We start from the raw sequence: 53539 nt of genomic DNA, 5'->3' as shown, positions 1-53539 counted from the left end.
GCGGTGGTCCGTTCACCGACCTGATGATGGGCGGCCTGAACTATCAGATCGAGCACCACCTCTTCCCCAGCATGCCGCGCGTCAACCTGCGGCGGGCGCAGCCGATCGTCCGCCGGTTCTGCGAGCGGCACGGCGTCCCGTACACCGAGGTCGGGCTGCTCCGGTCGTACCGGATCGTCGTCGACTACCTCAACAACGTCGGCCTGCGAGCGCGCGACCCGTTCGACTGCCCGCTGGCCGCGCAGCTGCGTACGGCCTAGCTCGACGGGTCGGCGCCGGCCTGTCCGCGCGCCGGCCTGGGCAGGGTCAGGATCTCGGCCCCGTCGGCAGTGATGGCGACCGTGTGCTCGCTGTGCGCCGTACGGGAGCCGGTCGCGCTGCGCAGCGTCCACCCGTCGGCATCGGTGACGAGCCGATCGGTGTCGGCCATGACCCAGGGCTCCAGCGCCAGCAGCAGCCCGGGCCGCAACCGATAACCACGGCCGGGCCGCCCGGTGTTGGGGATGTGCGGGTCCTGGTGCATCGTCGACCCGACACCGTGGCCGCCGAACTCGGTGTTGATCGGATATCCCGCCTCGCTGAGCACCGTCCCGATGGCATGGGCGACGTCACCGACGCGAGCGTCCGGCCCGGCCACGGCGATCCCGGCCGCCAGGGCGCGCTCGGTCACGTCGATCAGCGCGACGTCCTCCGGGGCCGGCGAGTCGCCCACCACGAAGCTGATCGCCGAGTCGGCGACCACACCACCCAGGGAGACGGCCAGGTCGAGCGACACCAGGTCACCGTCGACGAGCGTGTAGTCGTGGGGCAGGCCGTGGAGCACGGCATCGTTGACGGACGTGCAGATGTAGTGCCCGAACGGCCCGCGACCGAAGGACGGCGCATAGTCCACGTAGCAGGACTGCGCCCCCGCCTCGACGATCATCGTCTGGGCCCACCGGTCGATGTCGAGGAGGTTCGTCCCGACCGCGGCGCGACCCTTGAGCGTGTGCAGGATGTCGGCGACCAGTGCTCCGGTCTCCCTCGCTCGGGGCAGCCGGGCGGGGGTCAGGATCTCGATCATGCGGCGCCTTCCTCGTACCAATAACTATCCCGGTCAGGTTATCCCGGTCTAGAATCGCCGCATGGTCAGGTTGCCGCACACGGCGGCCGAGGTGGAGCGAGGACGGCGCCTCGGCACCCTGCTGCGTCGCGCGAGGGGTGACCGCTCGATGCTCGACATCGCGCTCGACGCCCGCGTCTCGCCGGAGACCCTCCGCAAGATCGAGGCGGGCCGCGTCGCGACCCCGGCCTTCACGACCATTGCCGCGCTCGCCGATGCTCTCGACCTCTCCCTGGACGTCGTCTGGGCCGAGATCAACCAGTCCGGTCGCGCGCGACTCTCGGCACCTGTCGCCGGCGACGGCGCGTAGGTCAGCTCAGCCGCTGCTCGAGGCGGACGTCGACCGGCTCGCCCGCGGCGTCCTTGCCGATCGCTCGACAGAGGTCCCTACGGACGGGAAGCCAGTGGGGTCCCTGTCCGGACGGCATCAGCGTGGCCGCGAACGGGTGTCCGTCCATGGTCCCGGTGACCTTCACCGCGCGGCGCGTCCCCAGCAGCTCAGCAGAACCGGGAACGGTGAGATAGGTGGCGAAGGCGCCGTCCTTCTCGATCGGCGCGGTGAACGTGTGGTCGAGCGGTTGCGGCAGGGCACGATCCATGGCGAGCTCCTCGTTGGTTGGTGTCGGTCTCTCGACAGACCGCGACCCGACCGCGAACTCATCGCGGAGGCTCTCGCCGGGTGACGCAGTAGTTGCGGCCAGACGGGTCGCGCAGGGTGATCCACCCCTGCGACCTCCACCGCTCGTCGGCACCGAGCGCCTTGTGGCGGTCGGCCACCGCATCGGTTCCGTCCCGGCCACCGGCGAGGTCGAGGTGAGCGGTCACCGCGCCGTGCGCAGGCGGGTCCTCCAGGCGTTGGAGCAGGATGCCCAACGGCATCCCCTCCGGCCGCACGAGCCGTGCGAACTCCGGAGTGTCCTCGTCACGGAACGTCCACCCGGTGAGCCCGGCCCAGAACCGGCACTCGTCGGCGTACGACGCCGGCGGGATGTCGAGGCACACCTGGTCGAGGACGCTTCGCGCACCGCTCTCCCACGCGATCGGTGCGGGCACCTCGTGCTCACCCTCGTACGGCACGAGGCAGTACGGCATGCCACCCGGTGAGCTGAGGACGACGTGGGTGCCGGGCTCGGCCGTAATCGTGGCGCCCTCGCGCACCGCGGCTTCCCGCCCCGCTGCCAGGTCGTCCACGTGCAGGTCCAGGTGGACCCGTGGAAGACCGTCCGGGACGACCTGGAGGCGGAGGTAGGCATCCCCGTGCGGCGGCAGCAACGTGCGGAACTCGTCGTTCTCCCCCCGAGGCGGCGACGCCTGCGTGCCGGTGACCCCCTCCCAGAACGCCAGTGCGCTGCTGGCCGAGTCGGCGGGCTGGTCGATGAACGCCGTGACCCACCGCGGCACGCCCCCGCGCACGCGCGCGCCCCCGCCCTCACCCCCGCGATTCGGTGAGGAGATCGGGGGTCCCGGCTCGGACTCGCCCGATCTCGTCACCGAATCGCTCGGTGGTAGGTGAGGACGGCGCAGCCGTTGTCGAACGTCGCCACGTCGTCGAGCGCGAACGCTGTGGGCCGGAACGCCGCCGTGAACGCGGGGACGCCCGTGCCGGCGACGACCGGGTACTTCTTGACGACCATCCGGTCGATCTCGTCGAGCAGCTGACCGGCGAGCACACCACCGCCGGCGAGATAGATCCCCAGGGGCGACTCCTCCGCCTTGAGTTCGCGCACCCGTGTCACCGGGTCGGCGGTGGTGACCTCGACCTTGGGGTCGGGCGACTCTGCGAGCGAGCGGCTGAAGACCACCGTGCGGAGATGGGCGTACGGGTCGGTGAGCCCGAGCGCCAGGCCCGGGTCGTACGTGCGCCGTCCCATCACGACCGTGTCGTACGTGGTCAACGGCGTGTCAGCAACGCCGAGCGCCTCGCGCGCCTGGACCGGGAGGGCATCAGCGCACTCGGTCGCCATGAAGCCCATGAAGTCGTCGGACATCGGGAAGAAGTCGACCTCGTCGTCCGGTCCGGCGATGAAGCCGTCGAGGGTGAGGCCGATGTAGTAGGTCATCGCTCGCATAGCGCCGACACAACCACGCAGGCGGAGGACGTCACCCGAATTCGGGCCACGCCAGCGCGCGATTCGGTGAGGAAATCGGGTGCACCCGGCGGAGCAGGCTCGATCTCCTCACCGAATCGCGGAGGAGAGGCGGGCGGCGAGGGCGTCCTCGTCCGGGACGAACCACGCCTGGCTCCCCTTGTTGGACTCGCGTACGAGATCACGCAGCGCGTCGCTCGCCTCGACGTACGCCGTGATGTCGCCCAGCACGGCGAGCCGGATGCGGTAGTTCACCAGCTTCTGGAGGATCTCCCCCGCCAACCCCGAGCGGAGCCGGAAGAACTCCGGATCGAGCCGGGAAGCGGGCACCACGACCATCTGCGCGTCGTGCGCCCAGGCGTCGCCGACGAGCTGGGCGCCGTCGGCCGGGGTGGCGATCGGCGGCCCGTCGGGGTCGAGCGAGAGGACGCGGAGGTCCCCGTGCTGGTCGATGCGCATGCCGGTGACCGTACGACGACACCGTGGCCGAGCGCACCCGGATTCTCGCTTCCGCGCTACGTTCGGCCCGTGGTCTCCTCGATCGCCGTCCTCTCCGACGTCCACGGTGTGCTCCCCGTGCTCGACGCGGTCCTCGCCGAGCCCGACGTCGCCCGCGCCGACCGGATCGTCGTCACCGGTGACCATGCTGCGGGCCCGATGCCCGTGGAGGTGCTCGACCGCCTCGTGTCGCTGGGCGACCGCGCGGTCCTCGTCCGCGGCAACGCCGACCGCGAGCTCGTGGTGGTGGCTCGAGGGGGGACGTCGGAGCACCCCGAGTCGCTGTGGGCGGGACGGCAGCTGCGGCCTGACCAGGTCGCGCTCCTCGACGCGCTCCCGCACCCGGTGCGCCTCGACGTCGACGGGTTCGGTCCGGTGGTCTTCTGCCACGGGACACCCCGCGACGACGGCGAGGTCGTGCTCGTCGACACCCGGCTCGAGCGGTGGGCCGAGGTGTTCGCCGACCTCGGCGACGAGGTCCGCACCGTGGTCTGCGGCCACACCCACATGCCGTTCGTACGGCTCGTCGACCGGCGTCTGGTGGTCAACTCCGGCAGCATCGGCATGCCGTACGGACGACCGGGAGGCTCGTGGGCGCTGCTGCGAGACGGTCAGGTCAGCCTGCGTCACACCTCGATCGAGGTCGACGCCGTGGTCGCGGAGGTCGTCCGGCGATCGGCGTACGGGCGCCGTGCGGAGTGGGCCGACGAGTACGTGCGCGCACGCCACAGCGACGCGGTGGCCGTGCATGCCTTCGGCCCGCGTGACGGACGCTGACCGCTGCGCTCAGGAGAACGCCGAGCGGTAGTACTCGGACTGGTCCGCGGCGTACTGCTCGTAGTCGAGCTCGCCCGGGTCGTCCCCCCGCTCGGCGACGACCAGCCGGTCGAGGTAGTAGTCCCAGCCGGGGCCGACGGTCGAGGCGGTCTCGGCGTCGGGCATCGCCTGCGCGAACGCCAGCGTCGTGAAACCTTCGGCGTCGTCCAGGTCGAGCTCGAGCACCCAGTCCGGTCCCGAGCCTTCGGACGGATCCGCGAACCGGACGACGAGGCGCCGCGGCGGCGCGCACTCCTCGACCACGTAGCGCTCCTCGGGCGTGTCCGGGCCCTCGGCCGTCATCGTGAAGGTGACCTCCCCGGTCGCGGGGTCACCGGTCCACGTGCCGATCCAGCGCTCGAGCCGCTCAGGCTCGGTGACGGCCGCCCACACGTCCTCGACCGGAGCGGCGAACCGGCGGTGGAAGACGACGTACTCGGTGCCGTTGCGGCTCTCGCGGCGTCCGGTCGGTGCGATGGTCATGCGGTCTCCTCGTGGTGGGGGTGGTCGTGCTCGGTCGCGGGTCGCCCTGCTGCCCGCTCCCGGACCGTACGGCGGACCTCGAGGTCGAGGCCGTCGAGAGCACGCTCGCTGAAGCGGGACGTCGGAGGGCGCATCTCGTCGAGCCAGACACTCAAGGGCTCGAGGCCCTCGAGCCGGACCCGGTAGCGGCGTTCGCGCCCGACGGTCTCCGCCTCGACGAGCCCGACGTCAGCGAGCACCTTGAGGTGTCTGCTGATCGCAGGCCTGCTGATGGGGTGCGCAGCCGCGAGGTCGACAACCCGGCTCGGCCCGTCGAGCAGTCGGGTCAGCAGATCGCGGCGTACCGGGTCCGCCACCGCCTCGAAAACCTCCATCGCTCATTGGTAACTGAGGCGTTACCTATTGTCAAGACCCGGTGCCCCGTCGGCGATGAGTTGTGCCGACACCGGCGGTCTGCCCCAAGAACCATGCAGGAGGAACCATGCTGTCCATCCACGACCACACCACGACGTCCGCGGACGGCACGGTGATCGCCTACGACCGCCGGGGGGCCGGGCCACCGCTCGTGCTCGTCGAGCCGGCAGCCCACTTCCGCGGCTTCAGCGCCTTCGACGGACTCGCCGAGCGCCTCGCCTCTGACTTCCGCGTCTACCAGTACGACCGGCGCGGGCGCGGCCTGAGCGCGGACACCCCGCCGTACGCCGTGAGCCGCGAGGTCGAGGACCTGGCCGCGGTCGTCGCCGCCGCCGGGGCTCCCGCCTTCGCGTACGGCTTCTCCAGCGGGGCACTCGTAGCCCTGCACGCCGCTGCCGCCGGCGTCGACCTGCGCGCGCTCGCCCTCCTCGAACCCCCGCTCCAGGCCGAGCCGGCAGAGGGTGACAGCGCATTCACGGCCACGCTGGAGTCGCTGCTCGCGGCGGGCCGTCACGACGAGGCGACCGCGTACTTCCACCGGTCGATCGGGGTCCCCGACGAGATCACCGACGGCACGCGTGACACCCCAGCGTGGGAGGCGATGGTCTCGGTCGCGCCGACCCTGGCCTATGACGCGCGACTCTCGGACGAGTCGTCGCACCGTCTCCTGGAGCGCGTCGACGTCCCTGCGCTCGTCCTCGACAGCAGCGGCAGCACCGACGACCTCACGGGCTGGGCCTCCGCGGCGTCCCGCGCCCTTCCCTACGGCAGCCACCGGAGTCTGCCGGGCGGGTGGCACGGCGTTGACCAGGAGGCCCTGGCCCTCGCGCTCTCGGACTTCTTCGGGACGGCGGACCGCGCGGCACGCGAGGTGGTCGGTCGGCAGCGCTAGGACCGAGCCGGCCCGAACCACGTCATGAGGGCCTCCCTGAGTCCCGCCGGCGTTCCGTCCCCCACCCAGGCGACATGACCGTCGGGCCGGACGAGCACGGCGCTCGGAGCGGCGACCTCGCCCAGCACGGGCAGCTCCCACGCTCCTGCGACCTGCGCCCGTACGTGCTGGACGCGGTCCGCCCACGGCTCGGCGCCGAGATGCTCGGTCGTCCCGAGGTCGAGGAGGACGGGGCCGGCACCGTGCAGCAGGGAGTAGACACGACGGTCGCCGTCGGGCGCGACCAGGTCGAGGTCGGGCATGCGACGACCGAGCAGGGCATGGCCCTCGCCGAGGTCGTAGGCGGTGTCCAGCCCCGAGGCGAGACCCGCCATCAGGGTGCGAGGTCCGTCGAACCCCACCATCTGGGCGATCGTGCGGCTCAGCGCCGCGGTCCGGGCATCACCTCGCTGGAGCATCGACTGCGCCATCGTGTACTCGAGCACGCGGGCGGTGGCCGGGTGCCGCTCCGCCTGGTAGGTGTCCAGGAGCTCGACGGGCGAGGTGCCCTTGACCACCTGCGCCAGCTTCCAGCCCAGGTTCACCGCGTCCTGCACGCCGAGACCGATCCCCTGCCCACCCGCCGGGTGATGGACGTGGGCGGCGTCGCCGGCGACGAGCACCCGTCCTGCCCGATAGGCGGCGGCCTGCCGGGTCGCGTCGGTGAACCGTGAGACCCACGTCGGGTCGTGGACGCCGAAGTCCGTGCCGTACACGTCCTTCAACGCCTCACCGAGGTCGTCGAGCGTGGGATCGGTGGCGGGGCCGAGCCGCTGCTCGGTCACCACGGCCCGGACGGTGCGCCCGTCGTCCATGACGCCCAACCCGTGGATGCCCGTCGCGTCGAGACGGATCCCGTCCGGGATGTCTTCCCTCACCTGCACCTCGGCGATCAGGTGGCTGCGCGTCGCGTCCGAGCCCTCGAACGCGATGCCGGCCTCCTTGCGGACGATGCTGCGTCCGCCGTCGGCACCGACGACGTACGGCGCCCGGAGCGGTGACCCGTCCGCAAGACGGAGGACGACCCCGGTCTCGTCCTGGGCGACACCCGTCACCTCGAGGCCGCGACGGATGGGCACCCCCAGCTCCTCCACCCAGCCGAGCAGGATGCGCTCGATGTGGTTCTGCCACAACCCCAGCGAGTACGGGTGCCGGGTGGGGAAGTCGCTCAGGTCCAGCATCGTGCTGCCGAAGCTGACCACCTGGACCGTCTGCCCCTCGGCCAGGAACCTGTCGGCGATCCCCCGCTGGTCGAGCACCTCGATCGTGCGCGCGTGGAACCCACCCGCCCGGGAGCCCGCGAGCTCCGGTGTCGGTCGCCGCTCGACGACCGTGACCTCCACTCCTGCCAAGGCCAGCTCTCCCGCGAGCATCAGCCCCGTTGGCCCGCTTCCTACGACGACCACGTCGTTCATCTCAGCCCTCCTGTTCGCTCGGCACCGAGCAGTCTGGGGCAGCGACGGGGGCTTGCCGCAAGCCCAGGGGTGCGCTATACGTTGAGGAGGGCAGGGAGCATGGCTTCCTGCCTTCGTCGCGCCCGCGCCCGGATCGGTCGGCGCCCCGCGAGGGTCGTCAGTTGCGGTGGCGGCCGGAGGCAGCCGTACGCCGGCGAAGGCCGAGAGCCAGCACGGCCAGCGCGACCGCGCCGACGCCCGCGACCACGGCAGCCGAGGTCGTACGACCGACTCCGTCGAGCGAATCGGAGGCGACAGGGCGGGCGCGGTCCGACGGACCACCCGGCTCCGCGAGTGCGCCGGCGACGGGCGCGGAGGTCTCCGCCGTCGCCGGGGTCGGGGCCGTGCTCGGGCTGGGCGTCACGCTCGGCGTCGGTGTCGCCCGAGGAGGCTTCGGCGCCTGGGTCGGAGCGGTTGTCGGTCGCGGCGACGTCCGCGCGGCCTTCGGCTTCGCGGGTGCCGCGCTCGGCTTCGGTGTCGGGGTGGCCGAGGGAGTCGTGGGGGCCGCGGGAGCCGGTCGCGAGCCGGAGCCGGGATAGTTCGCGAACACCTGTACGCCCCAGGTGCTGCCGCCCGCCCTGATGAAGGCGATCCCGATGTCGGTGTAGTCGCCGAGGATGTTCGCACGGTGTCCCGAGGAGTCCATCCAGCCGCCGTGCATGGCGGCACCGCTCGGATAGCCCATCGCGACGTTCTCACCCACCCGACGCCACCCGCTCGGGATCTGGTCGGCGACGTCGGGGTTGTGCGACATGCGCCGGGCATCGGCCATCCGGTGTGCCCAGGCGAGCGCGACCGCGTCGAGGCTGGCGTTGCGGGTCAGCGGTGCGAGGCCCTGCGCCGCGCGGGCAGCGTTCGCGCGTGCACCGATCGTGTCGGCGTCGGACCCAGCGAGGGCGGGGGCGCCCCCGACCAGCACGAGGAGGAACGTCAGCGCCAGGACCACGACGGGCGCGGCCACCCTTCGGTCTCGTGTCGTCACCCGTGGAGACTAGCGGTTCCCCCGGGGGTCGGGTCCAGTCGCGCGACGGGGCTGCTCGGCGGCCGGCTCAGCGGTCGTCGCGGCTGAAGTGCTGGTAGTCCTTGAGCGTCCTCCACGCCCCGCCCCATCCCCAGCCGATCGTCTCGAACGCCCGGACGACCGGTCCGCCGGCGAGGATCATCCCGGGCCGGACGCGGTTGCGGTCGACATAGGCGGTCGCCAGCTCAGGCAGGACCACGTCGCCCTTGACGTACGGGTTCTGGAACGGGTTGATGTCGACCGCCAGACCATAGGCGTGCTCGGAGAACGTGGTCGTGCCGCGGGTGGGCCGGCAGTTGAAGGCACCGGTGTTGTTGCCGTCACCGGTCGGCGGTGCCGACAGCTCCGCCGCGCGGGTGATGCGCATCTCCTCGATCGGGAAGCGGGCGGTGTACATCGCCCGGAAGGCGCGGACGACCTTGCGGGCGACCGTCTTGTTGACCAGGAGCTCGCCGGTGTGGCGGGCGTCGTCGAAGCCCCAGAACGTCAGGCGGATCCAGGCGAGGTCGGACCGCGCGACCGGGCACCCGGGCCGCCAGGTGGAGCGGTCGATGACGCTGTCCGGCGGTGGCGACACGATCCGGCTGGCAAAACCCGCCCCGGGCAACGCCGGCAGCTGGTCCGGGAGGGTGAACCGACGGTTCCGCAGTGCCGGAGGGGTCGGGCGGACCTCACCGAAGCCGTCCGTGGTGACGGGGAGCACCCGCCTGCCCAACCACGCCGGAGGCACCGTGCCCGGGGCGGGCCTCGACGAGGGCGTCGGCGTGGCCGCGGGCGGTGTCGTCGCGGAGGGCGCGGTCGTCGGTGGGCTCGCGCTCGGCGACGCCGATGCCAGGGTGCTCTCGGAGCCGGTCGTCGGCTGCGCGTCCGGGTCACCGTTGCAGCCCGCGAGCACGACGGCCAGCGCGATCCCGAGAACGGGGAGCGAGGTGCGTACGCGGCGGCGCTGCATCCTTCCGAGTCTAGAACCCGATGTTGTCGGCGCCGCCGAACGAACGAGGCACTCGCCCCGGCGTACGCTGCGACCGTGGGGCCAACCACCCGCTCCGACGGTGTCACCGGGTCGAGCGCCCGGTGGCGGATCCGCTCGGGACAGGGCTGGTACTGGCGTACGTGGCTCGTGGTCGGTGCGTTCGCCGTCGTCACGCTGGTCGGCGCATCTGTCGCCGGCATCCCGATCCGCGACCCGGGCAACGCCTTCTTCCTCTCACGGCTGGCGATCGCGCTGCCCGGACTGCTGGTGCTCGCCGTCGTCGACGCCTGCTGGCGAGCCCACCCACGGACGGTGCGTACGACCCTGGGCGCTCTCCGCGCGAGGTGGACGGCACGGAGGACCGCCGCCGCGGTGAGCGGGCTCGTCGCCTACTACCTCGTCTATCTCTGCTACCACAACCTCAAGAGCTGGGACGTCCTGCTCGACCCCCGCGACGACCTGCTCCTGAGCTGGGACCGGTGGCTGTTCTTCGGCAGCACTCCGGGCGAGGCGCTGCACGACCTGCTGGGCGAGGGGGTCGCGATGTCGATCCTCTCGGTCGTCTACACCGCTTTCACGCCCGTCGTGACGGCGATGCTGCTCGGCTCGTTGGTGTTCACGGCGCGCATCCGGCACGGGTTCGTGATGCTCGTGGCGGGCATGTGGGGATGGATCCTCGGGGTCGGCTCGTACTACCTGATCCCGTCGCTGGGACCGTTCTGGCGGCTGCCGGAGGACTACGCCGATCTTCCCCGCACGGTCATCCAGGACATGTGGGAGAAGGACATCGCTGGTCGCGAGCAGCTGCTGGCCCATCCGGAGGCGCCGGACGCGTTCGCCCAGATCTCCGCGTTCGCGAGCCTGCACGTCGCGTTCACCACGCTGGTCTGGTTGATGGCGCGCTACTACGGGCTCCGGCGCCTGGGCCACGTCCTCGGCGTCTTCGTCCTCGCCACGATCGTGGCGACGTTCTACCTCGGCTGGCACTACGTCGCCGACGACGTGGCCGGGGTCGCGATCGGCTTCCTCGCCGTCTTCCTGGGCCGCAAGACGGTCTACCCCCGGCGGTCGGAGGAGCCGAGCCGAGAATGAGGGCGGCGGCGTCCCTCTCGTCTGCGGATCGGGACGGGCGGATCGCCTTTGGTCGAGGCCGGGCTAGTCCTTCGGACGATGCCGGGTGGCCCGCACCGTTCGTACGGTCGGGCCATGACCGTCGAACCTCCCACCACGACGCTCGGCTACACGCGCTCGGACGCGATCGGCACCGCCGTCGTCTTCGGTGTCGGCGGGCTCCTCCTCTTCCTGCTCGCCCCCGTCCTGGCGGCATGGTTGGCCGACGTCCCTGTCGTCCCGTTCAAGGGCCCGCTGGAGTGGGTGGCGTCGTTCGACCAGCCGTGGGCGTGGGTGGCGCGTCCTACCGTCGGTCTGCTCCTCGGCCTCGCCCTCGCTGCCTCCGAGATCTGGGGCGCCTACCGGTTGGAGGTCGACGACGACGCCGTGGTGGTGCACCACGGCGACGACCGCCGCCGCATCGACCGTACGCAGGTCGTGGCGGTCTATCGCGACGGCAAGAAGGTCGTCATCGACGGCCACGACGGTCGTCGCCTCTTCGAGCAGGAGGTGGAGGCGAGTCGCAAGGCAGTCGCCGCCGCGTTCCAACGCCACGGCTATCCGTGGGAAGGGCTGTGACGACGACCTCGAGTCAGCGCCGAGCGCGCCACTCCCTCGCAAACGGCGGCAGACCCGTCACCGGCGACCTCCGGAGGAAGGTGCCGGTGACCTCCGGACGGCTGGCCGTGTAGAGCCACGTGTCGAAGAGGTCGTCGAGCTGTTGCCCCGAGACACGCTCGGCGTAGGCGATGAACTGCGGGGTCGTGACGTTGCCGCCCGCGTTGCGCCGTGCCCAGCCGCGCAGGATCGCGAAGAAGTCGTCGTCTCCGACGGCGAGCCGCAGCTGGTGCAACGTCATCGCACCGCGGTCGTACACCGCGTTCGCGAACAGGCCGTCCGGTCCCGGGTCGCCGATCGTGAGGTCCCAGAACGGGTCCTCGGCCGGGTAGGCCGCGTAGGTGTCGTCGAAGATCTCCTGGGCCGTGGCCTCGCCCTTGTCCTCCCACCAGAGCCACTCGGCGTACGACGCGAAGCCTTCGTTGAGCCAGATGTCTCTCCACCGCTCGACCGCGAGACTGTCCCCGTACCACTGATGGGCGAGCTCGTGCACGACCACGGCCTCGGCGGCCTGTTCGCTTCCACCGATCTGCTCCTGCGAGTAGATCGGCCGCGTCTGGTTCTCCAGGGCGAACCCGAGGTTGGGGTACGCATCGACGATGCCACCGGACGAGGAGAACGGGTAGCGCCCGAAGGTGTCCTGCAAGAAGTCGAGGATCCGCGGGTGCTTGGCGAACGCCGCCTCCGCCTTGTCGCCGACGGTCGCGGGGCCTTCGTCCGGCGTGCCGGCGATCCAGTCGTTGGGGTTGGGCTCGCTCCCTGCGGGAGCGCCGCTGACGGTCCAGCCGTCCAGCTCGTCGCCGTCGGCCTCGAACGACGTGCTGCCTGCTCCGGTCGGGGTGGTGATGTCGTCGACGAAGACGCCGCCGGCCTGGACCACGTCGTCGCTCGCATACGTCAGGGACAGCTCCACCGACCGGCCCGTCCAGGCACCCAGGTCGACGCGCCACTGCTCGTAACCGTCGGACTGGCCGGTGGCGGCGTTCCAGGACCCGCTCGAGCCCGTCGCTGCGCACGTGTCGTCGCCCTGCGCCGTCTGGTAGTGCTCGAGGAACGGGTGCAGCGTCAGCCAGTACGGGCAGGAGTTGCCGACCTCGGTGCTGGTCGCTCCGCCGAGGTCGGGCAGCGTCGTCCAGTCGTCACCGCCCGGCGTCCGCGCCTCCACGAAGAAGTAGTCCCAGTCCTCCTCGGTCGACCGGTCCACCCAGAACCTCAGCTGCCCACCGGCCGCCGGGACCTCGACCGTGCGGGTCAGCCGCTTGTAGGACAGGCTGGCGGCCTGCGAGATGGCGTACTGGTCGCCGGTGCGCGCCGGCACCCGCTCGTACAGCTTGGGGTCGATCGCCTCGATCATCCGGATCCCGTCATAGCGGTAGTCCTTCACCCGGAAGTCGCTGATGGTCGCGGTCGTGAGGTACGACGCCATCGGCTCGCGTGCCTCCCACAGCCAGGTGGTCCACCCTCGCGAGGTCGACTGACCACGCGGGACCCCGTTGGCGACGGCCCGCAGGCCCTTCGGCGCGGTGATCTTGAACGAGTACGACGCCTTGTCGCTCGGGTGGTCGTTGACCGGATACCAGGTGTCGGCGACGTGGGGCTGACCGACGACGAGCGCCCCGTCGTCGGTGTGGATGAAGCCCGAGCCGTCCTCGAGAGTCTGCGGGACCCCGTCGTACCGGATGTCGGTGACGAAGGTGGTGCGCTTGCGGAGGCCGCGCGGCGGGGTGATCGTCAGCTCACCGCCGGTGTGCCGCCAGGTCGCACGGCGCCCGTTCACCCGCACGGAACGGACGGTCAGTCCCTCGAGGTCGAGGTTGAACCGAGACAGGTTCTGGGTGGCACGGGCACGCATGCGAGCCTGTCCGGCCAGCCGGTCCGTGGCCGGGTCGTACCGGACGTCGAGCGTGTAGTGGATCGCGTCGTAGCCGCCGTTGCCGTCGGTCGGGAAGTACGGGTCGCCGATGCCCGCGGCCCCCGGGGTGAAGTGGGGCCGATCATGAGCGCTCGCTGGCCCGCCGAGCAGGGCGGCACCGAGAGCGAGGGCGGAGAAGACCGAGACGAGGGCAGGGAACGTGCGGCGCATGGCGACCTCCGGAGACGAACCGTCGGTTCCTCACTGTCGTCCACGTCACACTCCCGCGCAAGAGGGCGCAGACCACCGTGCCCCGGTCGACCGGTCAGCCGCGGCGACGGTCGCGCCAGGCTCCGGTGGCCCACAGCGCCCACAGGACGAGCAACGGCTGGAACAGCAGCCTGACGGCCCGAGCCCTGTCGTCGTTGAGACCGAACGCGTCGGTGTGCGTGACGTACTGCGAGATGTTGCCGGGGAAGATCGCCACGAAGAACGCCGCCGTGAGCCATCCGACCGGGACGCGCCTGCCGGGAAGGCCGATCAGGGCGCCGCCGAGCCCGACCTCCACGAAGCCGGACGCGATGACCACCGTGTCGGCGCCGACCGGGACCCAGTCCGGGACCTGGGCGAGGAACTCGCGGCGCGCGAAGGTGAGGTGGCTGATGCCGGCGAAGAGGAGGAAGGCGCCGAGCGCCCACCGTCCGATCGTACGGGGCGTCGAGAGCGGTGGCGGTGAGGTGTCGGGCATGGACCTCAGGCTATGGGCAAAGCATCTGCAGGAGTGCCGCACACTCGCGCCGCAGCGTGTCGGCGGCATCGGTACGCCCGGCCAGCAGGTCGATCAGCGCTCGGAGGAAGAGCCCGTCGTAGAGGGCGTATGCGACGGGTGACGAGACCCGGGGAGGGCTGTCGGCGAGGTCGGCGTAGCGGCAGACGACACGCCACACCATCTGCTCGAGGAGGAGGTCGATCTCCTCGATGACGCCCTCGAGCTCGGGCGTGTACATGCTCTGGTTGCGCAGGTCGTACCACATGCGGTGCAGGTCGGTCTCGTCACGGAGCGTGGCGACCATGGCGTCGGAGTAACCGTCCCGGAGCTCCCTCGCCGTGGTCGCGGACTCGATGATGGAGTCGTAGTGCTTGACGCAGTCTCGCTTGTACTGCCGCACGCAGTGCTGCATCAGGTCGAGCTTGTCGCTGAAGTAGTAGTGGACGACACCGTGCGAGTACGGAGAGTTCTGGGCGATGTCACGCAGGCTCGTGTTGGCGAAGCCCCGATCGGCCAGGGTGGAGAGAGCCGAGCTGGCCAGCTCGGCTCGCCGTTGCTCGAACTTGTCGTCCGAGGCACGACCGGCTCGCGCCTGCCGGCGCGTGGCGCGTCCCCCCGCGGTACTCACGGGCCCCACGATACGCCGGTCGAAAGTCACCGACTCCCTCGTGCAAAAAAAGAATCTTGACAGATGTATACGAAAATCTTGTCAACCGTCAAGATGTCTGTTTATCTATTCATATCCGTTCGGTCTCGTACCAGGCGGATGAAGGGGCTCGGGCCGGCGGGGGCGGCACCGGGCCCCTCACGCGTCCCCGCACTGGCGACCAGGTGACCGCTGAGCGACAGGACGCGACATGACCGACACCCGCCCCGACACGATCGTGCTCGTGCACGGACTCTGGATGACCCCCCGCAGCTGGGAAGGCTGGGTGGACTACTACGGCGCCAAGGGATTCAGCGTCCTGACGCCCGGCTACCCCGGCTTCGAGATCGAAGTGGAGGCGCTGCGCGAGAACACCGACGTGATCGCCCGCCTCACCGTCCCTGACACCGTCGGCCACCTCGCTTCTGTCATCGAGGGTCTCGACTCGCCGCCGGTCATCATGGGCCACTCCTTCGGCGGCACGCTCACCCAGCTTCTCCTTGCACGCGGCCTCGGCGCTGCGGGTGTCGTGATCGACTCGGCACCGACCGAGGGGGTCCACGTCACCCCGCCGTCACAGGTGAGATCGCTCTTTCCCATCCTCAAGAACCCGGCCACCCGGACCAAGGCGGTCGGATTCACTCCGGAGGAGTTCCACTACTCGTTCGCCAACACCCTGTCCAGGGCGGAGTCCGACCAGGCGTGGGAGCGCTACCAGGTCCCCGCGCCGGGCAGCTGGGTCTGGGAGTACGGGCTGCTCGCAAACATCAAGCCGGGCCACCAGGAGACGTGGGTCGACTACGACAACGACGACCGGGCGCCGTTGCTGTTCATCGCGGGCGGCGAGGACCACATCATGCCGCCGTCGGTCAACAGGGCGAACGCCAAGCACTACAAGAGGTCCGCCGCACTCACCGACTACCACGAGTTCGAGGGGCGCGACCACTGGACGTGTGCCGCTCCGGGCTGGGAGGCCGTCGCCGACCACGCGCTCGAGTGGTCCCTCGAGCATGCCGGCACGACGTCCCGTACGGCGCCCGTCACCGACACGTGATGCCGCTGTCCGACGGCCACGACCACGAGGTTCGGCGCAGCGAGCGCGGCACGCTCGTACGGCGCCGCCTCCCAGGCGCCGACTGCCTGACCTCGTGGGACGAGGCGGCCCTGCTTCGGCTCGTCGCGGCGGTCTCGCCCTTGCCCGTCCCCCAGGTGCTCGATGTCAGACGGGACGACGACGTGATGGAGATGGCTCTCGTCCCGGGCGGTCCGCTGCTCACCAGGCTCGCCGAGCTGGACCAGCCGACGCGAGATCGACTCGGCGCCGACCTGGGCGCCTTCCTCTCCGCGCTGCACGGCATCCCCGTGGCCTCCGTCTCCGGGCTCGTCCCCGTCGACGACACCGCACCGGCCGATCTGCTCGCCGAGGGAGTCGAGCTCCTCGGGGCGTGTGCCGGCGCGATCCCCGTGGGCCGTCACCGCGCCGTCGAACGCTTCCTCGAGTCGCCCGCACCGCGGCCGTCCGCGCGACGGGTGCTCTCCCACAATGACCTGGGCGCGGAGCACGTCTTCGTCGACGAGGACGCCCAGGTCATCACCGGGGTCATCGACTGGTCGGACGCCGCGCTGACCGATCCCGCGCTGGACCTGGGACTGGTGCTGCGAGACCTCGGCGTCGGCGCGTTCGACCGTGCACTCGACGCGGACGACGGCGAGCCCGAGGTCGACGACCTTCGGACTCGGGCGATCTTCCACGCCCGGATCCGCGCGCTCGAGGACCTCGCCTACGGCATCGAGACCGACCGGGACCTCTATCGGCGCAACGCGTCTCGGGCCATCGCCGCCCTCTTCGACGACGAGGGTTAGTCAGTCGCGGTCCTGCCAGGTGCAGAGGCAGACCTTGTTGCCCTCGGGATCTGCGAGCACCCAGAAGCTGGGCGCCTCGTCGTCGCTGGCGACGGTGCCCCCCGCGGCGAGGGCGGCGTCGATCCGCGACTGGACCTGGTCGGGCGGCACCCACACGTCGAGGTGCCACCGCTGGCGTGGCTCCTCGCTGCCGGACGGCTGGAACCAGACGGTCGGCAGGGCACGATGCTGGTCGCGGATCTCGTCGTCGACCTCCGGCACGGGTGACTCCTCCATCGCCAGGGCGGCTCGCCAGAACGGCAGCACCTCGCCGTGCGCCGGACTGTCCAGAGCGAGCTCGATCCGGGAGACGGTCGCCGGCTCGAGAGAGACGTCGTCGTCCGCGTCCGCGACGACGGCGCTGATCCGGCGCGCGAGGTCGACGTCGACGCGGGTGACGCCTCCCGCCGCGTGGTGCGTCAGACGGACGTCGACGTGGGTGGGTCGCAGGTCGAGGTCGGGGTCGTGGTGGGTCGACCCCGCGGCCGCGCCGATCGCGTTCGCGACACGGAGCGCTGCGGCGAAGTCGGGGACGCGTATCCGCGTCTGGAGCCCACCGAGGAGGTAGACCCAGCCGTCCAGCTTCTCGTCGGCGACCCTCTGGCCGGTCAAGGTTTCGATGCTCATGGACCCATGCTGGCGTCAGGGCGGCCTGGCGCACAGGTCGACGCGCAGCAAACCCCGTGACATTACGACCGATCGGTCGTAATGTTTGGTCGCATGACGCTCACTGACGGCAGGACGACCACGGACGAGCCACCGTACGGGGTGGTGGTCCCGGTCCGGGTCTACCTCGACGACCTCGACGGCTTCGGGATGCTCAACCACGTCGAGTACGCACGGCTCTTCGACCACGCGGTCATCGACTTCTGGACCGGGGCCGGCTGGGTCCTCGACCCGTCGACGTCGGTCCAGGTCATCCGCGACCTCCACCTGACGTTCCACCAGCCCGTGACCGCCGTCGGCGACGTGGCCGTGCACCTGTGGGTCGAGGAGGTCGGCAGGACAAGCGTCAACTACCACTTCCGGATCCTGTCCAGCGATCACGAGACCCTGCACGCCGAGGGCACGCGGCGGCTCATCAACCTCGACCCGGCGACGTTGCGGCCGACGCCGTTGACCGACGAGCAGTGGGAGTACGCGGCGCCACTGCTCCGCGGCGACGTCCGGCGCACCACCTAGCTGCTAGCCGAGCGCACCGATCACGTCGAGGGCACAGCCGACGGCCAGCCCGAGCTCCTCGTCGTCCTCGAACAGGGCGTAGCGGACACTGCCCGCGGAAAGGAACGCGTCGAGCTGGAAGGCGACCGTGCGTCCGTCCCCGCCCGCAGCCTCCGCGTCGGCTGCCAAGAGGTCGAGCCACTCTCGCTCGAGACGACGCACCGCGTCGGCGACCGCGCCGTGCTGCGCGCCGTACTCTGCCGAGGTCGTCACCAGGAAGCACCCACCGGGGAAGACACGGCGGCGGACGTAGGCGGCCCAGCTCTCGACGAGCGCCGTCAACCGGCGCGATCCCGACCCGGCCGACCACACGGGCGCGATCACCTCGGCGATGAAGACGCGGCGGGCCTCGGCGATCGCCGCGAGCTGGATCGCCTCCCGGTTCTCGAAGACGGTCAGGATGCCGCTCTTGCTGACCCCGGTCGCGGTCGCGAGCCGACCGACGGAGACAGAGTCGAGCCCGTGCAGCGTCGCCACGTCCGCGGCGCAGCGGGCGACCTTCTGACGAGACGCGTCACCGCGCGCTCGACGTCCGTCGGTGGTCGCGGTCATGACGCGAGTCTAGGTGGCGCTCACGACCCTGGACGAGCTCGAGCGACGGCGAAGGATCAGCACTGCGTTGACGGTCACGATCACCACCGCAGCGGCGGCTGCGGTGAGGACGAGCGCGTCCGAGGTGTCGCGGACCGCGACCATCACGCCGATCAGCGCCCACACCAGCGTGGCGGCGTACGCCCAGGAGCCGCCGAGGAGCACGCTGATGGCCAGCGCGACGAGGGCGAGCACGACCAGGGCACCCAGCTGCCAGGCGACCTCATCCCCGTCGAGCCATCCCGACTCCACCATGGCCGAGCAGACGTTGACGATGCCGGCCGCGGTGACCCACCCGGCGTACACGCCCGTCGTCACCCGCGCCAGAAGGGTCAGCCAGGTCGGCGCACCGACGTCGGAGGAGACACGCCTCTTCGCGACCGTCGCGGCGTCGACCGCGACGACGACCATCGCGACGAGAACGGCGGCGGTCACCCACGTCCACTCCAGCGCCGAGACGACGATCCACAACGCCGCACCCGCGTACAGGAGCACGAGGTCGCGCAGCAGACGGTCCGGTTGCCGCGTCCCGGTCGACCGCTTCACGAGGACCACGACGGCGAAGACCACCGTCAGCAGGTAGATCAGGCTCCAGATCGAGAACGTGTAGCCGGCCGGGGTGATCAGCAGGTCCTCGCCCTGGCTGCTCGGCGGTGCGCCGAGACCGCCCAGCGACTGGACGGCGGGGACCAGGATCTGGACCGCGGCGGCGGCGAGGGCCGCCCATGCGAGAGCACGGGACGGCGTGGTCGTGGCGTTCGTCTTCGTCGAAGTGGTCATCGCTCTCCACGCTAGCGACGTACGGCCGAGCGCACAGACAACGCGCCGAGCCTTGCCGACGTCCGGGTCGGCATGGTCCGATGACCGCCATGCCGACCCGGGTGATCGAGCCGCACGACGCCGTCGCCGTCGCGCGCTCCTGGTTCCTGGAGGGACGTGCCGTCGACATGCGTGAGCTCGCCACCGTGCTGGCGGTCGGTCGGGCGACGCTCTATCGGGTCGTCGGCAGCAGGGACCGGCTGCTCGGGGACGTCGTCGACTCGCTCGGTCAGGCGACGCTCGCCGCATCGGTCGCCACCGCGGTGAGGGCGGGGCTTGCGCCGGGTGTGGAGCGTATCGTCGGGGCAGCCACCCTGATGAACCAGGCCATCGTCGGCTTCGGCCCGCTCCGCACGTTCGCGACCGCCGAGCCGGAGACGGCCTTCCGCGTCCTCTTCATGCCGGCGGCCCGCGTCCATGCCCGGGCGGTCGAGGGGTGGCGCCGGGTCCTTGCTGAGGCCGCGGCCGCCGGCGAGCTCCGGCTGCGCGCCGACCCTGGTCGGGTGGCCTACATGTGGGTCCGGATCGGGGAGTCGGTGATCTACGCCGACCTGCTCGCGGACCGCGAGCCCGACCTCGAGCTCGCCGTCACGCTCCAGCGCGCGCTGCTCGAGGCCGGACCCGGCTGATCGGTCACCCCAGCTGCGACCAGAAGCCGCACTGGGCCGCCGCGGCGACGTCCTCGACACCGATCCCTCCGGCCGCTGGGAGGTCCAGCGCCATCACGTCACCCGGTCGGTCGTACTCCGGCCACCGGGGCAGGCCGCGGCCGGACGGACGACCGCGGGCCGCGAAGCTCGTCCAGTACGCCACCATCGCGTCGGACAGCGTCTCCTGCTCGGCGCTGAGACCGTCACCGAAGAGGCCCGGGAAGAGGAACGGCAGCTCGGTCGCGTGGGAGGCGCCGTTCTGCGTCCCGAGGATCGGGACCAGCGGGTCCGCGGTTCGGTCCTGGAACTGGTAGGCGTAGACCCGCGCGCCACGCCGCTCGGACGCCACCTCGTACGCGTCGACGTGGGAGCAGGTCGAGAGCGCGGTGCCGTAGTCGCTGAACACGGTCGACAGCGCGATGATCGGCGAGCCGTACGACTCGACGGGATATCTCGCGAGCACGGCGTCGGCCGCCGCGCCGAACCGGGCACGGATCGCCGCGGTGTACTGCGCCGCGGTGAGGGTGGTGCCGTACTGGAGCGGGACGAAGAGCCGGTTCTCGTCGAGGGTGTTCCCGTGCATCAGGTCGACACGGTTGGCGGTCCCCGTGGCGAGGGCGTCCCCGGGCTGTCGGGGCAGCGCGGTGCCACCGACGGCGAACGCACCGCCCGTCCACGCACGCAGCAGTGTCTCGGGGTCGCGCTGGCGCAGGCACGCGGGCACGTCGGCCGCGGCCCCGCAGCCGACCGCCTCGGCGTACGCCTCCCCCGCCGCCTGCGCACTCGCGAGCGTCGCGAAGTCGGAGGTGCACGAATAGCTCTGCGCGATCGCGCGACGGAAGAGTCCTCGCGCTCGGGGTGAGGCGACGTTGGCGCACACCGACGCGCTCCCCGCGGACTCGCCGAAGACGGTGACGTTGCGGGGGTTGCCGCCGAAGGCGCGTGCGTTGCGCTGGACCCAGCGCAACGCTGCCTGCTGGTCCAGGAGCGCTGCATTGCTCGAGCGGAGGCTCGGGTGCGCGAGGAATCCGAACGGCCCCAGCCGGTAGTTGATGGTCACCACGACCACGTCACCCTGCGTGGCGAGCTTGGAGGCGTCGTAGTCGGCTCCGCTGCCGGTCAGGAACGAGCCGCCGTGGATCCACACCATCACCGGCAGTCCGGCCGGCCGCGCAGACCGCCCGGCGGGCGTGGTCACGTTCAGATAGAGGCAGTCCTCCCCGTACGTCTGGGGGTTGCCCGTCCCGTTGGAGAGCTGGGCGCACTGTGGTCGCGGCGCGGTCGCGTCCAGGACGCCGCGCCACCGGCTCACGGGCTTGGGCGCCCGGAAGCGGAGGTCACCGACCGGAGGCGCGGCGTACGGGATGCCCTGGAACGTCCGATAACCCTCCGCGGCCATGCCTCGCACCGCGCCGTCCGCGACCCGTACGACGGTGTCGTCCCGGTGGCCCGGCGGCTTCGCCTCCGCTGGGGCGACCAGGGCGGCGGCCGCCAGTCCCGCGATCGCGAGCGCCGAGACGGCAACCCGCACGACGGGACGGACGAGGACGTGATGGGGACGCGTGACAGGCACGAGAACCTCCCGAGGGTCGGCGACGCGGTCCTCACGGAGCCGCTCTCCGGACGCTAGTCAGGAGCCCACGGTGCCGCCAGGAGCACCGACCAACGTGAGACCGCGTCCCAGCCCGGGAGGCAAACGGGACCCGGGCGAACGACTGGCTTCGTACGGTGTCTCGATGGGACTCGATGCCGACTATCCTGCCGCGCGGGTGAGCAACCCCGCCGACAGCGTTCCGATCTATGACGGCAGGCGGGTGATCGCCCATCTCGGGCCGGACGACCACTTCCACTCCGCAGCCACCAACGTCACGTGCCGCATCAGCCGCCGCAACGGCGCTTGGTACCGGCTCCTCAACCCCGCCGGCTGGGATCCGAGCGCGGTCACCGCGTACGTGTCGGCGAGCCGCACCACGTTGTTCGGCACCGACGCGCCCCACCCGATGCACGACTGCGTCGGCAACGCCGACCAACCGGGGCCGCCGTGGTGGCGTGACGCCGTGACGACGACAGTGGTCGTGGGAGCGGCTCTCGCGGCAGCGTTGGCCGCGCAACGACTGGTCAGAGTGCGGCCGCCGCTCCCTTCACCACCGGAGCCGCGCGCGCTCGACGTCGACGCGCCAGGCAGGTCGGCCGGCAGCTGAGCATGTCTCAACGGAAGCGTGCGAGTGCGTCCCGCAGCTCCTCGACCGCGCGCGGAAGGGCGCTCAGCCGAGCCGCGGCGACAGCTCGTGCGCGCACCGCAGGGGAGTCGGCGGGACGGTCGACGGACGCGTACGACTCCGCGAAGGCGATCGCGTCCCGGTGGTCGCCCAGCAGGTCGTGGATGCGCTCGGCCGAGTCCGCCAGAGCCGGTGCCTTCGCGCCGAACAAGCCCACCGGGGGCCGCGTGACCGCCTCGGTCGCATAGCGCAACCGCCGAGCCGCCTTGCGCAGCTCGTGCAACGCCGGGAGCGAGGCGGGCTCGGCAGCCGCCGTCTCGGCCCGCCGCAGCACCCGCTCGCCTTCCTTGACGAGCCTGCGGCGCAGGCTGCGCACGGCGGGACGGCGTGCCTTCTCCGTACGCGGTGGCGCGGCGAGGAAGTCCGCCAGATCCGATCGCCTCCGCACCGCCACGAGGCTCGTCCCGCGCCTGGCCACCCGTCGCTCGGCAGATCGGTGGTCACGCTGCAGGTCCGCGAGCCTGCGGTGATCGGCCGACGATCCTTCGTCCACGTCGAGGAACCGGCGGGTGACCGCGATCCGCACCTCGGCGTCACGCACCTCGCCGAGCTGTCTGCCCCAGTCGCGGTAGACGCGGTGCAGGTGCCGGACGGCCTCGTCGTCGAAGAACGGCCGGTAGGCCGACAGCGTGCTCCGAAGGCGCCGTACGGCCTTGCGGTGGCGGTGCACACCGTCAGGCTGGTCGAGCAGCGCCGGCCCGAGGGTCGCGTCGAGCTCCGCGGCCACAGCCTCCAGCGCCCTGACCACTGCGTCACCTGCGTCGACAGGTCGGCCCGCGCCTTCGCCCATGCTCGGACGGTACTCCGCCACGTCGGTGCGCGGGGATGCGCAAGACTGCGAGCGTGCTCCACCTTCGCATCGTGGCTCCGTCGGACCTGACCGACGACGTGACGCGACTGCTCACTGCGGACGAGGCGGTGAGCAGCGTCACCGTGGTGCACGGCGCCGCCGTCAAGCCGGCGGGTGACGTCATCGACGCCGACGTCGCCCGCGAGGCGGCCAACGAGATCATCGACGGTCTCCACGACCTCGGAGTCCACCGTCGCGGGACGGTGCAGATCGAGCCCGTCGGGACGTGGCTGTCCCAGGCCGGCTACGTCGCGGACTCGCGCGCGCCCGGGAGCAGCGCCGACTCGGTCGTCTGGGCGTCGGTGACGGAGCAGGCGTACGAGGACTCCGAGGCCAACTGGACGTTCATGTCGTTCATGGTCCTGGCGACCACGTTGGCCGCGATCGCGATCGTGGTCGACTCCCAGATCCTGGTCATCGGCGCGATGGTGCTGGGGCCGGAGTTCGGCGCGGTCGCCGCGCTCGGCGTCGCGCTCGTACGCCGACGCTCCCACCTGCTGCTGGCCGCGTCGCGCACGCTCGTCTTGGGATTCGTCACCGCGATCCTGATCACGACCTGCCTCGTCCTGCTCGCCCGCGCGCTCGGGTGGATCACGCCAGACACCCTCGCCGCTCCACGTCCCGACACGGCGTTCATCTACTCCCCCGACAAGTGGTCGTTCATCGTGGCGGTCATCGCCGCAGCGGCAGGCGCCCTGTCGCTCACCTCCGCACGGATCGGCGGGCTCTCGGGCGTCTTCATCTCGGTCACCACGATCCCCGCGGCCGGGAACGTCGCACTCGGCCTCGCCTTCGGCAGCTGGAGCGAGGTGCGCGGCAGTTCGCTGCAGCTTCTGATCAACATCGCCGGGATGGCGCTCGCGGGCTGGGCGACCCTCGCTCTCCAGCAGTCGGTCTGGTCGCGGGTGTCGGCCCAGCGGGCGCGACTGCGACGGCGACGACAGCGGCGGTAGGACCGCGGCGGCACGCTCGGCGTCGTAGGCCGTGACGAGCTGCCGGTAGCGCAGGCTGACAGCCGTGACGCTAGGGTCCGGGCGGCCGCCGAGGCTTCTCGACTCCTGACCAGTCGGGACCGGTCGGCTCGTCCTCGACCACGATGCCGAGGCTGTCCGCGATGATCGGCGCGAGGAGCGAGAGCTGGAGCGGACTGATCGTCACGCCACGCAGTGCCGTCACCCCGACGATCTCGCGGAGCTCGGCTCCTCGCAGGTCCAGATGCGACGCCGACGCGTGCTGCAGGTCGAGCCGGGCAATCGTGCACCTGACGAAGCTGACCCGGAGGACGGTCGCCTCGACGAGGTCGAGCTCGTCGATGACGCAGTCGGAGAAGACGACGTCGCGCAACCTCGTCCCACGCAGATTGACGAAGGACAGCTTGCAGCCGGAGACGAGCACAGAGTCCCACTCGCTGTCGTAGAGGTCGGCCGACCCGATCCTGCTGCCCTCGATGCGGACGTCGCGCAGCCTCACCCGCGGCGCTCGCAGGACAGCGACGTTGACGCGATCGAGCAGTGCCTCACGCAGCCGTGCGCCCGCAAGGCTGAGCGAGTCGGCAGTCAGGTCGCGGAAAGCCGCACCCTCGAGGTCGGCGGACGGAACGAGGTCGTCGGCGACGCCCTCGTCGAAGCCCTCCACTGCGAGCGGGTCGAGCTGAGGGCGACGGGTCGTGGTTCGAGGTCTTCCCACGTGACCTCAGCTCACGGCCCGCGCGACGAGGGCCTCGATCTTCGTCGCGTCGGCGTCCGTCAGGTCGCTCAGCGCGTACGAGGTGGACCACATGCTGCCGTCGTCGAGCCGGGCCGCCTCCTCGAAACCGAGCGTGGCGTAGCGCGAGTCGTACTTGTCCGCGCCCTTGAAGAAGCAGACGACCTTGCCGTTCTCGTCGGCGTACGCCGGCATCCCGTACCAGGTCTTGGGATCGAGGTGCGGCGCGACGGCGGTGACGATCGTGTGGATCCGCTCGGCCATCCCACGGTCCGGCTGCGGCATCTCGGCGATCTTCGCGAGCACGTTGGCGAGATCGTCGGCCTTCTTCTTGCCGCCGCGCCCGCTCGACCTCAGCTCCGCGGCACGCTCCTTCATCGCGGCGCGCTCGACGTCGCTGAAGCCTCCTGCCGCGTCGGCCTGATCGGTGGTCTCGTCGGCGGTCTTCTTGCTTCTGGGCATCGGGCCCTCCTCATCGGTCACCGCTGGTTGTCGCTCACCACGATGCCCGCACCATCTCCCACCGCGCTTCTCCGATCGTGACCGATCACGCGTTCAGACCGCGGGCCGCCACCGACCACATCTCCCTCTCCCCTCCGTCGTGGACGTGGACGTGGACGCGGTCGGCGAGGTTGATGGCGGTGCAGACGTGGTTCGGCAGCACGGCGACGCGGTCTCCGACCCGCGGGACCACCGCTGGGTCGGCAGCGCTCACGTCGACCACGCCGTGGTGCTCCCAGATCCGGTCGATGCGCGCGCTCGGCACCCCGACGAGGAGCCCGTGTCCGTCGACGTACGGCGGCCGGTCCGCGGCGAGCGTCTTGCTGCCCGCGTCGAGGACGATCCGGTCGCGAGCGGGGGCGCTCACGACCGTGGCGACCACCGCGAGAGCCACGTCGTCGACGCCCGCCGTACCGAGCGCGACCTGCTGCGCGTCCCCGAACGCGTACACGCCCGGGCGCGTCTCGGTGACGATCGTCGTGTCGGTCGCCTCGTACGTGGGAGTGGCCCCACCGCTGACCACGTCACAGCGCAGACCCGCGGCGGCGAAGGACTCCACGGCGCTGGTGAGCGCACGTGCCTCGGCCGCCGCCGCAGCGGTTGACGCGCCGACGGCATAACCATGTCCCGGGAATGTGAAGGCGCCGTCGACCGTGATGCCTTCACCGACCGCGTACGCGGCGAGGGCGCCGGCGTCCTCGGGGACAACCCCCGTACGACGCAGGCCGCACTCGACCTCGACGAGGAGCGAGAGGCGTGGGTGAGCGGCCAGGCCGTGACGCACGAGGGCGTCGACGCCCTCCCGCGAGTCGATCCCGAGGACGACGGTCGCCTTGTGGAGCAACCGTCGCAGGCGCTCGGCGACGGCAGCCGTCGTCCAGAGCGGGTACGCGATCAGCAGGTCGTCGAAGCCCGCGTCCGCGAAGCACTCGGCCTCACCGACGGTCGCCAGGGTCAGTCCCCGGGCTCCCGCCTCGACCTGGAGCCGCGCCACCTCTGGCATCTTGTGAGTCTTCACGTGCGGGCGGAGCCGTAGCCCTGCGTCGTCGCAGAACGCCTGGGTGCGGGTGATGTTGCGTTCCAGCGTGGGACGGTCGACGGCGAGGAACGGTGTCGGGATCCCCTCCCAGCGATCCGGCGACCACCGCTCCAGGGCCCTTCGCTCCTCGCTCATGTCCGCCACCCTAGGCGGCCGTGGCACTCGTGCCGAGCCACACGCGGGGGCCCTTGCACCCTGCGGGCGCAGAGAGTCCGTCGAGGTCGAACCTGGCGGGCGTCCCGGTGACCTCGAGCAGTGTCCCGTACCTGTAGGCCGTGCCATCATGCGAGACCGTGTCCTCATCGGTTCTCGTCTCGCCCTCGGGAAACGCGATGACCCATTTCCGTGCTGGACCCTCCGACCGGCTCTCGATCAGGTAGACGCAATCTCCGTCGAGCTCGAGGCGCCCTCTGAGGGTAGACGGCTTCCGGTCGCCGAGAGGTGCGGTGTACGACGCAACAAAGGGGCCCGTGGGTCCCGTGACGCACTCATCAAACGCACACGTACACGCAGACACCGCGATGCTCCCAACCGCCAGAAGAATCGTGCCGAACAGCGTCCTCACACTCGCTCGCACGTCTCGCTGCCTCGACGAACCTGGCGGCGCGGTTCTGCTCGTCATGGAAACGATCCTGGCCCACCCGGATGCAGGGGCACCACCCCGACGAGGAGGAGTCCGGCCGGCGGCACCGATGAGTCCGGCTCGGTGACGCAGTCGGCTCAGCATGGCGGTGATTGACGACGTCCGGTCCCTGGGCTCCGAGCTGGAGCGCTCGTACGAGGTGTACGTGCGCGGAAGGCTGAAGTTCCGTGTCAAGCAGATCGTCTATGTGGCGTTCTCGCTCGACGAGCGCGTGATGGGCTTCGGCTTCCCCAAGGAGGAGCGGGCCGGACTCGTCGCGAGCGCGCCGAACACGTTCCACCTGCCCTCGGAATCGGACATGCGCTTCAGCTGGGTCCATGCCGATCTCGCGGCGCTGGACCCTCGAGAGGCTCGCGAGCTCGTCGTCGACGCGTGGCGCATGGTCGTCCCTCAGAAGGTGTCGCGCGCCTACGACCTGATCCACCCTCACGGGCCAGGGTGATCCATAGTGTTCCGTACATAAGGCTTTATCTTGCTTTGCGTATCGTACACAGCGCATTATGATGGCATGATGGCGAAGCGGGACGTACGACCTCCCAATGCGCGAGCAGACCGCAATCGGCGCGACCTCGCCGACCGGATCTCAACCTGGCGCAAGCTCATGGGGCTGACCCAGGATCAGCTCGCTCAGCGGGCCGGCGTCTCGCGCGGCGCGTACGCACGTCTGGAGAAGGGCGACCCCGGGGTCACGCTCGATGTGCTGATGCGAGTCCTGACGGTGACACGGCTCGCCGATGATGTGATCGAGGCGCTCGATCCGATGCGAACCGACCTGGGCCGTGCACGAGCCGATCAGCAGCTCCCTCAGCGAGTCCGCCGATGAACCGACAGATCGACGTGGTCACGCGACTGGGTGGCGAGGACGTCGAGGTCGGGACACTCACCGTCACCGAGGGTCGCGTGCTGTCCTCGACCTTCCGCTACTCCTACGACTACCTCTCCCGCACCGACGCCTACGCGCTCGAGCCGGCCATGCCGCTCGACGACGCGGCGCACCTCGTACGGGACGGGCTCCCCCTCTCGCTGCAGGACTCCTCGCCGGACCACTGGGGCAAGAACCTCCTGACGATGCAGCGGCGGGCCGACAACCTGGCCGGCGCCGATCTCCCGTCGGAGCTGAACGCCCTCGACTTCCTCCTGGGTGTCAGTGATGTCACCCGTCAGGGAGCGCTCCGGTTCCGTGTCGGCGACGGGCCGTTCCTGCAGGAGTCGGTCGGCGTCCCGAAGATGCTCGAGCTCGACGTGCTCCTGCACGCCGCAGACGTGATCGTCGAGGAGTCCCCGACGGGTTGGCGCGAAGCGGTCAAGACGATGCTCGATGCTGGGACCGGCGCGCTCGGCGGCGCGCTCCCCAAGGCGGCGGTCGTCGACGACGGCCGGCTGTGCCTTGCGAAGTTCCCGATGCTGGGTGACCGCGTCGACCGCGCTGTCTGGGAGAAGACGGCGCTCGACCTTGCCGAGGCCGCCGGCGTGCCGACGCCGCGGCGGCGGATCGTGACCGTCGCGGGACGAGGCGTCCTCCTGGTCGAGCGCTTCGACCGGCGCGGTGAGGATCGAGTCCCCTACATCAGCGCGCGGACCCTCGCGCAGGAGCACGGCGACGGCGGCACCGCCGAGTACGAGGACGTCGCCGACGCCCTGCGTTTCGAGGGCGTCGCGCCTCGTGACGACCTGGTGGTGCTCTATCGCCTCGTCGCGGTCGGTGCCCTCATCCACAACACCGACAACCACCTGCGCAACCACGGCTTCCTCCGTGAAGGCGCCGGGTGGCGGCTCGCTCCCGCCTTCGACCTCAACCCGAATCCGGACGCGGGCGCCTCCCGCGCGACGAGCATCGCGGGGTCGTACCAGCCGAGGGACACCGGACGGGGTCTGATGGCGTTCGCGCCATACTGCGGCCTCGACCCAGCGCAGGCGCGACGCGTCGTCGCCGAGGTCGCCGAGGTGGTCCGTCGGTGGCGGCAGGTCGCCGAGAGCAACGGCGCGACCGGCCGCGAGATCGAGAGGTACGAGGAGTCGTTCTCGTCTCTCGACGCGAACGTGCGCAACGCGTTCGGGTTCGGGTTCGGCGCACCTACCTGAGTGGCGACGGGAGGCTCGACACCGGGCGCGTCGCCGTCGGCGGCACGGCGTCGACGTCCGTCCACACCTCGGTCATCGACGAAATCTGGCTGTCGGTTGCGGTGATGAACGTCGCGACCTCGAAGTGCACGAGCTCGCCGTCAGCCCGGGCGGTCACGTGGCAGCGGGCCACAGCCCTGTCTCCGGACGCCACGAGGTCGTCGATGACGAGGTGCTCGAACCCTGGGTAGTCGGCGTTGAGGCGTACCCACGAGTCTCGGTCGAAGGTCTCACCCGTGTGCACATATCGGCAGACGAAGTCCTCGTGGAGCAGCGGGGCCAACTCGTCCCACGCGTGCGCGTCGATGGCCTGGCACAGCCGCGTCAGCAGCTCGTTGGCGTTCATGCTCACACAACCTAGTGGTCGGCCAGGACACGGAGCGGTGGCGATGCGGTAGGCGCCCGCGGGCTCGGTGTCGCCGGTCTGGCAGACTCGCGCGATGACGGAGAGTGGATACCTCTTTTTCGGGGTGTTGCCCGTCGCCGTCATGGTGAGCATCCCGCTCGGGGTCGCGGCGGCCGCGTACACGAGTCTCCACGTCGTCGTCCGCTGGGTGTTCGCCGGCGCGACCATCGCGATGGGAGCCGCCGCGATCGGCGCCGTCGCCGCGTGGCTCGTACCCGGCCTCAACGGGTGGAGCCGGGGCCCCGCCCTTGACCGCTACGCCGAGGTCTTCGTCGACTACCTTCTCTGGACATTCGCGTTCGCAGCGCTGCTGTCCTTCGCAGCGGTCGTGGCGCTCGCCGCCGTCGCGCTCGAGCACCTGACCTCGCCACGTCGCCGCTCGCACTAGTGCGGACCCCGACCTTGCGTGCTGCCGTCGCTCAGGGTAACGGTGTAGTGCCACGCGCCCATGACTTCGGGGTGCTTGCTGCTCGGCCGTTCTGAGGGCCACCATGCGGCGAAGCGTCCGTTCCTGACCGTCGCTTCGACGTCGGTCCCGAGAGGAGTTCGGACCGTCACGCTGGTGACGTCGTTGCCTGCGTACCCGTAGGTCCAGGTCAGCCATCCTCTGCGGAACCAGCCCTCGTCGGTGCTGACGCCGGTGCTTCCGGTCTCGACGATCTGGCGAGGGTCCACCGTTGCCGTCGGGGTGGGTTCGGCGAGGTCGGCGAAGATCTCGTGGCCCTCAGGGTCCTGGCCGGCTGCCGCGTTGCGCATCAGGCAGGTTGCCTCACCGATGGGTGCGGAGATGAAGACGTACGTCCAGCCACCGCGTCGCTCGGCCAGCAGGGTCTGGTTGTCACCGTCGGGCATCTCGAGCCTGGTACGGCAGGTGTCCGCGACTGCGGCGGTGTCCGGACCGGTGAGGGGTTCCGGCTTCACCGTCCATGACGCGAAGGCTGAGCTGCCACCGAGCGTCAGCTCTGCAGCTGCAACTGCTGCGGCGGCGGCGAGCATGCCGATCGGGACCAGTCGCCGCCAGCGACGCCGAAGCCACGTCGGCTCCTTCGCAGGCGGGACGGCGGTCGGGCTTGTCAGTCCGGTGTTCATGTCGTCAGTGGTCTGCTTGGCCACTGGACCTCCTCCCGGGGACATCCGCTGCTGCGCTTCATCCGCAGGCGCGCTTCTCCGTCCCACGCCCACGTCGCCGGAGGCCGCGCTACGCCACGCCAGTGCTCAGCCGAACTCCTTCGGCATGTCGATGAAGCGAGAGTAGTGACCCTGGAACGTCACCGTGGCCGTACCCGGCTGGCCGGAGCGGTTCTTGGCGACGATGAAGTCGGCCTCGCCGAGGCGCTCCGACTCCTGCTCGTACATGTCGGGGCGGTGCAGGAGCACCACGATGTCGGCGTCCTGCTCGATCGAGCCGGACTCACGCAGATCTGACAGCATCGGGCGCTTGTCGGTGCGCTGCTCGGAGCCACGGTTGAGCTGGCTGATCGCGATGATCGGCACCTCGAGCTCCTTGGCGAGCAGCTTGATCTGACGCGAGAACTCCGAGACCTCGACCTGGCGGCTCTCGACCTTCTTGCCCGACGTCATCAGCTGGAGGTAGTCGATGACGATCATCTTGAGGTCGTGGCGCTGCTTGAGGCGCCGCGCCTTCGCGCGGATCTCCATCATCGTCATGTTGGGCGAGTCGTCGATGAACATCGGCGCGGTCGAGACCTCACCCATCCGGCGCGCGAGCTTGGCCCACTGGTCGTCGCTCAACGAGCCGGACCGCATCTCGTGGAGGCCGACCCGAGCCTCGGCGGACAGCAGGCGCATCGTGATCTCGATGCGGCTCATCTCCAGCGAGAAGATGGCGGTCGTCAGACCGTGCTTGATCGCCGCCGAGCGGCAGACGTCGAGGCCGAGGGTGGACTTGCCGACACCGGGTCGTGCGGCGACGACGATCATCTGGCCGGGGTGGAAGCCGTTGGTGAGCCGGTCGAGGTCGGTGAACCCGGTGGGGACACCTGCCATCTGACCGTCGCGGGCGGCGATCGCCTCGAGCTCGTCGAACGTGGCCTCCATGAGGTCGTTCAGGACCGAGTAGTCCTCGCTCGTGCGCTGCTCGGTGACCCCGAAGACCTCCGACTGGGCCGTGTCGACGATGTCGTCGATCTCGCCCTCTCCGGCGTAGCCCATCTGCGCGATCTTGGTGCCGGCCGAGATGAGCCGCCGCAGGATCGCCTTCTCGCGCACGATGTCGGCGTAGTAGCCCGCGTTGGCGGCGATCGGAACGTTGGCGACGAGTGTGTGCAGGTAGGGAGCGCCGCCGACCTTCGCGAGCTCGCCACGCTTCTGCAGCGCGGCCGCGACCGTCACGGCGTCGGCCGGCTCGCCACGACCGTAGAGGTCGAGGATCGCGTCGAAGATCTCCTCGTGCGCCGGTCGGTAGAAGTCGATCGACTTGACCGACTCGAGGACGTCGGCGATGGCGTCCTTGGAGAGCATCATCGCGCCGAGGACCGACTGCTCGGCGTTGTTGTCCTGAGGTGGGGTGCGGTCGACCTGGCTGCCTCCGTAGCCGTAGTCGTCGTCCGGCGGCTCAGGCACCGCTCCCAGCTCGGCAACGCTCAACGCGAGTCCACTCCTCATACGCTCGAACCCCGTCACGGACACCGCGGACCCACGGACGCCGCACGGAATGACACGGATGTCATTCACCTCGAGCGTACGGGGGACCACCGACGGACCTTCGAAGAACCCGCGTCGACCTCCCGGACGAGACGACTTCTCGAGAACCACCGAACGAGATGCAACCTACGCGCGTGGACGGCTCTCGGCGAAGTCACACATCACAGGCTCTGTGGACGACTCATCCATTGATGTGGATAAAGGTGCTCATGCATGTGCACAGGTTGTGGGTATCTGTGTGGATTGCCCTGTCGCGCTGTCCACATCTGTGGGTTGACCTGGGGAAATGATGTCCCACACGTGTGGATCGAAACTCGCGTACGGGCGTGTCTCGCCAAGTTGCACACAGGCGGGAAGCCTTCTAACCTCTCCCGTCACCGCGCCGGTGGGTGGTTCAGCTCGTCGAGCCTCGCGTCGCGATACGCCTCCCACCGGGCGAGCATCGCGGGAACGTCCTCGGCCATGAACGAGAAGAGCATCGCGCCCAGCTCTAGCGGTGCACCGTGCTCGTCGTGCCGCCCACCGAGGTCCGTCGCAGCCTGCGCGAGCGCCTCGTACCGGCGGACGAGGATCGCCTCGCGTCGCCTGATCATCGAGGCCCACAGGTCACCGGGCGGCAGGCGGTAGTGGTGGCGCCGGTCGGCGCCACCATGGCGCTCGAGCATGCCGACCCCGATCAGGTAGGTGACGGCACCCGAGATCGCCGCGGGGCTCGCGCCGGTCGTTTCCGCGAGGTCGGCGGCCGTGTAGCTGGGGCGCCCGAGCCCGAGGACGTACGCGAAGGTCCGCGCCGGCATCGGCGGCACCCCGGAGTCCCGCAAGATCGTCGAGAACTGGTCGACGAAGTCCGTCAAGGTGTCGTTGGCCATCGCATCCCACCTCCGCTCGTACGACTCGAGGTTCCGAGGTTCGCTGTATTTATCTTCACAGATTTCTGAATCATCTGTAACGTCCGTGAGGTGACTCAGGCGATCGAGATCGCAGGGCTCCACAAGAGCTTCGGCACCACGCACGCCCTCGACGGGCTCGACCTCACGGTGGCCACCGGCGAGGTCCACGGCTTCCTCGGCCCCAACGGCGCAGGCAAGTCCACCGCCATCCGCATCCTCCTCGGTCTCCTGCGCAAGGACTCCGGCACCGCTCTGCTCCTCGGCGGAGACCCGTGGTCCGAGGCCACGGCGCTGCACCGGCGCCTCGCCTACGTGCCGGGAGACGTGACCTTGTGGCCCAACCTCTCGGGCGGCGAGGTCATCGACCTCCTCGGGCGGCTGCGCGGCGGCGTCGACCGCGGACGGCGCGACGAGCTGCTCGAGCGCTTCCAGCTCGACCCGACCAAACGCGGCCGCACCTACTCCAAGGGCAACCGGCAGAAGGTCGCACTCGTCGCCGGTCTCGCCTCGGACGCCGAGCTCCTGCTGCTCGACGAGCCCACCTCCGGACTCGACCCGGTGATGGAGGAGGTCTTCCGGGAGTGCATCCAGGAGGTCCGCGAGGAGGGACGCACCGTCCTGCTCTCCAGCCACATCCTCAGCGAGGTCGAGGCGCTGTGCGACCGCGTCACGATCATCCGGGAGGGCCGCACGGTCGAGTCCGGGACGCTCGTCCAGATGCGCCACCTGACGCGCACGTCGATCGACGTCTCCACGGAGCGACCGATCGACGGGATCACCCAGCTCAGCGGCATCCACGATCTCGTGACCGAGGCCGACGGGACCCGAGCGCGCTTCGACGTCGACACCCCTCGGATCGGTGACGTGCTCGCACGGCTGGGCGCGTTTGGCATCACCGCACTCTCCAGCTCCCCGCCGACCCTCGAGGAGATGTTTCTCCGCCACTACGGCGACGACCCGTCGGAGGACACCGAGCCGTCGACAGAGCTGTCATCGTGAGCGACGCCCTCGCCGGGACCACAGTCCTCGTGCGGTTCGCGCTGCGCCGGTCACGGATGGCGCTCGTGTGGTGGATCCTCGGCATCACCTCGCTCTACCCCGTCCAGGCGCTCGCGCTCGAGGCCACCTACCCCACGCAGGCGGACCTCGACCAGCTCGCCGCCAGCCTCTCGGGCAACGCCGCGATCATCGCCATCGCCGGCCCCGAGTACGCCCTCGACACGATCGGTGGGCAGACCGCCTGGCAGACCTCGGCGTTCGGCGCGGTCCTCGCCGGCCTGATGAGCACGTTCTTGATCGTGCGCCAGACGCGCGCCGGCGAGGAGAACGGCGCTGACGAGCTCGTCCGTGCCGGCGCCGTCGGTCGCGCGGCCCCCAGCGCCGCAGCGGTCACCGTCGCCACGGCCGCGAACCTCACGCTCATCGCCGCGATCGCGCTCCTTCTCATCGCGTCCGGGCTCCCCGCCGAGGGGTCGTGGGCGCTGGGATGCGCCTGCGGCCTCACCGGGATGGTGTTCATGGGACTGGCGCTGATCTTCGCCCAGGTCAGCAGCACGAGTCGCGGCGCGTGGGGGCTGAGCGGCGCCGCGATCGGCGTGGCGTACGCACTGCGTGCCGTCGGCGACGTCGGCGACAACGCGGCGACGTGGCTCTCACCGATCGGCTGGGGCCAGCAGATGCGCGCCTTCGCCGACGAACGGTGGTGGCCGGCTCTCCTGCTGCTCGGGGCGACGTTCGTGTCGATCGCCGTCGCTCATGTCCTCCACGACCGCCGCGACTTCGGTGCGGGGCTCGTCGCCCCCCGCCGCGGTCCAGCGTCGAAGGACTGGCGAGGCGGGGCGTACGAGCTCGCGTGGCGGCTCCAACGCCCGGCCGTCATCGGTTGGCTGGTCGGGCTGGCCTTCGGCGGCGCCGCGTACGGCACCATCGGCGACGACGTCGGCGACCTCGTCGGCGACAGCGACCTGTCGGGGTCGCTGACGGGTGGGGAGACGGGCGGCAGGGCCCTGATCGACGGCTTCTACGGCAGCGCGACGCTGATGCTCGCCATCATCACCGCCGCGTTCGGGGTCGCGGTGACGCTCCGCGCCCGCGCCGAGGAGACGGCCGGAAGGACCGAACCCGTGCTGGCGACGGCCCTGCGCCGCCGGACGTACCTCGCGAGCCACGTCGCGCTCGCGGTCATCGCCTCCACGGTGGGCGTCGTGTTCGCGGGGGCGGCGACCGGATGGATGTACGGGGTGGTCTCGGGGTCGTACGACAGGGTCGGCCAGCTCGCGTGGTCGGCCCTCACCTATGCCCCCGCGATCTGGGTGATGATCGGCCTCACGGTGCTCCTCGTCGGCTTCGTCCCGCGTCTGGCCTCGCTGGGCTGGCTCGGCATCGGCTTCGCTGCTGTCGTGATGTTCTTCGGACCGCTGCTGAAGTTTCCCGACTGGATCACGGATCTGTCCCCCTTCTCCCACCTCGCGCTCGTCCCGCTCGACGACGTGGCGTGGGCGCCGATCCTGTGTCTCACCCTGGTGGCGGCCGCGCTGACGACGGCGGGCTTCGTCGGGTTCCGCCGGCGTGACGTCCAGAACTGAGGCGGGCACCGGGGAGTCCCCCGAGCCGACCGCGGCCGCGATTGAGCCAGACTGGTCGGCGTGAGGCTGCACCTGGACGCACGCGACCGCGAGATCTTCCGGATCGCCGTCCCCGCGTTCGCAGCGCTCGTCTCCGAGCCCCTCATGCTGGCCGCGGACACCGCGATCATCGGCCACCTCGGGACCGACCCGCTCGCCGGGCTCGCGATCGCGTCGACGGTCCTGCAGACCTTCGTCGGACTCTGCGTGTTCCTCGCGTACGGCACCACCGCCTCGGTCGGACGCCACATCGGCGCGGGCGACCTGCGGGGGGCGATGGCGTCGGGCATGAGCGGTCTGTGGCTCGCCGTCCTCATCGGCGCCCTGGCCGCGCTGCTGGCCGGAGCAGGCGCCTCCATCATCGTCGGCGCGTTCGGACCGTCGGACGTGGTCGCGGACCAGGCCGTCACCTATCTGGTGTGGGCTGCTCCCGGCATCCCGGCCATGCTCGTGGTCCTCGCGGCGACCGGGGTGCTTCGTGGCCTCCAAGACCTCAAGACGCCCCTCTACACCGTGATCGTGGCCAACGTGGTCAACGTGATCCTCAACCTCGTCCTCGTCTACGGGCTCGACATGGGGATCCGAGGGGCGGCGATCGGCACCACCGTGGCCCAGCTCGGGTCGGGACTGTTCCTCGGGTATGTCGTGGTCCGTGCGGTCCGGGCCCAGCGCGCACCAGTCCGGCCCCACCGCGCGGGCATCCATGAGGCCGCGCGTGCAGGGGTGGCGCTGGTGGTCCGGACGCTCACCCTGCGCGCCGCCCTCCTGATCGCGACGGCGGTCGTGGCGACGATGGGCTCGGCGGCGCTGGCCGCCCACCAGGTCGCGGTGACCATCGTCTCGATCCTGGCGTTCGCGCTGGACGCGATCGCGATCGCCGGACAGACGCTGACGGGCCGCTCGCTGGGGGCGGGCGACGTGTCTGGGACCCGAGCGACCACGCGCCGGATGATCGGCTGGGGTGTCGCCTCGGGTGTCGTCGCCACGGTGCTGCTGCTGGCGTCGGTTCCCTGGCTGCCGAAGCTCTTCACCTCCGACCCCGACGTCCAGCACCTGATCGTCGGAGCGCTCGTCGTGATCGCGCTCACGCAGCCGGTGTCCGGAGTGGTCTTCGTCCTCGACGGCGTGCTGATCGGAGCCGGCGACGGCGCCTATCTCGCGTGGGCCGGAGTCGTGACCCTGATCGCGTACGCCCCGCTCGCCGTCGCGGTGTGGATGCTCGACGCGGGGCTGACGTGGCTCTGGGTGGCGTACGCGGGCTTCATGCTCGCGCGGATGGTGACGCTGGTGCTACGTGAACGGACCGACCGCTGGATGGTGGTCGGCGCGGTCTAGGCGCACTCGGCGGTCAGGCGGCGTGCACTCCCGCGCGAGGCGCGTCGTCGGCACGATCGCAGTCGGTGCAGCCCTTCGCGTACGCCGTGTGGAGACCGGAAAGGTGGTCGTCGCGCACAGCGCAGCACTCTGCGCACCGGTCGAGCCACCCGTCCGCCACGCCGAACTCGGCAGCGCAGTCGGTGCAGATCGCGACCATCTCGGACATCATGCGTGCTCACCTCTCGTACGGGACGGGGTATCCCCCACGCTTCGAGTGTCCCTCTCGGCACTGACACGATCAACGAGCGGCCGGCCCCGGCGTGTCATCCTGAGCGCGTCAGGAAGCCTTCTTGGCGGCCGTCTTCTTGGCTGCGGGCTTCTTCGCCGGGGTCTTCTTGGCGGTCGTCTTCTTGGCCGCCGTCTTCTTCTCGGTCGTCTTCTTCGCCGGGGCCTTCTTGGTAGAGCCCTTCTTCGCCGCGGCCTTCTTGGCGGGCTTCTCGTCGGCCCCGTCGGCCTCGTCCTTCTCGTCGGCGTCCACCCCGGCGACGGCCTCACCCTCGCCCTTCTTCGCCCGGTCGATCGACGCCTGGAGAGCGGACATCAGGTCCACGACGTTGTCAGGCTGCTCCGCGCCCTCGCCGACGGCCGGCTGCACGACCTCGTTGCCCTCGAGCTTCGCCGCGACCAGCTCGTCGAGGGCGACCTCGTACTCGTCGTGGTACTGCTCGGGGTCGAAGTCGGCCTCCATGCTGGCCACCAACGACTGCGCCATCTTGATCTCCTGGGGTCGCAGCTGCACGTCCTCTCCGAGGAAGGAGAACTCGGGCTTGCGGATCTCGTCGGCCCACATCAACGTGCTCAGCGTGAGGACGTCCTCGCGCACCCTGATGGTCGCCAGCTGCTCGCGTGTGCCGATCGTCACCTTCACGACCGCGACCATGTCGGAGGCCTCGAGCGCCTCACGGAGCAGGAGGTACGGCTTGAGACCGGCGTTCGTGTCGGGCTCGAGGTAATAGCTCTTGTTGTGGAAGATCGGGTCGATCTGCTCCAGCGGGACGAACTCGAGGACGTCGACCACCTTCTTGGTGGGCAGCGGCAGCTCCTCCATGTCGTCGTCGGTCAGGACGACCATCCGTCCGTCGGGGAGCTCGTAGCCCTTGGCGATCTCGCCGTAGTCGACGACCTCGCCGTCCGCCTCGGCGACACGCTTGTACTTCACGCGCGACCCGTCGCTCCGTCGGACCTGACGGAAGGAGATGTCGTGCGTGGACGTCGCGCCGTACATCTTGACCGGGATCGTGACCAGGCCGAACGAGATCGTGCCCTTCCACATCGCGCGCATCGCTCCACCTCTCTCGTAGGCCCAGCGAACCGGCCGACGTCCATGCTGTCAATCGGGAGACCGGCCCGATGGCGCCGAGTCATCGGTCATCGTGTGCGCAAAGCCTAGTCCCGCTCGATTCTTGAACCATGACCACTGACGGAGCACGCACCGCGGTCCTCTTCGACATCGACGGGACCCTCATGGACTCGAACTACCTTCACGTGCGGGCCTGGACGACGGCGTTCCGCCAGGCAGGGATCACCGTCGACACCTGGCGGATCCACCGCGCGATCGGCATGGACAACAGCCGCCTCCTCGACGACCTCGCCGGTGACGCGGACGACGCGGCCCGGGCGGCGGCGAAGGATCTTCACGCCTCCCAGTACGCCGAGCTGGCCGGCGAGCTGCGTCGATTCGACGGGGTGCGACCGCTGCTGCGGGAGATCCGCGACCGCGGCGCCCTGATCGTCCTCGCGGCGTCCGCCCCACCCCACGAGCTCGAGCGACTGCGTGAGGCACTGGACTGCGACGACCTGGTGGACGCGGTCACCAACGCCGACGACGTCGCGGAGGCCAAGCCAGAGCCCGACATCGTCCAGGTCGCGCTCGCCGCCGTCGGCGTGGAGGCCGGCCGCGCCGTCATGGTCGGCGACGCCGTGTGGGACGGCATCGCCGCGCAACGGGTCGGAGTCCCGTTCCTCGCCGTCCGCAGCGGAGGGAGTGGCCCGGGCGAGCTGCGTGGCGCCGGCGCGGTCGAGGTGTACGAGGACGTCGCGGTGCTGCACGCGATGATCGACTCCTCACCGATCGCTCCCTTGCTCCGCTGAGTCTGCGCACGCGGCCCCGAGCCGCGACACTTTGGCGATGCGAAAGATGGGAATCGAGGAAGAGCTGCTCCTCGTCGACCCGGCCACGGGCCTCACGAAGACGGTCTCTCAACGCGCGCTACGGCGCCACGACGGTGACGCGGATCTGGAGCACGAGCTGTTCCTCGAACAGCTCGAGACCATGACCTCACCGCACGCGCGGCTCACCGACCTGGCGACCGACCTTCACGACGTACGCCGTCAGACGGTTGCGGCCGCACGAGCCGCGGGAGCCGCGGCCATCGCCTCCGGCACGTCCCCGTTGCCGAGCGGCGAGTCCGAGGTCACCCCGAAGGCACGGTACGAGCGGATGCTCGACGAGTTCGGGGCGATCGGCGAGAGCGCCGCCGTCTGCGGGATGCACGTGCACGTCGACATCCACGACGACGAGGAGGCTGTCGGCGTCATCGACCGCGTACGCCCGTGGCTGCCGGTGCTGCTCGCGCTCAGCGCCAACTCGCCGTACGACGACGGCCGCGACACCGCTCACGCCAGCTGGCGATCGCGCCGGTGGACGGAGTGGCCGACGGCAGGACCGGTCGAGCCGTTCGGCGACGCCGCGACGTACGACGTCGCCGTGGAGGAGCTCATCACCTCGGGCGCCGCTCTGGACGAGGGCATGGTCTACTTCGACGTTCGTCGCGCCCGCTCGTACCCGACGGTCGAGCTCCGCGTCACCGACGTGTGCACCGACGTCCGCGACGGTGTGCTGCTCGCCGGGCTGTGCCGCGCGCTGGTCGAGACCGAGGCGCGTGCCTGGGCCGACGGGAAGCCGCTCGACCCCTGGCGCGTCGAGCTCCTGCGCGGTGCTCGCTGGCAGGCGGCACGGTATGGATTGTCCGACACCCTGCTCGATCCTCGCTCGCGACAGCAGCGCCCCGCTGCAGAGGTGCTGGGAGGTCTCGTCGAGCACGTCGCCGACGCGCTGGCGGCCACGGATGACACCGACCTGGTCTGTGCAGGGATCGACCGGATCCTGCGCGACGGCAACGGCGCCGACCACCAACGCCGCGTCGGCAGCACCGGGGATCTCCGGGCCGTGGTCACCGACCTCGCGGCGCGCACCGACCCGGACTCCTGAACGCGACAGGGCCACCCGGTCAGACGACCGGGTGGCCCATGTCATGACACGTTCACGTCACCTGAGGACGGGGTTCTTCCGCACTGCCTTCTGCGCGCCCCACCAGCGACCGAGACCCCACGTGTCCCCGGCGAGACCGAGACCGACGACCGCGACGCCGAGGGCGCCGAGGATGTGCTCGTCGAGGATCGGGTGGTTCTCCGGCGGAAGCACGACGGTCCACATCATCACGTAGAGCAGGACACCGACGAGCGCGCCGATCCGGATCGCGATGCCGAGGGTCAGCGTGATGCCGACGACGAGCAGTCCCAGCATGAACAGGACGTCGACCAGCCACACGCCGGCGAGCGAGTGGTAGAGGTCCTCGAACGGGCCGTCGGGCACGTTGGAGAGGTAGCCGTCGGTCGGGCTCCCGCCGTTGATCACCGCTCCCTCGCTGGGCGTCGAGAATCCGAGGCCGAACAGCTTGTCGAGGAAGGCCCACAGGAACGTGAGCCCGAAAGCGATCCGCATCGCCGCGAGTGCCTGGGCGAAGACGCTCGTGTTGACCGCCTGGTTCTGGTCTCGAGCGGCGAGGACGCCGCCTCCTCGAGACGGTCGGCCGATGGTCTTGTTCATGATGTCCTTCCGGGGGAGTGGAATCGGGCAATCCCCATCATGGGGGGTAACCAGGGCTGCCGTCAGCGTTCGAGTCACGCCAGACGACGAAGGACCCGCCACCCGAGGGTGACGGGCCCTTCGTCTGTGTGAGCAGCGGGTCAGGCGGCGACCACGTTGATGGTCACCTTTGCGGTGACCTCGGGGTGCACGCGCACCTGCACGTCGTACGTGCCGACCGTCTTGATCGGGTTGCCGATCTCGATCCGACGCTTGTCGACGTTGGCGCCGGCGCCCTCGAGCGCGGTGGCGACGTCCGACACCGTGATGGCACCGAACAGGCGGCCCTCGGCACCGGCGCGAGCCGGGACGCTGACAGCGTTGGACTCGAGCTTCTGCTTGAGCGCCGTCGCGCCGTCCAGGTCGTGGATCGCACGCGAGTCACGAGCCTTCTTGATCGACTCGACCTGCTTCTCCGCGCCCTTCGTCCAACGGATGGCGAAGTTGCGGGGCAGGAGGTAGTTGCGGCCGTAGCCGCCCTTGACCTCGACGATGTCGCCGGGGGCACCGAGGCCGGTGACCTCGTGCGTGAGGATGAGCTTCATGGTGTTGTCCCTTCCCCGACGATCAGCGACCGGTGGAGGTGTAAGGCAGCAGCGCCATCTCGCGGGCGTTCTTGATCGCCGTGGCGATCTTGCGCTGCTCCTGGACGGAGACACCCGTGACGCGGCGAGCGCGAATCTTGCCGCGGTCGGAGATGAACTTCCGCAGGAGGGTGGCGTCCTTGTAGTCGATGTAGGTGATCTTCGCAGCCTTGAGCGGGTTGCTCTTCTTCTTCGGCTTACGAATGGGGGGCTTGGCAGCCATTGTGGTGCTCCCTTCCGGTGAGCCCGACCCGCAGGACGGGTCGGAATGACGTGACGGTCGAGAGACCGCCTTGAGTGTTCTTCAGATCCGACGACTCAGAACGGGGGTTCGTCGTTCGAGCCGGAGGGCGTGCTCGCCCACGGATCGTTGCCAGCGTTGCCGCCTTGCGGGGCGGGAGAGGACCACGGGTCGTTGGCCGGGGCCGACTGGCCTCCGCCGCTGAACCCGCCCTGGCCGCCGCCACCTTGCTGGTAGCCGCCGCCTCCACCTCCACCGGAGCGAGAGGCCTTGGTGACCTTGGCGGTGGCACTGCGCAGGCTCGGGCCGACCTCGTCGACGTCGATCTCGAACACGGTGCGCTTCTCGCCCTCGCGGGTCTCGTACTGCCGGGACTTGAGGCGTCCCTGCACGATCACACGCATGCCCTTCTGCAGCGACTCGGCCACGTTCTCCGCGGCCTGGCGCCACACGGCGCAGCCCAGGAAGAGCGTGTCGCCGTCGCGCCACTCGCCGCTCTGACGGTCGAAGGTGCGCGGCGTCGAGGCGATGCGGAAGTTGGCAACCGCTGCGCCGGACGGCGTGAACCGCAGCTCGGGCTCGTCCACAAGGTTGCCGACGACGGTGATGACGGTCTCGCCTGCCATGTCTCACTCCAACGTTCGCGGGATGTCTGCTGGCTAGCAGTCAACATCAAGACTCCGACAGAGGCGACCCCTGCACGCCCCCGGTGGAAACCACCGGGACGGACCTGCTGGGGCGACCTGTCGGGCGTCCGTCACTTCTCGGGCCGGATGACCTTCGTACGCATGACGGACTCGTTCAGCGTGAGCTGACGGTCGAGCTCCTTGACGGTCTCGGGCGTCGCGGTCAGGTCGACCACGGCGTAGATGCCCTCGGACCGCTTGTTGATCTCGTAGGCAAAACGACGCTTGCCCCAGATGTCGACGTTGTCGACGGTACCGCCGTCCTGACGCACCACGTTGAGGTACGTGTCCAGGCTCGGGGCGACCGTGCGCTCGTCGAGGTCGGGATCGAGGATCACCATGACTTCGTAGTGACGCAAGGCAACTCCACCTCCTTCGGTCTGTACGGTCACGGTCTTTCCGTGACAGGAGGGTTGCATCGAGCTGCCCGAGCACACCGGGTGGTGGCCGGGCAACCGTCTCAGTCTATCCGGGCACCCGCGCGGGTCCCAAATCGCCGACCGGCAGCATGGTCAGGAGCTCTTCGCCAGCACCTCGTACGAGCTGTTCCCGCAGGCACTGGAGTTCGGAGGTGCGGTCGCGCTGACCGCAGGGCTGACGCTCGGAGCCGTCGCGTACTTCGTGGCCGACCGCTGGGTCCAGCGGATCGGCGGGGTGAGGTCAGCACGGTGCTCCTCGTCGCGGTCTTCGTGTCCAACCTTCCGGAGGCGATGGGTTCGGCGACGGACATGCGTGCCGCCGGCGAGCGGCCTGGGGTATGCCGCCTCGCGCGTCACCGCGGACCGGTTCGAAGGGGTGGTGGACGGGTTCGCCGCCGGCGCCCTGCTGGTGATGCTGGTCGGGGCGATGGTGCCGGAGGCCCGGGCGAAGGTGCAGGACAGGGCCGGGCTGGCCGCGGTGATCGGGTTCGCCCTGGCGGCGGGGCTCTCCGCCGTGACGTGATCACGCGCGGCCCAGCCCCGCCGCACGTGGCCTACTCGGTCGCGATGGCCCGCAGCACGTTGAGGCGCGAGGCCCGCAGTGCCGGGAACACCGCCGCGAGCACGCCCACCACCGCCGCGATGAGGACATAGACGACCAGGGTCGTGTACGGGATCGAGAGCTCGGTGATCCCCTCGTCCTCGAGCGCCCGTTGCAGGACCACGCCGAACACCAGGCCCATCGCGATGCCGAGCACCGCACCCAGGACCGCGATCGCCACCGCCTCCAGCCGCACCATCCGACGCAGCTGCCGTCGGCTCATCCCGACCGCCCGGAGGAGCCCGACCTCGCGCGTCCGCTCGATCACGCTCAGCGCGAGGGTGTTGACGATGCCCAGGGCCGCGATCACGATCGCCAGCCCGAGGAGCGCGTTGATCAGCATGAGGATCGTGTTGATCTGGTCGCGCTGGGACTCGATGAACTCGTCCTGGGTCTGGACGACCACGGTCGGGATGTCGGCCACGACGTCACGCACGGGGTCCTCGATGTCGGCTCCCGACCTCCCCGGCGCGGCGGTGACGGCCACGAAGGAGTCCTCGCGGCTGAGCTTGACGCGGTCCACGAAGCCGAACGACGTGACGTAGTTGGAGACGACGTTGGACTCGGGGAACGTGCCGGCCACCGTCATCGGGTAGTCACCGGACTGCGTGGTGACCTCGATCGTGTCCCCCACCTCGAGGCCTCGCTCCTCTGCGGTGTCCTCCCGGACCGCGACCTCGTCGGCGGCCAGCGTGTCCGCCGTGGCGTCGAGCTCGAACATCGAGAAGAGCTCGGCCGGATCGGTCGCGGTCAGGCCGGCGAAGGAGCCCTCGACGGAGGCAGGCACGAACTGCGCCTCCACCACGTCTCCGACACCGTCGATGCCGCGGATCTCCTCCGCGATCGACGTCGAGAACGGAGCCCCGACCGGGTTGGTGAGGAGGAAGTCGCTCGTGAACTCCTTGGTGACACCGACGTCGACCGACTTGTTGACCGACGAGCCCAGGATGCTCATCGTCGTCACGAGAGTCAGCCCGATCATGAGCGCCGAGGCCGTCGCGGCCGTACGGCGCGGGTTGCGCAGCGCGTTCTGGGTCGCCATGCGTCCCACGAGACCGAACGGGCGGAACAGGCCGCCGAGCGCAACGAGGACGGGATGGCTGAGCAGCGGGCTCATCAGCGAGACGCCGATGAGGATCGCGAGGACGCCGCCCCCGACGTACCACGCGCCGTTGTCGACCCCGGAGAGCCCGAGCCACACCAGGCCCGCGCCGATGACGACGAGAACCGCGCCGACGAGCATCCGCAGACGCATCGACGACTCCGGCAGCGCGACGTCGTCACGCATGGCCGCGACCGGCGCGACCCGCGACGCCCGGCGGGCCGGCAGGTAGGCGGCGACAAGCGTCACCAGCAGACCCACCACGTAGCCGACGACCCACGTGCGGGGCGAGATCACCAATGGCGTGTCACTCACGTCGAGGCCGAAGCTCTTGAAGAGCGCCGTCAGACCGTGGGCGAGCCCGATCCCGAGCAGCACGCCGACGGTCGATCCGATGAGACCCACCACGAGCGCCTCGATCAGCACGGACCGGCTCACCTGCCGCCGCGAGGCACCGAGGGCCCGCAGCAGCGCCAGCTCGCGGCTGCGCTGTGCGACCAGGATGGAGAACGTGTTGATGATGAGGAAGGTGCCGACCACGATCGCGATGCCCGCGAACACGAGCAGAATCGTCGTCAGGAACCCGAGGATCTCACCGATCGCGTCCTCGCTCTCCGCAGCGACGGCGTCGCCGGTGGCGGCCTCGAACCCGTCGGGCAGCACCTTCTCCGCCTCGTACGCCACCTCCTGCGGCGTCGCACCGTCGTCAGCGGTGAGGGAGACCGCGTTGTAGACGTCCTTGCCGTCGAGGAAGAGGTCCTGGGCGTAGCCGACGTCGAAGAGCACCAGCGATGCACCAGCCATCGATCCTCCGCCGAACTGCGCGAGGCCGACCAGCGTGGCCTCGAGCGTGGGCTGGTCACCGGCGGACACCAACGTCACGGTGTCGCCGACCTCGTACCCGCCCTTCTCGGCGCTCGTGGCGTCGATCGCCACCTCGCCGTCGGCGGACGGTGGCCGGCCCTCGGAGACGACGACCATCTGCTCGCCCGTCATGGCGGGCGCCTCGTCGTAGTTGAACGACAGCGTCGGGGGTCCGAAGCCCGCGACCAGCTTGCCGTCGGACCCGACGAGCGTCAGCGACTGGCTCTGCACCGTGCCGTCGGCACGGGCGACGCCGGGGAGCTCACGCAGCTCGTCGACGACGGACGCCGGGATGGTGCGGGTGTCGGCGCTCGGCGCCTGCTCCCAGCTCCCGGTGCCCTCGGCACGGACGGTCACGTCGGCAGTGGATCCCTCGATGATGCCGTCGAAGGACTTGCTCATCGTGTCGGTGAAGATGAGGGTGCCGGCGACGAACGCGACGCCGAGGACGATCGCGAACGCGCTCATCAGCAGGCGCACCTTGCGCGCCAGCAGGTTGCGCAGCGTCACCCGCAGCATCAGGCGGCACCGCCCTCGGCGGCAGCAGCCGTCTCGAGCGCGCGCATCTGGATCTTGGCCATCCGCTCGAGCACGGTCTCCGGGGTCGGCGCCCGCATCTCGTCGACGACCTTGCCGTCGGCGAGGAAGACGACCCGGTCGGTGTAGGACGCGGCGACCGGGTCATGGGTCACCATCACGACGGTCTGCCCGAGCTCGCGGACGCTGTGCTGGAGGAAGCTCAGGACCTCGGCACCCGAGGTCGAGTCGAGGTTGCCCGTGGGCTCGTCGGCGAAGACGATCGTGGGTCGGCCGACCAGAGCACGCGCCGCGGCGACGCGCTGCTGCTGGCCGCCCGACATCTCGTTGGGACGGTGCCGCAGGCGGTCGCGCAGCCCGACGGTGTCGATCACCTCGTCGTACCAGGCCGGGTCGGGCTTGCGGCCGGCGATCGACAGAGGAAGCAGGATGTTCTCCTCGGCTGTGAGCGTCGGCACGAGGTTGAAGGCCTGGAAGACGAATCCGACGTCGTCGCGCCGCAGGCGCGTCAGCTGCTTGTCGTTGAGCCCCGAGAGCTCCGTGTCGCCGATGAAGACCGAGCCGCTGGTCGCGTTGTCGAGCGCGGCGAGCAGGTGCATCAGGGTCGACTTCCCGGAGCCGGACGGGCCCATCACGGCGGTGAACTCGCCCTCGTAGACGTCGATGCTCACCCCGTCGAGGGCTCGGACCTCCGCCTCCTGCTTGCCGTAGGTCTTGCGCAGGTCCACCGCCCGGGCGGCGATCGTGCGAGCTGGGGTGGGGCCGTCGGACATGACACAACTCCTGACGAGGCGGGTTTGAAATCCCACGGTAGGGGAAGGTGGGGGCGCGACGGCACGGGTTTTGCCGCTGGCGAACACGTGCGTCCCGTGCCCGACGTCCCTGACACTGGTCGCATGAGCAACACCGAGCGCGACCCTCAGGAGATCACCGTGCCGCCCTCGTCGGACGAGGCCGAGGTGGAGCTGCTCGAGCCTCGGCTCGTCCCCCTGGGTGGACCACGGGCGATGACGGTGCGCCGTACGCTCCCCCAGCGCCTGCGCTCGCTGATCGGGGCCTGGTGCTTCGCCGACCACTACGGACCGGACGACGTCAGCGAGTCCGGCGGGATGGCGGTGCCCGGCCACCCCCACACCGGTCTCCAGACGGTGACCTGGCTGTTCGACGGCGAGGTCGAGCACCGGGACACGGTCGGGTCGGTCACGCGCATCCGGCCCGGCGAGGTCAACCTGATGACCTCCGGTCGGGGGATCGCGCACTCGGAGTACTCGACCGCCGACACCACGACGCTGCGGGGAGTCCAGCTGTGGACGGCGCTCCCGGCCCCCGACCGCTTCGGCGACCGGGCGTTCGAGCACTTCGCCACCCTGCCGGTGCGCCTCGGTGCTGCCACCGTGCGGACGTTCGTCGGTGACTTCGCCGGCGCCTCCTCGCCGGTCACCACGTTCACGCCCCTCGTCGCGGCTGAGATCGCCCTGCCGGCGCGTGCCGAGGTCCGCTTCGACCTCGACCCGGCGTACGAGCACGGCGTTCTCGTCGATCTCGGGCCGGTCGACGTCGACGGCACGCACGTGGAACCGGCCGCTCTCGCGTACCGGCCGGTCGGGCGTACGACGCTGGTGCTGCGCACCGGCGAGACGGACGGCCGGGTCGTCCTCATCGGTGGCGTGCCGCTCGACGAGGAGATCGTCATGTGGTGGAACTTCGTCGGCCGTGACCACGACGAGATCGTGCGGTTCCGGCAGGCGTGGACGGCTCAGGTGGACGGCAGCGGCGACCCTGACGCGTACGGACCGTTCCCCGCCGCGTGGGACGGAGCCGCGCTTCCCGCCCCCGCACTGCCCCACGTCCGCCTCGCGCCCCGCAAACAGCCGCCGCGCTGAGTCCTGAGCACGCGCTCTCGCCCGGCAGGACGGGCTACGCTGATCGCACGCAGGCTGGACGGACGTGGGCCAGAGAGGCGGGTGACCATGACAGCTGTCGCCGAGCCCGTGGTGGTGAGCCACCGCGCCACAGGCACGCGCCGTCAACGGACCGTGCTGGTCCTGAACGCCAGCTACGAGCCGCTCCAGCGGGTGTCCCTGCGACACGCCATCCGGATGCTCGTGCGGGAGGTGGCGGTCGTCGAGGAGGCCCACCCCGAGGCCCGGTTCGGTCCGTTCCCCGTACCCAAGGTGCTGCGCCTGGTCCGCTACGTCGTGATGCGCTGGGTGCACGCCCGCACGCCGCTGTGCACCAAGGGCGCGGTCAAGGCGCGCGACCGGCACTGCGGCTACTGCGGCGGGCCGGCGGAGACCGTGGACCACATCCTTCCCCGGTCCCGCGGTGGGCTGCTGACGTGGGAGAACGCGGTCGCCGCGTGCCTGCGGTGCAACCACCGCAAGGGCGACCGGACTCCGGCGGAGGCGGGGATGACGCTGATCGTCACGCCGGCCGCGCCCCGCCGGTCCCCGCTGACGTAGCCCGGTGGACGTCAGCGGGCCTCCGGTAGCCTCGGGGCCGTGTCTCTCAGCGTCCGTACGATCAGCACCGCCGACCACCTGGCGTTCCTGACCTCCCTCCCCTCGGCGAGCTTCCTCCAGACCCCGGCGTGGGCCGCGGTGAAGTCGGAGTGGAGGGGTGAGTCGATCGGGTGGTTCGACGGCGGGGACATCGTGGGCGCCGGTCTGGTGCTCTACCGCAAGCTCCCGAAGGTCGCGAAGTACCTCGCGTACCTCCCCGAGGGGCCGAGCATCGACTTCGCCTCCGCAGCCGCTGGCCCCGGCGGCCTGGCTGCGTGGCTCGACCCGATGGTGAAGCACCTCACGGGCCGCGGCGCGTTCGGCGTCCGGATGGGACCCCCAGTCGTGCTGCGCCGGTGGGACGCGGCGACGGTCAAGAAGGCGGTCGCCGATCCGGCGCTGCGCACCCTCGGCGACGCTCCGGCCGCGGCGACCGACCCCCGCGCGATCGCGGTCACGTCGGAGCTGCACCGCCTCGGCTGGCGGGAGCAGGTCGGCGAGGGCGGCTTCACGGCCGGCCAGCCGAAGTACAACTTCTGGCTGCCGCTCGTCGACGCCGACGGCGCCCCTCGCTCCGAGGAGGCCGTGCTGCGCGGGATGAACCAGCTGTGGCGGCGCAACATCAAGAAGGCCGACAAGGCCGGCGTCGAGGTCACGCTGGGCGGCGCGGACGACATCGCCGCCTTCCACACGATCTATGCCGAGACCGCGGAGCGCGACCACTTCACGCCGCGACCCCTCGCGTACTTCCAGACGATGTGGGACGCACTCAACGGCGAGGACCCCGACCGGATGCGGCTCTATCTCGCACGGCACGAGGGTGATCTCGTCGCGGCGACGACGATGGTGCGCGTCGGCCAGCACGCGTGGTACTCCTACGGAGCCTCCACGACCGCCAAGCGCGAGGTCCGCGGCTCCAACGCGATCCAGTGGCGGATGATCCGCGATGCGCTCGCTGCCGGCTGCACCGTCTACGACATGCGCGGCATCACCGACACGCTCGACCCGGAGGACAGCCACGTCGGTCTGATCCAGTTCAAGGTCGGCACCGGCGGAGAGGCCGTCGAGTACGCCGGCGAGTGGGACCTGCCGATCAACCGGCTGCTGTACCTCGCATTCCAGCAGTACATGAAGCGCCGCTGAGGAAGGCTGACCATGACGCTCACTCTCCACGTCGACGGCGAACGCTGGCGCGCGCACCTGCGCGGCACCGCGGAGCTGTACGACGGCATCATCCCGGTCATCAAGGGCAACGGGTACGGGTTCGGCAACCGCGCGCTGGCACGGCGGGCCGACTGGCTCGGCACGGACACGGTCGCGGTGGGGACGTACGCCGAGCTCGTCGACGTCCTCCCCCGCTTCGGCGGCGACATCCACGTGATGACCCCCTGGCGCCCGTTCTGGGCCGACACGGTGCGCACGGAGCGGATGTACGACCCGCGCGTGGTGCACACCGTCAGTCGGGTCGAGGACCTGGAGCTGCTGCGCACCGAGGCGCCGGAAGGCACCCGGATCGTCGTCGAGGGCGAGACCTCGATGGCGCGCCACGGCGTCGACCGGCACGCGCTGACGTCGGTCGCCGACAACCTGGGCCGGCTGCGGCTGATCGGGTTCTCGATCCACCTGCCGCTCTCGGAGGACAACCTGTCCGAGGCCGACAGCTGGGCTGCTGCCTTCGAGGCGTCGAAGCTCGCACCCGCCGTCTCTGGCACGCCTGTCTTCACCGTCTCCCACCTGACCGACCGTGAGGTCCGTACCCTCGCCGAGCGTCGCCCGGGACTCGTCGTGCGCCCCCGCGTCGGCACCGCGCTCTGGCTCGGAGACCGTGGCGCCTTCCGCGTCACCGGCCTCGTGATCGACTCCCACGTCGTCGAGCGCGGCGAGCGGATCGGCTACCGCCAACGTCCGATGCCGGTCGGTGGCACCGTCCTGATCGTTTCCGGCGGGACCTCGCACGGCATCGGGCTCGAGGCGCCCACCTCGGCCAGCACGATGAAGCAGCGGGCGACCTCGGTGGCGAAGGGTGGGCTCGGAGCCGCCGGTCTCGCGCTGTCGCCGTTCACCGTCGCCGGCAAGCAGCGCTGGTTCGTCGAGCCGCCGCACATGCAGGCGAGCATGATCCTCGTCCCTGCCGGCGTCGCGGTGCCGGCGGTCGGCGAGGAGGTCGAGGTCGACGTCCGCATGACGACCACGACGTTCGACGCCGTCGACGCCCCCTAGCCGGCACCGGGCCGACCCGTGAGGATCGGCCCGGTCGTACGGCTCAGGCCGTCGCGAAGAAGGTCCGCAGGTCGTCGACCACCACCTGGGGCCGCTCGAGCATCGCGTAGTGCCCGCCTTCGGGGTGCTCGGTGAACTGCTCGATGTTGCTGTTGTCGCGGTCGGCGAAGGCGCGGAGCGTCTGGAAGTCGTCGGCGAACACCGACACTCCCGTCCGGGCATGGTTCACCTGCGGCTCGGCGTCGCGGCGCGCCTCCTCGAAGTGGTAGCGCCCGACCGACGCCGACGTGTTGGTCAACCACTCGAAGGTGACCTCGGCGAGGATCTGCTCGGTCGTCACGAGGCTGGTCCCGTTGCCGAACGACATGAACAGCTCGTTCCAGGCGAGCTGCCCGACCGGTGAGTCGGAGACCCCCACCGCCACCGTCTGCGGCCGGGAGCCGTTCATGGCGTTGTAGCCGCCCATCGACTGGAACCACTGCATGTGCTCCAGCGCCGCGAACTCCTTCGGCCCGAAGCCCTCCATCTCGGCCGGGTCACCCGACGGGAACGAGAAGAGCTGGAGGACGTGGAGCCCGAGGAAGCCGGCGGGCTGCATCAGGCCGAGCTCGCGCGACACCATCGCGCCACCGTCGCTCCCGTGCACGCCGTACGCCTCGTACCCGAGTCGGCGCATGAGCACGTCGTACGCCGCCGCGACCCGCGCCATCGTCCACCCCCGGTCGACGACCGGCAGGCTGTAGCCGAAGCCGGGCATCGAGGGCACGACGACGTCGAAGGCGTCCTCCGCCCGACCGCCGTGCGAGACGGGGTCGACCAGCGGGTCGATCATGTCGAGGAAGTCGATCACGGAGCCCGGGTAGGTGTGCGCGAGCAGGAGCGGCGTCGCGTCCTTCTCGGCCGACCGGACGTGCAGGAAATGGATCGTCTGACCGTCGATCTCGGTCAGGAACTGGTCGTAGGTGTTGATCCGGCTCTCCACCTCGCGCCAGTCGAAGGCGTGGCGCCACTGCTCGACGACCTCGCGGAGATAGGCGTTGGGGACGCCGTAGTGCCAGTCGTCGCCAGGGGCTGGCTGCGGGAGCCGCGTGCGCTCGAGGCGCGCGGCGAGGTCGTCGAGGTCCGCCTGCGGGACGTCGATGCGGAAGGTTCGGATGGCGTCGCTCGCGCTCACGTCGGTGCTCATGAAAGGACGGTAGGACGCATTCAGGACGGTCAGATTCCTCAATCTGGGAGGATGCGGAGAATGTTGGAGACGTCAGCCCGGCTGCTCGCCCTTCTCGGCCTCCTCCAGTCGCGACCCGCGTGGTCCGGCCCCGAGCTCGCGGAGCGCCTCCAGGTCACCCCTCGCACGATCCGCCACGACATGGACCGCCTGCGGGAGCTGGGATATCCCGTCGAGGGTGCCCGCGGTCCGGCGGGCGGCTACCGGCTCGGCCCTGGAGCGAAGCTCCCCCCGCTGCTCCTTGATGACGCCGAGGCGGTCGCCGTCGCGATCGGCCTACGGACCGCCAGCGGCGTGGCCGGCATCGAGGAGAGCAGCGCGAGTGCCCTCGCGAAGCTCGAGCAGGTCCTGCCCGACCGTCTCCGCCGCCGGGTCGCGACGGTGACCAGCGCGCTCAGCGCCGGACCCGTCAACACCGACAGCAACGTGGAGGACCCCGAGATCGACCCCGCGGTCCTCTCACGCCTCACCGATGCGATCAGGGACCAGGAGCAGCTCCGCCTCGTGTACGAGGGCGAACGGCTCGACGTGGAGCCGTACCGTGTCGTCACCTGGCAGCGGCGGTGGTACCTCGTCGCCCGAGAGGTCCCTGGCGGTGCGTGGCGGGCGCTGCGGATCGACTGGGCGGAGATCAGCACGATGCCGCAACCACGGTTCGGCCCGCGTCCGATGGACGAACGGGACTACACCGCGTTCGTGGTGAGGGAGGTCGCTGCCGCAGGCTGGTCGGTGCACGCCCGCGTCACCGTCGCCGCAGCGGCCGAGGAGGTCCGTGCCCGCATCAACGACGCGGTCGGGGTCGTGGAGGCCGTCGACGAGCAGACGTGCGTCCTCGTCACCGGCGCCGACAGCATCGAGATCCTCGCCGTGTACGTCGGGATGCTCGGGCTCGACTTCTCGGTCGACTCACCGCCCGAGCTGGTCGAGCACGTCAGGCTCCTGGGCCGCCGCTACGCCGCCGCCGGCAGCGGTGATCTGCATCCGGGCGACGAGCCAGACCGTCGCGACGACGTGCAGCACGATCGCCGCGACGTACACCAGGTCGGGTGAGCCGTCGACGGCCTTCGTCGAGTCGCCCAGGTGCCACCAGGTCGCCACGACCAGGAAGACCTCCGCCGCCTGCCACCACAGGAGGTCGCGCCACACGGGGTGCGCCAGCACGGCGAGCGGGAGCAGCCACAGGGCGTAGCCCGGAGCGTACGTCGTGCCGACCAGCAGCAGCGCCGCCAGGAGACCGAAGGCGTAGCGGGCGGTCTGGTCGACGTCACCGGATCGGGCTGCGTAGAGGAACATGAGCGAGGTCGCGAAGGCGGAGACGCCGATCACCACCGCCGCGACGGCGACGGTCGAGGGTTCGGCACCCAGCTCACGCAGCACCGCCCAGATCGATCCCACTCCGTCGTCGCGATAGAGCCACCGCCGGACCACCTCGGTCAGGGCGTCGCCCGACGAGGCGACGTACGACGCCAGCCCGCCGACCGCGAGGGTCACGGCCGCGACCCCGATAAGCCGGCCGGCCGCAGGCGCGTGCCGGACGAGCGCCGTGGCCGCCAGGGCGACCAGAACCACGATCGGCCACCACGCGGTGAGCGTCGCGACCGCGAGGATGACACCCGCCGTACGCGCCCGCCCCGAC

General features: G+C 70.4%; 63 protein-coding genes (1 of these 63 running past the window's edge). 27 read left to right on the top strand and 36 right to left on the bottom strand.

Annotation, left to right across the window (positions count from 1 at the left end; translation table 11 throughout):
* Positions 1-260 carry the end of an acyl-CoA desaturase gene (locus KV097_RS17835; RefSeq protein ID WP_220366653.1) on the top strand. It extends 820 nt beyond the left edge of the window, so only the last 260 of its 1080 coding nucleotides appear in the window; the start codon falls outside the window, past its left edge; the stop codon is at positions 258-260.
* Here KV097_RS17835 and map read toward each other — a convergent pair.
* Positions 257-1063, bottom strand: coding sequence for a type I methionyl aminopeptidase (gene map, locus KV097_RS17830; RefSeq protein WP_220366652.1), 807 nt, complete (start codon positions 1061-1063; stop codon positions 257-259). The genes KV097_RS17835 and map overlap by 4 nt on opposite strands.
* Positions 1064-1124: 61 nt before the next feature.
* Between map and KV097_RS17825 the strand changes: the two genes are divergently transcribed.
* Complete coding sequence (locus KV097_RS17825) at positions 1125-1412, top strand: helix-turn-helix domain-containing protein (RefSeq protein ID WP_220342680.1); 288 nt, start codon at positions 1125-1127, stop codon at positions 1410-1412.
* A gap of 1 nt (position 1413) precedes the next feature.
* Here KV097_RS17825 and KV097_RS17820 read toward each other — a convergent pair whose 3' ends face one another.
* The 4 genes from KV097_RS17820 to KV097_RS17805 form a co-directional block, all read right to left on the bottom strand.
* Positions 1414-1701 (bottom strand): DUF1905 domain-containing protein, encoded by a 288-nt coding sequence (locus KV097_RS17820; protein WP_220345629.1) that lies wholly within the window; start codon positions 1699-1701, stop codon positions 1414-1416.
* Between the two features lie 58 nt (positions 1702-1759).
* Positions 1760-2515 (bottom strand): VOC family protein, encoded by a 756-nt coding sequence (locus tag KV097_RS17815; RefSeq protein ID WP_308289486.1) that lies wholly within the window; start codon positions 2513-2515, stop codon positions 1760-1762.
* A gap of 74 nt (positions 2516-2589) precedes the next feature.
* Positions 2590-3171 carry a dihydrofolate reductase family protein gene (locus KV097_RS17810; protein ID WP_220366651.1) on the bottom strand — a complete coding sequence of 194 codons (582 nt, stop codon included), beginning with the start codon at positions 3169-3171 and terminating at the stop codon, positions 2590-2592.
* A gap of 108 nt (positions 3172-3279) precedes the next feature.
* Positions 3280-3648: a DUF4180 domain-containing protein gene (locus KV097_RS17805; protein WP_220342684.1), complete on the bottom strand. Its 369-nt coding sequence runs from the start codon at positions 3646-3648 to the stop codon at positions 3280-3282.
* A 69-nt stretch (positions 3649-3717) separates the two neighbouring features.
* Here KV097_RS17805 and KV097_RS17800 point away from each other — a divergent pair, with 69 nt between their 5' ends.
* Complete coding sequence (locus KV097_RS17800; protein WP_220345632.1) at positions 3718-4464, top strand: metallophosphoesterase; 747 nt, start codon at positions 3718-3720, stop codon at positions 4462-4464.
* A 9-nt stretch (positions 4465-4473) separates the two neighbouring features.
* Here KV097_RS17800 and KV097_RS17795 read toward each other — a convergent pair whose 3' ends face one another.
* Both KV097_RS17795 and KV097_RS17790 read right to left on the bottom strand, forming a co-directional pair.
* Positions 4474-4986 (bottom strand): SRPBCC domain-containing protein, encoded by a 513-nt coding sequence (locus KV097_RS17795; protein WP_220366650.1) that lies wholly within the window; start codon positions 4984-4986, stop codon positions 4474-4476.
* On the bottom strand, positions 4983-5360 hold the full coding sequence (locus tag KV097_RS17790; RefSeq protein WP_220366649.1) for a helix-turn-helix transcriptional regulator: 378 nt from the start codon (positions 5358-5360) through the stop codon (positions 4983-4985). The genes KV097_RS17795 and KV097_RS17790 overlap by 4 nt, the downstream gene beginning before the upstream one ends.
* Positions 5361-5467: 107 nt before the next feature.
* Here KV097_RS17790 and KV097_RS17785 point away from each other — a divergent pair, with 107 nt between their 5' ends.
* On the top strand, positions 5468-6292 hold the full coding sequence (locus KV097_RS17785) for an alpha/beta fold hydrolase (protein WP_220366648.1): 825 nt from the start codon (positions 5468-5470) through the stop codon (positions 6290-6292).
* On the opposite strand, the gene KV097_RS17780 is transcribed toward KV097_RS17785, so the two are convergent.
* The 3 genes from KV097_RS17780 to KV097_RS17770 form a co-directional block, all read right to left on the bottom strand.
* Complete coding sequence (locus KV097_RS17780; protein ID WP_255559862.1) at positions 6289-7788, bottom strand: FAD-dependent oxidoreductase; 1500 nt, start codon at positions 7786-7788, stop codon at positions 6289-6291. The two genes, KV097_RS17785 and KV097_RS17780, sit on opposite strands and share 4 nt — an antisense overlap.
* A 115-nt stretch (positions 7789-7903) precedes the next feature.
* Entirely contained in the window at positions 7904-8767 is an 864-nt protein-coding gene (locus tag KV097_RS17775; RefSeq protein ID WP_220366646.1) for a CAP domain-containing protein, read from the bottom strand.
* 67 nt (positions 8768-8834) lie between these two features.
* Entirely contained in the window at positions 8835-9758 is a 924-nt protein-coding gene (locus tag KV097_RS17770; protein ID WP_220366645.1) for a M15 family metallopeptidase, read from the bottom strand.
* 75 nt (positions 9759-9833) lie between these two features.
* Here KV097_RS17770 and KV097_RS19840 point away from each other — a divergent pair, with 75 nt between their 5' ends.
* Together KV097_RS19840 and KV097_RS17760 are read left to right on the top strand one after the other, a co-directional pair.
* The gene (locus tag KV097_RS19840) at positions 9834-10871 is read left to right on the top strand and encodes a phosphatase PAP2 family protein (RefSeq protein ID WP_220366644.1); all 1038 of its coding nucleotides are present in this window, start codon (positions 9834-9836) and stop codon (positions 10869-10871) included.
* 114 nt (positions 10872-10985) lie between these two features.
* A complete protein-coding gene (locus KV097_RS17760) occupies positions 10986-11468 on the top strand; it encodes a hypothetical protein (protein WP_220342693.1) in 483 nt (160 codons plus the stop codon).
* Between the two features lie 13 nt (positions 11469-11481).
* On the opposite strand, the gene KV097_RS17755 is transcribed toward KV097_RS17760, so the two are convergent.
* From KV097_RS17755 to KV097_RS17745, 3 genes are all read right to left on the bottom strand, one after another.
* Positions 11482-13590, bottom strand: coding sequence for a M1 family metallopeptidase (locus KV097_RS17755; RefSeq protein WP_220366643.1), 2109 nt, complete (start codon positions 13588-13590; stop codon positions 11482-11484).
* Positions 13591-13684: 94 nt separating this feature from the next.
* On the bottom strand, positions 13685-14107 hold the full coding sequence (locus KV097_RS17750) for a hypothetical protein (RefSeq protein WP_220342695.1): 423 nt from the start codon (positions 14105-14107) through the stop codon (positions 13685-13687).
* A gap of 10 nt (positions 14108-14117) precedes the next feature.
* Complete coding sequence (locus tag KV097_RS17745) at positions 14118-14756, bottom strand: TetR/AcrR family transcriptional regulator (protein WP_220342696.1); 639 nt, start codon at positions 14754-14756, stop codon at positions 14118-14120.
* A gap of 229 nt (positions 14757-14985) precedes the next feature.
* Between KV097_RS17745 and KV097_RS17740 the strand changes: the two genes are divergently transcribed.
* The gene (locus tag KV097_RS17740) at positions 14986-15828 is read left to right on the top strand and encodes an alpha/beta hydrolase (RefSeq protein WP_220345645.1); all 843 of its coding nucleotides are present in this window, start codon (positions 14986-14988) and stop codon (positions 15826-15828) included.
* The gene (locus KV097_RS17735) at positions 15828-16637 is read left to right on the top strand and encodes a phosphotransferase family protein (protein WP_220342698.1); all 810 of its coding nucleotides are present in this window, start codon (positions 15828-15830) and stop codon (positions 16635-16637) included. Before KV097_RS17740 ends, KV097_RS17735 begins: the two co-directional genes overlap by 1 nt.
* Here KV097_RS17735 and KV097_RS17730 read toward each other — a convergent pair whose 3' ends face one another.
* Positions 16638-17303, bottom strand: coding sequence for a VOC family protein (locus tag KV097_RS17730; protein WP_220366642.1), 666 nt, complete (start codon positions 17301-17303; stop codon positions 16638-16640). It abuts the gene before it with no gap.
* 93 nt (positions 17304-17396) lie between these two features.
* Between KV097_RS17730 and KV097_RS17725 the strand changes: the two genes are divergently transcribed.
* Entirely contained in the window at positions 17397-17858 is a 462-nt protein-coding gene (locus KV097_RS17725; protein ID WP_220342700.1) for a thioesterase family protein, read from the top strand.
* Between the two features lie 3 nt (positions 17859-17861).
* Here the strand turns inward: KV097_RS17725 and KV097_RS17720 are convergent, their stop codons facing one another.
* Together KV097_RS17720 and KV097_RS17715 are read right to left on the bottom strand one after the other, a co-directional pair.
* A complete protein-coding gene (locus KV097_RS17720) occupies positions 17862-18449 on the bottom strand; it encodes a TetR/AcrR family transcriptional regulator (RefSeq protein WP_220366641.1) in 588 nt (195 codons plus the stop codon).
* Positions 18450-18458: 9 nt separating this feature from the next.
* Positions 18459-19268, bottom strand: coding sequence for a hypothetical protein (locus KV097_RS17715; protein ID WP_220366640.1), 810 nt, complete (start codon positions 19266-19268; stop codon positions 18459-18461).
* An 80-nt stretch (positions 19269-19348) separates the two neighbouring features.
* On the opposite strand from KV097_RS17715, the gene KV097_RS17710 reads away from it, so the two are divergent.
* The gene (locus KV097_RS17710) at positions 19349-19936 is read left to right on the top strand and encodes a QsdR family transcriptional regulator (protein WP_220342703.1); all 588 of its coding nucleotides are present in this window, start codon (positions 19349-19351) and stop codon (positions 19934-19936) included.
* 4 nt (positions 19937-19940) lie between these two features.
* Here the strand turns inward: KV097_RS17710 and KV097_RS17705 are convergent, their stop codons facing one another.
* Positions 19941-21530 carry a carboxylesterase/lipase family protein gene (locus KV097_RS17705; protein ID WP_220366639.1) on the bottom strand — a complete coding sequence of 530 codons (1590 nt, stop codon included), beginning with the start codon at positions 21528-21530 and terminating at the stop codon, positions 19941-19943.
* Between the two features lie 163 nt (positions 21531-21693).
* On the opposite strand from KV097_RS17705, the gene KV097_RS17700 reads away from it, so the two are divergent.
* Positions 21694-22158 carry a hypothetical protein gene (locus KV097_RS17700; protein WP_220366638.1) on the top strand — a complete coding sequence of 155 codons (465 nt, stop codon included), beginning with the start codon at positions 21694-21696 and terminating at the stop codon, positions 22156-22158.
* A gap of 7 nt (positions 22159-22165) precedes the next feature.
* Here KV097_RS17700 and KV097_RS17695 read toward each other — a convergent pair whose 3' ends face one another.
* Positions 22166-23026, bottom strand: a complete 861-nt coding sequence (locus tag KV097_RS17695) for a CHAD domain-containing protein (RefSeq protein WP_220366637.1) — start codon at positions 23024-23026, stop codon at positions 22166-22168.
* Between the two features lie 53 nt (positions 23027-23079).
* Here KV097_RS17695 and KV097_RS17690 point away from each other — a divergent pair, with 53 nt between their 5' ends.
* Positions 23080-24039 carry a DUF389 domain-containing protein gene (locus KV097_RS17690; RefSeq protein WP_220342707.1) on the top strand — a complete coding sequence of 320 codons (960 nt, stop codon included), beginning with the start codon at positions 23080-23082 and terminating at the stop codon, positions 24037-24039.
* 70 nt (positions 24040-24109) lie between these two features.
* Here KV097_RS17690 and KV097_RS17685 read toward each other — a convergent pair whose 3' ends face one another.
* The 4 genes from KV097_RS17685 to KV097_RS17670 all read right to left on the bottom strand — a co-directional run bounded on the left by KV097_RS17685 (position 24110) and on the right by KV097_RS17670 (position 26952).
* The gene (locus KV097_RS17685; protein ID WP_220342708.1) at positions 24110-24772 is read right to left on the bottom strand and encodes a pentapeptide repeat-containing protein; all 663 of its coding nucleotides are present in this window, start codon (positions 24770-24772) and stop codon (positions 24110-24112) included.
* Between the two features lie 6 nt (positions 24773-24778).
* Positions 24779-25252, bottom strand: coding sequence for an iron chaperone (locus tag KV097_RS17680; protein ID WP_220366636.1), 474 nt, complete (start codon positions 25250-25252; stop codon positions 24779-24781).
* 85 nt (positions 25253-25337) lie between these two features.
* On the bottom strand, positions 25338-26465 hold the full coding sequence (locus KV097_RS17675; protein WP_220366635.1) for an alanine racemase: 1128 nt from the start codon (positions 26463-26465) through the stop codon (positions 25338-25340).
* Between the two features lie 10 nt (positions 26466-26475).
* Complete coding sequence (locus KV097_RS17670; RefSeq protein WP_220366634.1) at positions 26476-26952, bottom strand: hypothetical protein; 477 nt, start codon at positions 26950-26952, stop codon at positions 26476-26478.
* A gap of 103 nt (positions 26953-27055) precedes the next feature.
* Between KV097_RS17670 and KV097_RS17665 the strand changes: the two genes are divergently transcribed.
* The 3 genes from KV097_RS17665 to KV097_RS17655 all read left to right on the top strand — a co-directional run bounded on the left by KV097_RS17665 (position 27056) and on the right by KV097_RS17655 (position 29055).
* A complete protein-coding gene (locus KV097_RS17665; RefSeq protein ID WP_220366633.1) occupies positions 27056-27415 on the top strand; it encodes an MmcQ/YjbR family DNA-binding protein in 360 nt (119 codons plus the stop codon).
* A 69-nt stretch (positions 27416-27484) separates the two neighbouring features.
* Complete coding sequence (locus tag KV097_RS17660; RefSeq protein ID WP_220342712.1) at positions 27485-27796, top strand: helix-turn-helix domain-containing protein; 312 nt, start codon at positions 27485-27487, stop codon at positions 27794-27796.
* Positions 27793-29055 (top strand): type II toxin-antitoxin system HipA family toxin, encoded by a 1263-nt coding sequence (locus KV097_RS17655; protein WP_220366632.1) that lies wholly within the window; start codon positions 27793-27795, stop codon positions 29053-29055. The genes KV097_RS17660 and KV097_RS17655 overlap by 4 nt, the downstream gene beginning before the upstream one ends.
* Here KV097_RS17655 and KV097_RS17650 read toward each other — a convergent pair.
* Positions 29048-29440, bottom strand: a complete 393-nt coding sequence (locus KV097_RS17650; protein WP_220342714.1) for a nuclear transport factor 2 family protein — start codon at positions 29438-29440, stop codon at positions 29048-29050. The genes KV097_RS17655 and KV097_RS17650 overlap by 8 nt on opposite strands.
* A 94-nt stretch (positions 29441-29534) precedes the next feature.
* On the opposite strand from KV097_RS17650, the gene KV097_RS17645 reads away from it, so the two are divergent.
* Positions 29535-29888 (top strand): hypothetical protein, encoded by a 354-nt coding sequence (locus KV097_RS17645; protein ID WP_220345659.1) that lies wholly within the window; start codon positions 29535-29537, stop codon positions 29886-29888.
* On the opposite strand, the gene KV097_RS17640 is transcribed toward KV097_RS17645, so the two are convergent.
* The 3 genes from KV097_RS17640 to KV097_RS17630 form a co-directional block, all read right to left on the bottom strand.
* Complete coding sequence (locus tag KV097_RS17640; protein ID WP_220366631.1) at positions 29885-30613, bottom strand: hypothetical protein; 729 nt, start codon at positions 30611-30613, stop codon at positions 29885-29887. The two genes, KV097_RS17645 and KV097_RS17640, sit on opposite strands and share 4 nt — an antisense overlap.
* A gap of 102 nt (positions 30614-30715) precedes the next feature.
* The gene (gene dnaB / locus KV097_RS17635; protein ID WP_374107001.1) at positions 30716-32107 is read right to left on the bottom strand and encodes a replicative DNA helicase; all 1392 of its coding nucleotides are present in this window, start codon (positions 32105-32107) and stop codon (positions 30716-30718) included.
* A 431-nt stretch (positions 32108-32538) separates the two neighbouring features.
* Positions 32539-33033 carry a GbsR/MarR family transcriptional regulator gene (locus tag KV097_RS17630; RefSeq protein ID WP_220342718.1) on the bottom strand — a complete coding sequence of 165 codons (495 nt, stop codon included), beginning with the start codon at positions 33031-33033 and terminating at the stop codon, positions 32539-32541.
* 90 nt (positions 33034-33123) lie between these two features.
* Here KV097_RS17630 and KV097_RS17625 point away from each other — a divergent pair, with 90 nt between their 5' ends.
* Genes KV097_RS17625 through KV097_RS17615 form a run of 3 tightly spaced genes read left to right on the top strand, consistent with a single transcriptional unit; the run spans position 33124 to position 37013 of the window.
* Positions 33124-34053: an ABC transporter ATP-binding protein gene (locus KV097_RS17625; protein WP_220345664.1), complete on the top strand. Its 930-nt coding sequence runs from the start codon at positions 33124-33126 to the stop codon at positions 34051-34053.
* Positions 34050-35639, top strand: coding sequence for an ABC transporter permease (locus KV097_RS17620; protein WP_220366630.1), 1590 nt, complete (start codon positions 34050-34052; stop codon positions 35637-35639). The genes KV097_RS17625 and KV097_RS17620 overlap by 4 nt, the downstream gene beginning before the upstream one ends.
* Before the next feature lie 60 nt (positions 35640-35699).
* The gene (locus tag KV097_RS17615) at positions 35700-37013 is read left to right on the top strand and encodes an MATE family efflux transporter (protein ID WP_308289485.1); all 1314 of its coding nucleotides are present in this window, start codon (positions 35700-35702) and stop codon (positions 37011-37013) included.
* Between the two features lie 13 nt (positions 37014-37026).
* Here KV097_RS17615 and KV097_RS17610 read toward each other — a convergent pair whose 3' ends face one another.
* Complete coding sequence (locus KV097_RS17610; protein WP_220345666.1) at positions 37027-37224, bottom strand: hypothetical protein; 198 nt, start codon at positions 37222-37224, stop codon at positions 37027-37029.
* A gap of 108 nt (positions 37225-37332) precedes the next feature.
* Entirely contained in the window at positions 37333-38337 is a 1005-nt protein-coding gene (locus KV097_RS17605; RefSeq protein WP_220342722.1) for a Ku protein, read from the bottom strand.
* 128 nt (positions 38338-38465) lie between these two features.
* Between KV097_RS17605 and KV097_RS17600 the strand changes: the two genes are divergently transcribed.
* Positions 38466-39146 (top strand): HAD family hydrolase, encoded by a 681-nt coding sequence (locus KV097_RS17600; RefSeq protein ID WP_220366629.1) that lies wholly within the window; start codon positions 38466-38468, stop codon positions 39144-39146.
* A gap of 37 nt (positions 39147-39183) precedes the next feature.
* Complete coding sequence (locus KV097_RS17595; RefSeq protein WP_220366628.1) at positions 39184-40266, top strand: glutamate--cysteine ligase; 1083 nt, start codon at positions 39184-39186, stop codon at positions 40264-40266.
* Between the two features lie 57 nt (positions 40267-40323).
* On the opposite strand, the gene KV097_RS17590 is transcribed toward KV097_RS17595, so the two are convergent.
* From KV097_RS17590 to rpsF, 5 genes are all read right to left on the bottom strand, one after another.
* Positions 40324-40884 (bottom strand): DoxX family membrane protein, encoded by a 561-nt coding sequence (locus KV097_RS17590; RefSeq protein WP_255559821.1) that lies wholly within the window; start codon positions 40882-40884, stop codon positions 40324-40326.
* Between the two features lie 140 nt (positions 40885-41024).
* A complete protein-coding gene (gene rplI / locus KV097_RS17585) occupies positions 41025-41468 on the bottom strand; it encodes a 50S ribosomal protein L9 (protein ID WP_220342725.1) in 444 nt (147 codons plus the stop codon).
* 22 nt (positions 41469-41490) lie between these two features.
* Positions 41491-41730 carry a 30S ribosomal protein S18 gene (rpsR, locus tag KV097_RS17580; protein ID WP_220342726.1) on the bottom strand — a complete coding sequence of 80 codons (240 nt, stop codon included), beginning with the start codon at positions 41728-41730 and terminating at the stop codon, positions 41491-41493.
* A 95-nt stretch (positions 41731-41825) separates the two neighbouring features.
* Positions 41826-42374 carry a single-stranded DNA-binding protein gene (locus KV097_RS17575; protein WP_220342727.1) on the bottom strand — a complete coding sequence of 183 codons (549 nt, stop codon included), beginning with the start codon at positions 42372-42374 and terminating at the stop codon, positions 41826-41828.
* Between the two features lie 131 nt (positions 42375-42505).
* Positions 42506-42793, bottom strand: coding sequence for a 30S ribosomal protein S6 (rpsF, locus tag KV097_RS17570; RefSeq protein ID WP_220342728.1), 288 nt, complete (start codon positions 42791-42793; stop codon positions 42506-42508).
* A gap of 373 nt (positions 42794-43166) precedes the next feature.
* Between rpsF and KV097_RS17565 the strand changes: the two genes are divergently transcribed.
* Complete coding sequence (locus tag KV097_RS17565; RefSeq protein WP_220345671.1) at positions 43167-43376, top strand: hypothetical protein; 210 nt, start codon at positions 43167-43169, stop codon at positions 43374-43376.
* Positions 43377-43407: 31 nt separating this feature from the next.
* On the opposite strand, the gene KV097_RS17560 is transcribed toward KV097_RS17565, so the two are convergent.
* Both KV097_RS17560 and KV097_RS17555 read right to left on the bottom strand, forming a co-directional pair.
* The gene (locus tag KV097_RS17560; RefSeq protein ID WP_220342730.1) at positions 43408-45939 is read right to left on the bottom strand and encodes an ABC transporter permease; all 2532 of its coding nucleotides are present in this window, start codon (positions 45937-45939) and stop codon (positions 43408-43410) included.
* Complete coding sequence (locus KV097_RS17555) at positions 45939-46730, bottom strand: ABC transporter ATP-binding protein (RefSeq protein WP_220342731.1); 792 nt, start codon at positions 46728-46730, stop codon at positions 45939-45941. The genes KV097_RS17560 and KV097_RS17555 overlap by 1 nt, the downstream gene beginning before the upstream one ends.
* A 123-nt stretch (positions 46731-46853) precedes the next feature.
* Here KV097_RS17555 and KV097_RS17550 point away from each other — a divergent pair, with 123 nt between their 5' ends.
* The 4 genes from KV097_RS17550 (at position 46854) to KV097_RS17535 (ending at position 50678) form a co-directional block, all read left to right on the top strand.
* Positions 46854-47840 carry a pirin family protein gene (locus KV097_RS17550; RefSeq protein WP_220345674.1) on the top strand — a complete coding sequence of 329 codons (987 nt, stop codon included), beginning with the start codon at positions 46854-46856 and terminating at the stop codon, positions 47838-47840.
* A gap of 87 nt (positions 47841-47927) precedes the next feature.
* Positions 47928-48419, top strand: coding sequence for an HNH endonuclease (locus KV097_RS17545; RefSeq protein WP_220366627.1), 492 nt, complete (start codon positions 47928-47930; stop codon positions 48417-48419).
* Positions 48420-48458: 39 nt separating this feature from the next.
* Positions 48459-49601, top strand: coding sequence for a peptidoglycan bridge formation glycyltransferase FemA/FemB family protein (locus tag KV097_RS17540; RefSeq protein WP_220366626.1), 1143 nt, complete (start codon positions 48459-48461; stop codon positions 49599-49601).
* A 12-nt stretch (positions 49602-49613) separates the two neighbouring features.
* Positions 49614-50678: an alanine racemase gene (locus tag KV097_RS17535; protein ID WP_220345675.1), complete on the top strand. Its 1065-nt coding sequence runs from the start codon at positions 49614-49616 to the stop codon at positions 50676-50678.
* Positions 50679-50721: 43 nt separating this feature from the next.
* On the opposite strand, the gene KV097_RS17530 is transcribed toward KV097_RS17535, so the two are convergent.
* Positions 50722-51864, bottom strand: coding sequence for an epoxide hydrolase family protein (locus KV097_RS17530; protein WP_220366625.1), 1143 nt, complete (start codon positions 51862-51864; stop codon positions 50722-50724).
* Positions 51865-51924: 60 nt separating this feature from the next.
* Here KV097_RS17530 and KV097_RS17525 point away from each other — a divergent pair, with 60 nt between their 5' ends.
* Positions 51925-52953, top strand: a complete 1029-nt coding sequence (locus tag KV097_RS17525; protein WP_220345677.1) for a YafY family protein — start codon at positions 51925-51927, stop codon at positions 52951-52953.
* Positions 52954-53539 lie beyond the last annotated feature (586 nt).

Origin of the sequence: Mumia sp. zg.B17, from assembly GCF_019550915.1 — a bacterium.
Lineage (GTDB): Bacteria > Actinomycetota > Actinomycetes > Propionibacteriales > Nocardioidaceae > Mumia.
Note: the sequence above shows the minus strand (reverse complement) of the source record. Positions and strands in the feature narration are given on the sequence as shown.

Coding starts and splice junctions, on each gene's coding strand:
- KV097_RS17700 (WP_220366638.1), top strand. CDS start 21,694: ATGGGACTCGATGCCGACTATCCTGCCGCGCGGGTGAGCAACCCCGCC.
- KV097_RS17590 (WP_255559821.1), bottom strand. CDS start 40,884: ATGAACAAGACCATCGGCCGACCGTCTCGAGGAGGCGGCGTCCTCGCC.
- KV097_RS17665 (WP_220366633.1), top strand. CDS start 27,056: ATGGCGGTGATTGACGACGTCCGGTCCCTGGGCTCCGAGCTGGAGCGC.
- KV097_RS17810 (WP_220366651.1), bottom strand. CDS start 3,171: ATGCGAGCGATGACCTACTACATCGGCCTCACCCTCGACGGCTTCATC.
- KV097_RS17730 (WP_220366642.1), bottom strand. CDS start 17,303: ATGAGCATCGAAACCTTGACCGGCCAGAGGGTCGCCGACGAGAAGCTG.
- KV097_RS17650 (WP_220342714.1), bottom strand. CDS start 29,440: ATGAACGCCAACGAGCTGCTGACGCGGCTGTGCCAGGCCATCGACGCG.
- KV097_RS17670 (WP_220366634.1), bottom strand. CDS start 26,952: ATGACGAGCAGAACCGCGCCGCCAGGTTCGTCGAGGCAGCGAGACGTG.
- KV097_RS17790 (WP_220366649.1), bottom strand. CDS start 5,360: ATGGAGGTTTTCGAGGCGGTGGCGGACCCGGTACGCCGCGATCTGCTG.
- KV097_RS17555 (WP_220342731.1), bottom strand. CDS start 46,730: ATGTCCGACGGCCCCACCCCAGCTCGCACGATCGCCGCCCGGGCGGTG.
- KV097_RS17525 (WP_220345677.1), top strand. CDS start 51,925: ATGTTGGAGACGTCAGCCCGGCTGCTCGCCCTTCTCGGCCTCCTCCAG.
- KV097_RS17600 (WP_220366629.1), top strand. CDS start 38,466: ATGACCACTGACGGAGCACGCACCGCGGTCCTCTTCGACATCGACGGG.
- KV097_RS17610 (WP_220345666.1), bottom strand. CDS start 37,224: ATGATGTCCGAGATGGTCGCGATCTGCACCGACTGCGCTGCCGAGTTC.
- KV097_RS17750 (WP_220342695.1), bottom strand. CDS start 14,107: ATGCCCGACACCTCACCGCCACCGCTCTCGACGCCCCGTACGATCGGA.
- rplI (WP_220342725.1), bottom strand. CDS start 41,468: ATGAAGCTCATCCTCACGCACGAGGTCACCGGCCTCGGTGCCCCCGGC.
- KV097_RS17755 (WP_220366643.1), bottom strand. CDS start 13,590: ATGCGCCGCACGTTCCCTGCCCTCGTCTCGGTCTTCTCCGCCCTCGCT.
- KV097_RS17820 (WP_220345629.1), bottom strand. CDS start 1,701: ATGGATCGTGCCCTGCCGCAACCGCTCGACCACACGTTCACCGCGCCG.
- KV097_RS17595 (WP_220366628.1), top strand. CDS start 39,184: ATGCGAAAGATGGGAATCGAGGAAGAGCTGCTCCTCGTCGACCCGGCC.
- KV097_RS17675 (WP_220366635.1), bottom strand. CDS start 26,465: ATGAGCGAGGAGCGAAGGGCCCTGGAGCGGTGGTCGCCGGATCGCTGG.
- KV097_RS17735 (WP_220342698.1), top strand. CDS start 15,828: ATGCCGCTGTCCGACGGCCACGACCACGAGGTTCGGCGCAGCGAGCGC.
- KV097_RS17805 (WP_220342684.1), bottom strand. CDS start 3,648: ATGCGCATCGACCAGCACGGGGACCTCCGCGTCCTCTCGCTCGACCCC.
- KV097_RS17545 (WP_220366627.1), top strand. CDS start 47,928: ATGACAGCTGTCGCCGAGCCCGTGGTGGTGAGCCACCGCGCCACAGGC.
- KV097_RS17575 (WP_220342727.1), bottom strand. CDS start 42,374: ATGGCAGGCGAGACCGTCATCACCGTCGTCGGCAACCTTGTGGACGAG.
- KV097_RS17710 (WP_220342703.1), top strand. CDS start 19,349: ATGACCGCCATGCCGACCCGGGTGATCGAGCCGCACGACGCCGTCGCC.
- KV097_RS17825 (WP_220342680.1), top strand. CDS start 1,125: ATGGTCAGGTTGCCGCACACGGCGGCCGAGGTGGAGCGAGGACGGCGC.
- KV097_RS17535 (WP_220345675.1), top strand. CDS start 49,614: ATGACGCTCACTCTCCACGTCGACGGCGAACGCTGGCGCGCGCACCTG.
- KV097_RS17770 (WP_220366645.1), bottom strand. CDS start 9,758: ATGCAGCGCCGCCGCGTACGCACCTCGCTCCCCGTTCTCGGGATCGCG.
- KV097_RS17695 (WP_220366637.1), bottom strand. CDS start 23,026: ATGGGCGAAGGCGCGGGCCGACCTGTCGACGCAGGTGACGCAGTGGTC.
- KV097_RS17660 (WP_220342712.1), top strand. CDS start 27,485: ATGGCGAAGCGGGACGTACGACCTCCCAATGCGCGAGCAGACCGCAAT.
- KV097_RS17760 (WP_220342693.1), top strand. CDS start 10,986: ATGACCGTCGAACCTCCCACCACGACGCTCGGCTACACGCGCTCGGAC.
- KV097_RS17655 (WP_220366632.1), top strand. CDS start 27,793: ATGAACCGACAGATCGACGTGGTCACGCGACTGGGTGGCGAGGACGTC.
- KV097_RS17550 (WP_220345674.1), top strand. CDS start 46,854: ATGAGCAACACCGAGCGCGACCCTCAGGAGATCACCGTGCCGCCCTCG.
- KV097_RS17605 (WP_220342722.1), bottom strand. CDS start 38,337: ATGCGCGCGATGTGGAAGGGCACGATCTCGTTCGGCCTGGTCACGATC.
- KV097_RS17740 (WP_220345645.1), top strand. CDS start 14,986: ATGACCGACACCCGCCCCGACACGATCGTGCTCGTGCACGGACTCTGG.
- KV097_RS17720 (WP_220366641.1), bottom strand. CDS start 18,449: ATGACCGCGACCACCGACGGACGTCGAGCGCGCGGTGACGCGTCTCGT.
- KV097_RS17715 (WP_220366640.1), bottom strand. CDS start 19,268: ATGACCACTTCGACGAAGACGAACGCCACGACCACGCCGTCCCGTGCT.
- KV097_RS17795 (WP_220366650.1), bottom strand. CDS start 4,986: ATGACCATCGCACCGACCGGACGCCGCGAGAGCCGCAACGGCACCGAG.
- KV097_RS17630 (WP_220342718.1), bottom strand. CDS start 33,033: ATGGCCAACGACACCTTGACGGACTTCGTCGACCAGTTCTCGACGATC.
- KV097_RS17645 (WP_220345659.1), top strand. CDS start 29,535: ATGACGGAGAGTGGATACCTCTTTTTCGGGGTGTTGCCCGTCGCCGTC.
- KV097_RS17530 (WP_220366625.1), bottom strand. CDS start 51,864: ATGAGCACCGACGTGAGCGCGAGCGACGCCATCCGAACCTTCCGCATC.
- KV097_RS17785 (WP_220366648.1), top strand. CDS start 5,468: ATGCTGTCCATCCACGACCACACCACGACGTCCGCGGACGGCACGGTG.
- KV097_RS17680 (WP_220366636.1), bottom strand. CDS start 25,252: ATGCCCAGAAGCAAGAAGACCGCCGACGAGACCACCGATCAGGCCGAC.
- KV097_RS17725 (WP_220342700.1), top strand. CDS start 17,397: ATGACGCTCACTGACGGCAGGACGACCACGGACGAGCCACCGTACGGG.
- KV097_RS17560 (WP_220342730.1), bottom strand. CDS start 45,939: ATGCTGCGGGTGACGCTGCGCAACCTGCTGGCGCGCAAGGTGCGCCTG.
- rpsR (WP_220342726.1), bottom strand. CDS start 41,730: ATGGCTGCCAAGCCCCCCATTCGTAAGCCGAAGAAGAAGAGCAACCCG.
- map (WP_220366652.1), bottom strand. CDS start 1,063: ATGATCGAGATCCTGACCCCCGCCCGGCTGCCCCGAGCGAGGGAGACC.